Annotated in this window: 52 protein-coding genes and 1 pseudogene (2 of these 53 running past the window's edge); 21 read left to right on the top strand and 32 right to left on the bottom strand. The window is 37.9% G+C overall.

The features are described from left to right. On the top strand, window positions 1-1,027 hold the 3' portion of the coding sequence (locus CYO89_RS04550; protein WP_009295484.1) for an ABC transporter substrate-binding protein. 83 nt of this gene lie to the left of the window's left edge; 1,027 of the gene's 1,110 nt are visible here — the last part of the coding sequence; the start codon falls outside the window, past its left edge; it ends in the stop codon at window positions 1,025-1,027. Window positions 1,028-1,150: 123 nt separating this feature from the next. Next, complete coding sequence (locus CYO89_RS04545) at window positions 1,151-1,663, top strand: hypothetical protein (protein ID WP_009295483.1); 513 nt, start codon at window positions 1,151-1,153, stop codon at window positions 1,661-1,663. 460 nt (window positions 1,664-2,123) lie between these two features. Here the strand turns inward: CYO89_RS04545 and CYO89_RS10575 are convergent, their stop codons facing one another. Together CYO89_RS10575 and CYO89_RS04535 are read right to left on the bottom strand one after the other, a co-directional pair. Beyond that, entirely contained in the window at window positions 2,124-2,732 is a 609-nt protein-coding gene (locus tag CYO89_RS10575; RefSeq protein ID WP_258032528.1) for a tyrosine-type recombinase/integrase, read from the bottom strand. Between the two features lie 17 nt (window positions 2,733-2,749). Next, window positions 2,750-4,264, bottom strand: a complete 1,515-nt coding sequence (locus tag CYO89_RS04535) for a DUF6538 domain-containing protein (protein ID WP_258032527.1) — start codon at window positions 4,262-4,264, stop codon at window positions 2,750-2,752. 574 nt (window positions 4,265-4,838) lie between these two features. On the opposite strand from CYO89_RS04535, the gene CYO89_RS04530 reads away from it, so the two are divergent. Continuing rightward, entirely contained in the window at window positions 4,839-6,254 is a 1,416-nt protein-coding gene (locus tag CYO89_RS04530) for a hypothetical protein (RefSeq protein ID WP_103597294.1), read from the top strand. Window positions 6,255-6,438: 184 nt separating this feature from the next. Here CYO89_RS04530 and CYO89_RS10355 read toward each other — a convergent pair whose 3' ends face one another. From CYO89_RS10355 to CYO89_RS04520, 3 genes are all read right to left on the bottom strand, one after another. Beyond that, complete coding sequence (locus CYO89_RS10355; RefSeq protein ID WP_159070908.1) at window positions 6,439-6,600, bottom strand: hypothetical protein; 162 nt, start codon at window positions 6,598-6,600, stop codon at window positions 6,439-6,441. A gap of 555 nt (window positions 6,601-7,155) precedes the next feature. Then, on the bottom strand, window positions 7,156-7,458 hold the full coding sequence (locus CYO89_RS04525) for a type II toxin-antitoxin system RelE/ParE family toxin (RefSeq protein WP_103597293.1): 303 nt from the start codon (window positions 7,456-7,458) through the stop codon (window positions 7,156-7,158). Next, window positions 7,451-7,714 carry a type II toxin-antitoxin system prevent-host-death family antitoxin gene (locus CYO89_RS04520; protein WP_021086499.1) on the bottom strand — a complete coding sequence of 88 codons (264 nt, stop codon included), beginning with the start codon at window positions 7,712-7,714 and terminating at the stop codon, window positions 7,451-7,453. The genes CYO89_RS04525 and CYO89_RS04520 overlap by 8 nt, the downstream gene beginning before the upstream one ends. 202 nt (window positions 7,715-7,916) lie before the next feature. On the opposite strand from CYO89_RS04520, the gene CYO89_RS04515 reads away from it, so the two are divergent. Both CYO89_RS04515 and CYO89_RS04510 read left to right on the top strand, forming a co-directional pair. Continuing rightward, window positions 7,917-11,729 carry a hypothetical protein gene (locus tag CYO89_RS04515; RefSeq protein WP_103597292.1) on the top strand — a complete coding sequence of 1,271 codons (3,813 nt, stop codon included), beginning with the start codon at window positions 7,917-7,919 and terminating at the stop codon, window positions 11,727-11,729. 3 nt (window positions 11,730-11,732) lie between these two features. Next, a complete protein-coding gene (locus tag CYO89_RS04510) occupies window positions 11,733-13,100 on the top strand; it encodes a thioredoxin reductase (RefSeq protein ID WP_103597291.1) in 1,368 nt (455 codons plus the stop codon). Between the two features lie 74 nt (window positions 13,101-13,174). Here the strand turns inward: CYO89_RS04510 and CYO89_RS04505 are convergent, their stop codons facing one another. The 11 genes from CYO89_RS04505 to dnaG form a co-directional block, all read right to left on the bottom strand. Continuing rightward, on the bottom strand, window positions 13,175-14,923 hold the full coding sequence (locus CYO89_RS04505) for a site-specific integrase (protein ID WP_103597290.1): 1,749 nt from the start codon (window positions 14,921-14,923) through the stop codon (window positions 13,175-13,177). Between the two features lie 734 nt (window positions 14,924-15,657). Further along, entirely contained in the window at window positions 15,658-15,831 is a 174-nt protein-coding gene (locus tag CYO89_RS04500; RefSeq protein WP_258032526.1) for a type II toxin-antitoxin system prevent-host-death family antitoxin, read from the bottom strand. Between the two features lie 88 nt (window positions 15,832-15,919). After that, window positions 15,920-16,942: an ABC transporter substrate-binding protein gene (locus tag CYO89_RS04495; protein ID WP_103597289.1), complete on the bottom strand. Its 1,023-nt coding sequence runs from the start codon at window positions 16,940-16,942 to the stop codon at window positions 15,920-15,922. A gap of 206 nt (window positions 16,943-17,148) precedes the next feature. Continuing rightward, window positions 17,149-19,329: a retention module-containing protein gene (locus CYO89_RS04490; RefSeq protein ID WP_141090717.1), complete on the bottom strand. Its 2,181-nt coding sequence runs from the start codon at window positions 19,327-19,329 to the stop codon at window positions 17,149-17,151. Window positions 19,330-19,519: 190 nt separating this feature from the next. Then, the gene (locus tag CYO89_RS04480) at window positions 19,520-20,509 is read right to left on the bottom strand and encodes an argininosuccinate synthase domain-containing protein (protein ID WP_103597286.1); all 990 of its coding nucleotides are present in this window, start codon (window positions 20,507-20,509) and stop codon (window positions 19,520-19,522) included. A gap of 59 nt (window positions 20,510-20,568) precedes the next feature. Next, window positions 20,569-21,792 carry a peptidase T gene (gene pepT / locus CYO89_RS04475; protein WP_103597285.1) on the bottom strand — a complete coding sequence of 408 codons (1,224 nt, stop codon included), beginning with the start codon at window positions 21,790-21,792 and terminating at the stop codon, window positions 20,569-20,571. Between the two features lie 9 nt (window positions 21,793-21,801). Then, a complete protein-coding gene (dcuC, locus tag CYO89_RS04470; protein WP_103597284.1) occupies window positions 21,802-23,112 on the bottom strand; it encodes a C4-dicarboxylate transporter DcuC in 1,311 nt (436 codons plus the stop codon). A 14-nt stretch (window positions 23,113-23,126) separates the two neighbouring features. Next, the gene (gene pepE, locus CYO89_RS04465; protein ID WP_103597283.1) at window positions 23,127-23,825 is read right to left on the bottom strand and encodes a dipeptidase PepE; all 699 of its coding nucleotides are present in this window, start codon (window positions 23,823-23,825) and stop codon (window positions 23,127-23,129) included. Then, window positions 23,822-25,141 carry an amidohydrolase gene (locus CYO89_RS04460; protein WP_103597282.1) on the bottom strand — a complete coding sequence of 440 codons (1,320 nt, stop codon included), beginning with the start codon at window positions 25,139-25,141 and terminating at the stop codon, window positions 23,822-23,824. Before CYO89_RS04460 ends, pepE begins: the two co-directional genes overlap by 4 nt. 2 nt (window positions 25,142-25,143) lie before the next feature. Next, a complete protein-coding gene (locus CYO89_RS04455) occupies window positions 25,144-26,382 on the bottom strand; it encodes a M20 family metallo-hydrolase (RefSeq protein WP_103597281.1) in 1,239 nt (412 codons plus the stop codon). Window positions 26,383-26,480: 98 nt separating this feature from the next. Further along, window positions 26,481-28,193, bottom strand: coding sequence for a DNA primase (dnaG, locus tag CYO89_RS04450; protein WP_181001885.1), 1,713 nt, complete (start codon window positions 28,191-28,193; stop codon window positions 26,481-26,483). A gap of 61 nt (window positions 28,194-28,254) precedes the next feature. Between dnaG and CYO89_RS04445 the strand changes: the two genes are divergently transcribed. The 4 genes from CYO89_RS04445 to aroC are packed head-to-tail and all read left to right on the top strand — an operon-like array spanning window position 28,255 to window position 31,436. Further along, window positions 28,255-29,280 (top strand): tetratricopeptide repeat protein, encoded by a 1,026-nt coding sequence (locus CYO89_RS04445; protein WP_103597279.1) that lies wholly within the window; start codon window positions 28,255-28,257, stop codon window positions 29,278-29,280. Further along, window positions 29,258-29,692, top strand: a complete 435-nt coding sequence (rnhA, locus tag CYO89_RS04440) for a ribonuclease HI (protein ID WP_103597278.1) — start codon at window positions 29,258-29,260, stop codon at window positions 29,690-29,692. Before CYO89_RS04445 ends, rnhA begins: the two co-directional genes overlap by 23 nt. Further along, window positions 29,689-30,360, top strand: coding sequence for a ribonuclease III (rnc, locus tag CYO89_RS04435; RefSeq protein ID WP_103570384.1), 672 nt, complete (start codon window positions 29,689-29,691; stop codon window positions 30,358-30,360). The genes rnhA and rnc overlap by 4 nt, the downstream gene beginning before the upstream one ends. Window positions 30,361-30,368: 8 nt before the next feature. Continuing rightward, entirely contained in the window at window positions 30,369-31,436 is a 1,068-nt protein-coding gene (gene aroC, locus CYO89_RS04430; protein WP_103597277.1) for a chorismate synthase, read from the top strand. A gap of 42 nt (window positions 31,437-31,478) precedes the next feature. On the opposite strand, the pseudogene CYO89_RS10570 reads toward aroC, so the two are convergent. Further along, window positions 31,479-31,883, bottom strand: a pseudogene (locus tag CYO89_RS10570) (molybdopterin dinucleotide binding domain-containing protein); the annotation flags it as partial. A 115-nt stretch (window positions 31,884-31,998) separates the two neighbouring features. Between CYO89_RS10570 and CYO89_RS04420 the strand changes: the two are divergent. From CYO89_RS04420 to CYO89_RS04400, 5 genes are all read left to right on the top strand, one after another. Next, on the top strand, window positions 31,999-33,267 hold the full coding sequence (locus CYO89_RS04420; RefSeq protein ID WP_103597276.1) for a DNA repair protein: 1,269 nt from the start codon (window positions 31,999-32,001) through the stop codon (window positions 33,265-33,267). Beyond that, complete coding sequence (locus CYO89_RS04415) at window positions 33,260-33,589, top strand: YolD-like family protein (protein ID WP_103597275.1); 330 nt, start codon at window positions 33,260-33,262, stop codon at window positions 33,587-33,589. Before CYO89_RS04420 ends, CYO89_RS04415 begins: the two co-directional genes overlap by 8 nt. Before the next feature lie 99 nt (window positions 33,590-33,688). After that, complete coding sequence (locus CYO89_RS04410; protein WP_103597274.1) at window positions 33,689-34,219, top strand: hypothetical protein; 531 nt, start codon at window positions 33,689-33,691, stop codon at window positions 34,217-34,219. 5 nt (window positions 34,220-34,224) lie between these two features. Further along, window positions 34,225-35,517 (top strand): CHASE2 domain-containing protein, encoded by a 1,293-nt coding sequence (locus tag CYO89_RS04405; RefSeq protein ID WP_103597273.1) that lies wholly within the window; start codon window positions 34,225-34,227, stop codon window positions 35,515-35,517. Beyond that, a complete protein-coding gene (locus CYO89_RS04400) occupies window positions 35,514-38,090 on the top strand; it encodes a CHAT domain-containing protein (RefSeq protein ID WP_103597272.1) in 2,577 nt (858 codons plus the stop codon). The genes CYO89_RS04405 and CYO89_RS04400 overlap by 4 nt, the downstream gene beginning before the upstream one ends. Window positions 38,091-38,177: 87 nt before the next feature. On the opposite strand, the gene pyrF is transcribed toward CYO89_RS04400, so the two are convergent. From pyrF to CYO89_RS04360, 8 genes are read right to left on the bottom strand one after another with little or no spacing between them, the layout of a single operon-like run. Then, window positions 38,178-38,858 (bottom strand): orotidine-5'-phosphate decarboxylase, encoded by a 681-nt coding sequence (pyrF, locus tag CYO89_RS04395; RefSeq protein ID WP_103597271.1) that lies wholly within the window; start codon window positions 38,856-38,858, stop codon window positions 38,178-38,180. Continuing rightward, window positions 38,855-39,250: a transcription antitermination factor NusB gene (nusB, locus tag CYO89_RS04390; RefSeq protein ID WP_103597270.1), complete on the bottom strand. Its 396-nt coding sequence runs from the start codon at window positions 39,248-39,250 to the stop codon at window positions 38,855-38,857. The genes pyrF and nusB overlap by 4 nt, the downstream gene beginning before the upstream one ends. Window position 39,251: 1 nt before the next feature. Beyond that, window positions 39,252-39,722 (bottom strand): 6,7-dimethyl-8-ribityllumazine synthase, encoded by a 471-nt coding sequence (gene ribH / locus CYO89_RS04385; RefSeq protein ID WP_021084559.1) that lies wholly within the window; start codon window positions 39,720-39,722, stop codon window positions 39,252-39,254. Window positions 39,723-39,782: 60 nt separating this feature from the next. Continuing rightward, window positions 39,783-40,106, bottom strand: coding sequence for a DMT family transporter (locus tag CYO89_RS04380; protein WP_004317710.1), 324 nt, complete (start codon window positions 40,104-40,106; stop codon window positions 39,783-39,785). Next, on the bottom strand, window positions 40,103-40,432 hold the full coding sequence (locus tag CYO89_RS04375) for a DMT family transporter (protein WP_021084512.1): 330 nt from the start codon (window positions 40,430-40,432) through the stop codon (window positions 40,103-40,105). The genes CYO89_RS04380 and CYO89_RS04375 overlap by 4 nt, the downstream gene beginning before the upstream one ends. A 4-nt stretch (window positions 40,433-40,436) precedes the next feature. Further along, window positions 40,437-40,955, bottom strand: a complete 519-nt coding sequence (locus CYO89_RS04370; RefSeq protein ID WP_103597269.1) for a hypothetical protein — start codon at window positions 40,953-40,955, stop codon at window positions 40,437-40,439. Between the two features lie 15 nt (window positions 40,956-40,970). Continuing rightward, window positions 40,971-41,771, bottom strand: coding sequence for a 3-deoxy-8-phosphooctulonate synthase (gene kdsA, locus CYO89_RS04365; RefSeq protein WP_103558936.1), 801 nt, complete (start codon window positions 41,769-41,771; stop codon window positions 40,971-40,973). 10 nt (window positions 41,772-41,781) lie between these two features. Continuing rightward, window positions 41,782-42,672: a DMT family transporter gene (locus CYO89_RS04360; protein ID WP_021084553.1), complete on the bottom strand. Its 891-nt coding sequence runs from the start codon at window positions 42,670-42,672 to the stop codon at window positions 41,782-41,784. Window positions 42,673-42,824: 152 nt separating this feature from the next. On the opposite strand from CYO89_RS04360, the gene der reads away from it, so the two are divergent. The 5 genes from der (at window position 42,825) to CYO89_RS04340 (ending at window position 46,671) form a co-directional block, all read left to right on the top strand. Further along, the gene (gene der, locus CYO89_RS04355) at window positions 42,825-44,213 is read left to right on the top strand and encodes a ribosome biogenesis GTPase Der (RefSeq protein ID WP_087581768.1); all 1,389 of its coding nucleotides are present in this window, start codon (window positions 42,825-42,827) and stop codon (window positions 44,211-44,213) included. After that, complete coding sequence (locus CYO89_RS04350; RefSeq protein ID WP_021090653.1) at window positions 44,194-44,715, top strand: shikimate kinase; 522 nt, start codon at window positions 44,194-44,196, stop codon at window positions 44,713-44,715. The genes der and CYO89_RS04350 overlap by 20 nt, the downstream gene beginning before the upstream one ends. A 7-nt stretch (window positions 44,716-44,722) precedes the next feature. Continuing rightward, window positions 44,723-44,872 (top strand): hypothetical protein, encoded by a 150-nt coding sequence (locus CYO89_RS10350; protein WP_181001882.1) that lies wholly within the window; start codon window positions 44,723-44,725, stop codon window positions 44,870-44,872. A gap of 384 nt (window positions 44,873-45,256) precedes the next feature. Continuing rightward, window positions 45,257-46,222, top strand: coding sequence for a tryptophan--tRNA ligase (gene trpS, locus CYO89_RS04345; protein ID WP_103597268.1), 966 nt, complete (start codon window positions 45,257-45,259; stop codon window positions 46,220-46,222). An 8-nt stretch (window positions 46,223-46,230) separates the two neighbouring features. Beyond that, window positions 46,231-46,671 (top strand): copper resistance protein CopD, encoded by a 441-nt coding sequence (locus tag CYO89_RS04340; protein WP_103597267.1) that lies wholly within the window; start codon window positions 46,231-46,233, stop codon window positions 46,669-46,671. 26 nt (window positions 46,672-46,697) lie between these two features. Here the strand turns inward: CYO89_RS04340 and CYO89_RS04335 are convergent, their stop codons facing one another. The 3 genes from CYO89_RS04335 to CYO89_RS04325 are packed head-to-tail and all read right to left on the bottom strand — an operon-like array spanning window position 46,698 to window position 51,442. Continuing rightward, on the bottom strand, window positions 46,698-49,454 hold the full coding sequence (locus tag CYO89_RS04335) for a type III restriction-modification system endonuclease (RefSeq protein ID WP_103597266.1): 2,757 nt from the start codon (window positions 49,452-49,454) through the stop codon (window positions 46,698-46,700). A 1-nt stretch (window position 49,455) separates the two neighbouring features. Next, window positions 49,456-49,878 (bottom strand): hypothetical protein, encoded by a 423-nt coding sequence (locus CYO89_RS10345; protein WP_181001884.1) that lies wholly within the window; start codon window positions 49,876-49,878, stop codon window positions 49,456-49,458. A 25-nt stretch (window positions 49,879-49,903) separates the two neighbouring features. Then, window positions 49,904-51,442 (bottom strand): site-specific DNA-methyltransferase, encoded by a 1,539-nt coding sequence (locus CYO89_RS04325; RefSeq protein ID WP_103597264.1) that lies wholly within the window; start codon window positions 51,440-51,442, stop codon window positions 49,904-49,906. 79 nt (window positions 51,443-51,521) lie between these two features. Between CYO89_RS04325 and serS the strand changes: the two genes are divergently transcribed. Both serS and CYO89_RS04315 read left to right on the top strand, forming a co-directional pair. After that, window positions 51,522-52,766: a serine--tRNA ligase gene (gene serS, locus CYO89_RS04320; protein WP_103597263.1), complete on the top strand. Its 1,245-nt coding sequence runs from the start codon at window positions 51,522-51,524 to the stop codon at window positions 52,764-52,766. After that, window positions 52,766-55,132 (top strand): tetratricopeptide repeat protein, encoded by a 2,367-nt coding sequence (locus CYO89_RS04315; protein WP_103597262.1) that lies wholly within the window; start codon window positions 52,766-52,768, stop codon window positions 55,130-55,132. The genes serS and CYO89_RS04315 overlap by 1 nt, the downstream gene beginning before the upstream one ends. 56 nt (window positions 55,133-55,188) lie before the next feature. On the opposite strand, the gene CYO89_RS04310 is transcribed toward CYO89_RS04315, so the two are convergent. The 4 genes in view from CYO89_RS04310 to CYO89_RS04295 are tightly spaced (at most 31 nt apart) and all read right to left on the bottom strand, a layout consistent with a single transcriptional unit that may run on beyond the window. Beyond that, complete coding sequence (locus tag CYO89_RS04310) at window positions 55,189-56,442, bottom strand: DUF2920 family protein (RefSeq protein WP_103597261.1); 1,254 nt, start codon at window positions 56,440-56,442, stop codon at window positions 55,189-55,191. Between the two features lie 31 nt (window positions 56,443-56,473). After that, window positions 56,474-57,055, bottom strand: a complete 582-nt coding sequence (locus tag CYO89_RS04305) for a hypothetical protein (RefSeq protein WP_009294895.1) — start codon at window positions 57,053-57,055, stop codon at window positions 56,474-56,476. A gap of 8 nt (window positions 57,056-57,063) precedes the next feature. Further along, window positions 57,064-57,558, bottom strand: coding sequence for a TlpA family protein disulfide reductase (locus CYO89_RS04300; protein WP_103597260.1), 495 nt, complete (start codon window positions 57,556-57,558; stop codon window positions 57,064-57,066). Then, a protein-coding gene (locus tag CYO89_RS04295; protein WP_004317741.1) for an ABC transporter ATP-binding protein crosses the window boundary here: on the bottom strand, window positions 57,548-57,671 show its end. Its footprint extends 566 nt past the window's final position; only the last 124 of its 690 coding nucleotides appear in the window; the start codon falls outside the window, past its right edge; its stop codon occupies window positions 57,548-57,550. The genes CYO89_RS04300 and CYO89_RS04295 overlap by 11 nt, the downstream gene beginning before the upstream one ends.

Genomic DNA, 57,671 nt, shown 5'->3' with positions numbered 1-57,671 from the left:
AAATGAAATCAGTGAAAACAAGGAAAAAGAAGCTAGTCAAGTGCAAGAAGTTAAAAAGGTAAAAGAAAGCGAATACTCGATTACTGATGTTAGAGGAAAAACGATTAAATTTGAAAAAACACCGGAAAGAATTGCAACGGTGGACAAGCCTCTTCCGTCTATAATATATGCAATTGATGGAAAGACAGATAAAATTGTAGGATGCAACCCATCTTCTATTAAAGCTTTTGAAGAAAGTGTTTTAAAAAACATGTATCCACAACTAGCTAATGCGAATACTAAATGGTGTTCAAAAGACTCAGTTGTTAACGTGGAAGAGTTATTGAAGCTAAAACCGGATGTAGTGTTTATTTATTCGAATATTGAGAAAGAAATTGAAAAAATGGAAGCTGCAGGACTTAAGGTAGTAGCTTTAAAGAGGGCAGAATTTGACAGTATAAAAGAAAATATAAAAATGATATCTGAAGTACTTCAAAAGAAAGAACGTGGCGACTTATTAGTTGAATATATGGACAAAGGAATTAATGAAGTAACATCAAAGTTAGCTGAAATAAAAGATGAAGATAAACCAAAAGTTATAGAGTTTTATAGTGACATGAAAATAGCTGTAAAAACATACGACCATTGGATGAAACCAAGTGGAGCCCATAATCCGGCCCACGAGCTTAAGGGTAAATTGGCTGAAGTGGACATGGAGCAGATGATTGTATGGAACCCTGATATCATTTATTTAGGAAATCATTCAGACTTAATGCCGGAAGACTTTATTGAAAATAAGCAGGAAGGTAGAAACTGGTCAACAATTAAAGCTGTAGCTAACAAACAAGTATACAAAATTCCTATAGGTGTTTATAGGTGGGATCCTCCTGGGGTTGAAACTCCGCTTACAGTTAAATGGGCTGCAAAAATACAGTATCCACAATTGTTTTCAGATATGGACATGGAAGTAGAGTTAAAGAATTTCTTTGAATATGTATATGATTACAAATTATCAGATGATGAAGTTGCTACAATATTGAGGAAGTAGTTTTAACAAGAAAGGAAGAAACATGGATAAATAAAATAAAAGTATTAGAAATATGATTACAAATTATCAGATGATGAAGTTGCTACAATATTGAGGAAGTAGTTTAACAAGAAAGGAAAAAACATGGATAAAATAAAAGTATTAGAAAAAGGACATGAATTAGAATATAGCTTTGATAATTTACTAAGCTATCATGGTGTAGGTTATCCTGGGGGAGTAGCTCATGCATTTCAAGTCATGAGTAGAGCCTTTCCACTTTTAGATGATGGGAAATTATTAGAAAGAAGAGAGATATATCTTATTACAGCATTTCCTGGACCGGGAGGGCTAGATGCTTTTGAAATGGTAACAAGATGCGTAACAGATGGTAGAATTTCCGTTGATATTAATTTAAAAGAAGCTGAAGAAGTCTTAGAAAGTCCCCATGGAAGATATTATTTTAAATTCAAGTATAGAGATAAAACAGTTGTTATAACCATAAAGCCAGGTTTTGTACTAAAAGAATTTATTGAATTAGCAAGAAAAGAAGATAGAAGTGAAGAAGAAGAGACTACTTTGATTCAGATGAAAAAAGATATGGCAGCAAGACTATTGGCCGCTAAGCCCGAAGAAGTATATAACGCAAAAGTTCTATAAAAGAAAAAGAGAAGGGTTTTGATATGTACCCTCCTTACTGGACAAACCAGTAAGGAGGGTATTTTTTTGAAAATAAAGATGCGTTTGAGTTATTAGTGTTTGGTTCTTATGGAACAAAATACAGTAATTTTTTAGGCTGTATAATAAATATGGGGTTTTAGGGACTATCCCTAACGAGGTCTTTTTGTCTGACTTGTCGGACAAAAAGTATCCTCGCCCAGATGAAATACAAGATGGCTTTTTGATAGCAAATACCATATATAGAATATAGATGCAAGCTGGTTTAGGTTATGTTTTTCGTTGTTTATCGATCCGTTTAAGATAAATCAAATAACATATAGTAAAATATTAAGAAGTTATAAAATGAAGCATAATTTTAGAATCTTAAATAACCTTAAATTATAAATCAATCTTTACTATTTATGCTAACAATCTCATCATTTTAAATAGTTTACTACGCTCACCCTTCCCCTCCTTGATAAAAATTTACCTCCTCAACTAGATCCTTTAGAATTTTTGGAGTTACTGGCTCGCCATAAGTGTTCATGGTGATCTTGTATTGTTGTTCGTGCCCTACAAGAGCAGCTATATGTTCAACCCTCTGGCCACTTTGGATGAGCTTGTTTATGAAAGTATGTCTAAATGAGTGAAATGTCCTTGTTTTATCACTATCTTTTATAACTTGAGTATTGATCTTCTTTCTAAAATATTCAGAGAAGTCTTTATTATCACAGCTAAATAGCCTAACTGCTTTGCTGCATTTCCTAGCTAGCTTCTTTTTATTCTCTATAAATTCAAATAGCCCAATGCTACTTAGCTTAGAGTGGATAGGAACTATCCTTGCAGAGTTTCTGGTCTTTAAAGTCTTGCTCTTGCCTGTTTTTACATCTATTTTTGTATTTAAACTAAAGCATACTATGTTATATTTTTCGACTATGTCATCTGTATTTAGCTGGATTATCTCATTTAGTCTCATGCCAGAATAAGCTGCTATATGAGTAACGAAAAATAGCTCATCTTTACTAATTCTTTGGCTTTTAGTATCACCACTTGATCTAATCTTACTCACAATATCCAAAAGTGCATTTACATCACTTCTTCATAAGGGTTTTTATTTGTAACATCATCTTGGTTTAAATTTATTTGTAGATCTGTAGCTGGATTCTTATCTATATAGTCACTATCGTAGCGGTATTTAAAAAACTCACTAACTCTAACAATATACTTCTTGATGGTTGATTTAGAAATTTTTGGTCTATCTTTTGCCAAAGCTATGATCTCATCTAAGCTCTTATCTTTATAGAGACTATTTTGAGAGAGTTTGGTTGGTAGTTGCAGTAAGATATTTCTAAAATTTAGCAAGTCATCTCTTTTTATCTTTTTAATATCTAGCCCATCACCAAAATTCATAGACATTAGCCGCCCTACATGCCTAACAAGGCCAAATGTGCTATCACTCCAGTTGTTTGAAATACTTGTGTTTGATACATAGTTTTCAAATGCACTCTTTAGTGTGAGCATGTCAGCTTTGCTTTCGTTTTTAGCAGTTGAACCTAGCTGCGATATAAAGCTTCTAGCTCTATTTGAGAAGAGCTTTTGAAAGAAATTTATAGCTTCATTGAAAGTCATGCCACTAGTATCACTTGTATCATCTATCACAAGATCTTTAGCCTCAATGTTACTTAAAACTATGCCTTTATCTTCATATTCATCTGCATTATATAGCTTTACCTGACCACCAAAGTTAGGATCATTTAAATTTCCATATCCAAATTTTAGATCATCGCTTAGCTCATTGTCTCCATCTGGTAATAACTCACAACCAAATATTCTTAGGATATCGTTTTGTGTGAGTGCACCTTTTTGCTTGGCTAGCTCATTTATAGCATCTCTTAGCTCGCAAATAGAGTGCTTTAAGGACTTTTTAGTAAAAGGTAGCACCAAATTCTGCTTTTTTAAAGTCTCTATATCGTCTTGATAGCTATCTATGTTAGCCTCTTTAACACCTTTTGCTATCTCGTCTTTAGTATTATCATCTAAATTTGCACTCTTGTGCTTTTTACCAAGTGGTACAAATGTCTGTTGCTTATCATTTAGTAGCTTTTGGTTTTTGCACATTTTATATGATATGTGATTTATGTTATCTATCGTTGCTTCAAGCACTCTTTTGCCAAGAAGCTTTTTGGTGTGAGAGTCAGTACAAGATAGCTTTTTGCAGATATCATCAATCTCTTTTGATATTACACTGGGCAAGCTATCTTCTTTTAAACTCTGTTTTAAAAACAAATTTAGTGATAGTAGTCCATCTAAATTTATATATCTGCCAAGCATATCATGCTCTTTGATACTTTTGGCCTCCTTGGCTTTTAAAAGCATAAGCACCAAGTGCTCTATAAGTTCGCTGCTCAAATTCATCTTCCATGCCTTTTTGATCGCGTTAAAAATTATAGAGTAGATCTTAGCACGATTTTTTGCTGTATCAAAGCGTTTTGTTAGGAAGGAGGTTATGTATTCGGTTTTATTACCAAAATAAGGCCTCAGATATAGTGGGATGGCTACTCTAAAGTAATATATGCCATTTCGCTTGACTAAATATTGCATCTTTGTTACCTATGCAATATAACTTTGTAGCAAAATGTAGCAGATACCTAGTGTGAAACTGGCTGTGTGCCGTCTTTTTGGTGCTTACACAAGGTTTATTTTTAAACCCTCATAAGCCGGAGGTCGGGAGTTCAAGTCTCCCCCGTGACACCAAAACATTCTATTTTAGGCACTAGCAGTGATGCTTTTGTTCTTTCCCTTTCTTTAAAATTTCCTTTAAGAGTGGAACACTTAGTTACTAAAGTGGGACAGTCTCTTAAAATTTTAGCGATTATAAAGCCATAACCCTTTTAATACCATAAAAAATAGATTTGCTTTAAATTTCTACTTCTTGCTTTTTATCTCAAGACTCCTTTAAATACGCAATTTTAACCTCTATCATTTTAATATTTTTAACTTTTCTTTCTAAAAAATAAACTTTTTACGAAAATTTGCATTTCTAGCGCAGATTTTTTCCAAAATTGGTGTAATTACTATAAAGACATTTTAAAAAGGAAGAAAATGAAAAAATTTTCATTAATAGTAACTAGCACTGCTAGCACGAGAGAAAGTTCAAATGGTGAGGTGATTTACCATGGCTAATGCATATATAGTAAATGATCACAGCCTAGTCATAAATGTGAGGTCAGGTTTTTTAACATATGGTAGAGCCATAGGTAGATTTGCACATGCGTGCCGTGAGAAAAATCAGACTGAGCATATAAAGTATCTTAACAAAACCCCAGCCACTATTAATCGCTACAAGCTCCTAAGCGAGTTTAATGGCAATGGCAATATGAGAGATGCTAACGGCAAAGATGATGAGCTGCATAATATGGCTTTTGTAAAGAATTTACTTAAAGGCTTTCAGGATAGCTTTAAAGAAGACTATGGCAAGCAATCCTACACACAAAAACGACAAGGTAAAGATATAGTTATACGTAGAGCTTGGCGCAAAGATATGGCTAGTTTTTGTGAAGTCATCATCACATTTGGTACAGACAGAGAAAAGGAGCCAAAAGAAGGGCTAAACGACGAAGAGTCAAAATTTATAAATGAAAACATATGCATGGATAGAGTAATGAGATTTGTAAATGCATACTGCGCGAAGTATGGCGCAAAGTGTCTGCTTGTGGCTGAGCATAATGACGAAAAGACCAAGCACTATCACATCATCTTTACAAACTACAACTTTGAGAAGCATGCAAATTTGAGATTTAGTGGCAGGTCAAAAACAGCAAAATTTGGTAAAGAGCTACAAGATATGGGAGCAGAGGCATTTGAAGGTCAGGTACTTCGTGGTAAGTCAAGTAAAAATAGACACAAGAATTTAACCCAAATGCACCAAATAGCAAGTGAATATAAGAGCGAGCAAGAGCTAAAAGAGAAAATTCAAAAGCTTATAGAAGCGGAAGCAAATAAGTATATGCAAAAGAAAGAGCCTTTGTTGGGCGACGAGTACTTTAGGTTAGAGCCAAATGAAAAAAGAGCTTTAATAGTAGGTCTTAGAAATTCTGTTTTTGAACAAATGCAAGAAAGCATAACCATCACATCTGATGAGCAGCTAAAAGAAAAGGTAGAACTTCTTGATGGGCAAGTAACAGAACAAAACAAGATCATAGAGGAAGATAAAAAGAAAAGCTTAGAAGTCTTAAAAGAAAAAGAGCAGCTAGAAAAAGAGCTAGATGATTTAAAAGAGATTCAAGCTGAGCAAGACAAAGAGATAATGCTTCTTAAAAATAGAGTAAAAGCACATACTAATCAGCAAACAAAGATAGATGAACAAAATGCATTGATAGAGAGTAAGAATAGAGAAAATCAATCTCTAGCACGTAAAAGCAAAAGCTTGCAAAAAGAAAATATCAGGCTAAGAGACTTTAATGACAAAAGCTTAGGTCTTTTACTTGAAATAGCAAGCACCGATCCTGAGCTAAAAGAGATAATAGTAAATGAGATGCCAGAGTTGAGTGGTAAATTTACAAAAGATGATGCATTGATGGAGATGGGGTAGTAAGCATTCTTTAAAATTTACAATGCGTAATCTATAAATTTAAGCCACCAAAGTAAGCTAGCCGTGTAAATTTTACCAAGTAAATTTACACTGGCTTGCTTACAAACTTGCGGTATATCCTACGCAACACTCCTATATCTCATATAGACATACTCATAAATTTTCTATCTGCACGCCGAGATACTTATATCATCATAACACTCAGGTAGCTCGCCCCAGAGCGTATCGCAAAAAGATAAGACCAAGCATTGGCACGTAGTATTGATACGATGTGAGGTTTGACCCTGGGCGCAAAAACTCCGCCAACTCTCAAAGGTCGCTCTCTAGCATTTGTAAATTTAGCCATTTATATTTTGCTTGCTATTTTAGCATTTTATGGGTATGGATTGTTATTTTGGGAGAAAGAAATTTTATGAGTAAAATTTTGAGAGAGGTTTTTGCATGTATTAAAGTAATATTTATCTTAAGCAAAAACTTAGACCTTTTATCGGCAAATGTCATTTTTAATGGATAAAGTTTTGTTTAGGTTGTATCTTTGTAAATAAAAATTTTGCCCGTCTGGCTAAGACCTTACAGCAAGCTCGGACCGAGCTTGCTAAGTAAGTTTATCAACATACTAAAAATGTTGATAAATATACTAGAAACTGGCATTAAATTTTCTTGGATTATAACAAATAAATTCATAATGTAACATACTGCATGTGATGTAATGTGCAGTACATGATGTAACATTCAGTATGTGATGTCACATGCAGCACTTGATGTAATGTATAGTACATGATGTAACATGCAGTAGGTGACGTAACGTATAGTATGTGATGTTATGTATATTTTCGCAGATGAGAGAGTATTAGGATAGGTGGATATTTATTTTTAGAAAGATATTATTGAAGTTGTATGTCTAAAAAGCGCTTGGCGTATATCTAATAGTGATGATTATAACGGCCTTATTTTTTTCATTGACCCTATAAATCACTGTATAGTTTTTAACAAATAGCTGTCTATAGCCCATATTGGCATATCTGCCAACTTTTCTAATAGCACCACGATTTGGTATCTCATCTAGGCTAAGAATAGCATTTTTGATAGCCTCTAGCGTAGAGTTTGCAGCACCTGACGAGAGCAAAGATAGTGCGATATATTTATAAATCGCTTCAAGCTCTTCATAAGCTTGTGGTGAGATCAGAACTTTATACTTACTCAAGATACTTATCTTTTAAACTAGCAAAAACGTCTTTTGCTTCTAGCATCTTTGTATCTGCTGTTATCTTAGCTTCAGATGATGCGATGGCGCTATCTATATCGGCTGTGGCTACTAGCTTATCGTATGTCTTTATGCTCATCACAACCAAGTCTCCATAACCATTTTTAGTTACAAATATTGGTTCATCCTTGCTATTGCATAGCTGTGAAATTTCATTTGTGTTTCTAAGCTCTTTTATAGGTACTATTTGAGGCATATGTTATTTCCTTTTAATAATATGACATGATTATAGCATAATTGTGTTAGTAATTTAGATGGCTTTATCTAACTAACTTGGCAAGCTAAAAAATATAAGCCCAAGTATCAAACATTTCCTACCTTCCTTTATCCCATAATAAATTAATAATATTATAAATACAATCACAATAAAATATCTAAAACAGTAGTGGTGGCTTAATATGCAAAACAACGAAATAAATATAACCTACTCTTGCGAAGAGACATTAAAAAAGATAAAAGAGTATATGGCTGATGCGAAATGCGTAACTCTTTATACATCTAGTTTGAATTCACTCACATCGTACTCTAACGGCATAGCTAATGAGATCATATCTAATCTAATATTTTCTAAGAAGAGAGATAAAAAAGATGTGTCGATCGTATCTGACTTTTATATAGATAAAGAGAGCTTTACTGATAGCAAACTAAATAGAATAAGAGAATTTGAATATAGAGATATACCAGTAAAGATTGTCCATAAAAAGAGTGCAGTTGACAAGTTTTTTGCAAATTTAAAAGAGAAGATAAGCCCCATAAAAAGCAAAGCAAGATATGAAGCTGAACTTGAAGCTGCTCAGGATGAGCATGAGAGAAATTTGCTAAAAAGCATGGGTGAAACAAAGACAGAAGCTATAAGCTTTTATGATATGTTTGAGACCGTAGTATCCAACTACGACGACGCCAAAGATATTGTAAAAGAGTGCCTAAATACCTTAAAAAATGATCTACTAAGTGATGCTAGCTCTTTGATATCTAGCGAGGGACTAGATGGAGCTAAATTTGAAAAAAGTATTGAAGAGTGTTTTAGAGAGTTAGATAAGAATTTAAGCGAGTTAAATAAAGAAAGCGGAGAGTTTTTGCTAAAGCAAATATTTCTTTTTATACTAAGCATAGTTGATCTAAGTGATCCAAAGGCAGCGCTTAAAAAGGCAAACGGATGCTTTTTATTCTATGAGCTTAGTAAATTAACCTACAAGATGGTTGAGCATCAAAGTAATAGATCTCTTTATGGCGTAACCTTACCTATCCTTAGTTTTTTCACATCTAGATTTGCTTCTATTATAAATACCCTAAATATAAACTCAAGCTGCAATGTATTAGTATTTAAGCAAGATAAATCCTCTAATTCTGGCTTTTTTATAGACTTTACCCATCTAAATTTAGACTATATCTACTTTAGAGACGACAATAACCTAAATGAGGTTAATTGCAATGCAGATGAGGGATATAGTGTGTTTGGTCATTTGGATGATCTGTCGGTATTTGATCACACTAAGGACGTTTGCTCTTATGATATAGTAAATAAAAACTTAGGCTTTGGCTCTAGTGATGATACGCTCTTTAAAAGACTAAAGGATCAAATAAAAGGACTAAATGCAAACCTAAATTTCATCTGCGCTTCAAATTTTAATTCCGTAAAACTAGCCAATCTAATATCAGATAAGTCTAACAAAAACGGCAAATCTACAAACGACGAGATGAATAGCAAGGACTTTTCTAATTTAAATAAAAACTATATCGTTCTTTCAAATTCTCCTTTTAGATCAAGTGCAGGGCTAAGAGAAGAAGTAATAAGTAAATGCCTAGATCAAGTGATAGAAGACGGGCTAAATAGACCCAACAAATCCAACCTAGTAAAACAAAAATTTACTGACATAAAAACCCTAAGTCCTATTAAGGATTACAGCCAGTACAGCATAAATATCAATAAAGAAAACAATAAATCAACTCTTGTCTTAAATTTATCTCCATTTGCAAGGATAGATAAAAAATATATAGACAACATAGAGCAAAAAAGGGAAGAATTTAAAGAGATCGCCTATCAAGATGATACTAACTATCTTGATAATTACACCAAATACGAAGAGTTATTTAAGACAAATTTCTCTCACGTAAATGCTTATGTTAAGCAACCAAATGATATGGAGAAGATCAAAAAAAGCGAAGAAGAGTATATGAAAAAGGTAACTCTCTCTTTTAAAGCAGTATTTGATAAGGTAAATGAAAACGCCTTAAACAGAAGAGAGGCTGAAGCATATAACAATAGCAATATCTCAAGCCAACTTATAGATGATATAAAAAATGGCTCATCAACCGCAGATGAATACCAATCACAAATGCAACGTATAATACAAACCCTCCCAAAACGCTACTCTTTCATAGAGGCACTATCTCTTGGCGTAGCTTACTTTATAATAACTAAAAGCTATTCAAAAAAAATGATAAAGAAAAGCATTAAAGATGGTGATGAATATATAGTAATAGAAGATGATGAAATAAAAGCCCTACACTCAAACTCTATAATAAGAGTTTTTGATAGAGATTTAAAGTTATTTTTCTACAAAGACTCAGTAAAAAATAGTGGTCTAAAAAGTGGTGAGTATCTATGTATAGAAGAAATTTCTAAATATATGGATGGAGTAAATAACAAGGATGTAGTTAGCGTTGAAGAGCTTTTAACAGAAAATGAAGTTGGTAAAAATGCAGATATCAAAGATCCTTTGCAAAAAGATCTAATGAAACTTCTTATAGAACAAGCTGACAAGATAGATGATAACTATAAAAAAGATGAAGCTACTATAAAAGAGGCTATAGCTGCTAAGAATAAAAACACTCTAAAAGAGGCTATAAACTTAAAAGATATAGCATATAGTAATGATAGAGATATAAATAAAGAGGTAACCTCATTATTAGTAAAAACTACTATAGAAGAGGTATTTCCACTTTCAAAATTTGTTGGTGAAGATGGCATATCTAAGATATATGAATCACTTGGCTCTTATATATTTAATAAAGATGCAAAGGCACTAAGAGAAACATTTCTTGATGAGCTTGGGGTATTAAATTTAGTAAAAAGCCTACTTGGCGCAAGAAAGACTAAAGAGATAGATAGATATGTCTTGCTAATAACAAGCCTAAGAACTACAAGTGTAGTTTTACAACATTCAAAGCTTAATCTAATCATTCAAGCTTCGAATGCATTTAGGCTTCATATGGCGATGGAGTATTATAAACTAAGTATAACTTATACAGAGATCACAACATATACCTTTATGAGATATACTCATAGGTTTAGCTATACAGATTTTCAAGAGATAAAGAGACTAATAAAAGATTATGCAGGATCACTAGGTAAGAGCATAGGTGCTTCTATGGTTAGTGGTGCATTAGAACTCTGGAAAACCTCATACGAAAAGCTAGAAGAGAACTATAACGAGATAATGCACACAAGATATACATATAAATTTAATGAAGCATATGCACTAAATAATATCTCATATAAACCTATGTCCATAAAAGAAGCTTATGATAAAAATAGTACAAATAGCTATTGTTACTATCCAGTAATGATCTATCAAAACTATATAAGCCTAAATTTAAATAGACTATTTCTAGGAGCTAATATAAGTAGTGGAGGACTAGACTATAACTCATTTATATACTACGACATAGACCATAAGAAAAACAAACTATCTTTTAACCTAGCTTCTAAACTAGCACTAAATAACCTTAGTACCTATCTATGTTTAGATGAGCTAAGAGGAGCTGGTAATGAGATAGATGCAAACTACTTTAAATATGCTAGAAGTAGATACACTGAATCTGATGTAGAGATAAGGGAGCTAAATTTAGATGTTAAAGAGGAGAAAGAGGTGTATGACGCTTATAGAAAAGGTAATAGTCAAGATAGGGGTGGTTTGTCTTATGCCATAGATGCCTATCAAGAGGCTGCAAATATTATATATATGCTTAGACTAGGAATTTTTAACACCAACTATGGCAATACTCACCGCAACCTATCAAGAGATCTAGTAGAGGCTCTTGATATCATAGGTAACAATAACATAAAAGGGATATATGTGGGGTGTAAGGAGTTCGGATCGTCAGATAGAAAAGACAAGAGTACTCAAACCACATCATCTATCCCTCCTCGCCTAGTAGGTCGTTTAGCCACCACCATAGTTATGGAAGATGGTCTATATATAGGATAAGAGATGAAGAAGATTATATTTATCATCATAGCTCTTTTAGTAGCAGGATCACTATTAATAATAAATAAAGGAAATTTAATGAGTAAAGAAAATTTAATGGATAATACTAATACATATACAGTTATAGCTCCAAATGGAATGGAAATACCATTTGATAAAAAGACAAATTTAATGATACCAAACAATGACAATTATAAAAAACCTAGGACAAATAAGGAATACTTAGAAATTCAGTCCAAGTATCTCTTGGAAGCCCGTTCCATCCTAGACTCATCCCCATATAAAAACTATAAACCACTATACTATAACCCTAAACCAAACTCTCTAGGTCAAACAGACTATCTATCATTTAAACCATGGCTAGACATTAGCTATAAAGCAAGCTCAAATAAACTATCTCCATGGACTAAGACAGAAAAAGCTTACTATGAAAGCTTAAAAGATAAGAGAGATAGATATATCTATCTAGTAAAAAGAAGTAATCTAAAATGTACTATGATAGATATCCCAGATGATGCAATAGGCAGAGTAGATAGTAATGGCAAACTAACTAAACCAGAATATGCTGAAATTTATGATGAAGTAAATGCTCATAAAGGCACATTAAAATCAATGCTCTTTTCAGCAGAGTGGGGAATGTGTGCAGGAATACTTGGAGATCCTATGGGGTTTTCACATGGAAATGAAGCAGGATTTAAAGCAAGGGATTATCAAAGAATTTTCTTAGCAGCCCAGCTAGGAGTAGTAAAGGCTTTAGATTTTTTAGGTGATCTTTTTGAATATACTACTTATGATATAGGTCTAAATACAAATTTACAAATGGCGGAAGAATTTAGAAAACTAGCTAAAAATCCCCCACTAGATGAATATGGAATGATGCCTTATCTAGATGAGATAGTAGGTAGCTATTTCGTGATGGATTTTAATAGAGGACTTGCACTTGATACTGATGGTAGGGTTATGCGGTATTTTAGAAAACTCGTTGAAGACGAAGGTAAATTATTAGACCCTAGAGACCTAGATGCAAATGAGACTACAAGAGAAGAATTTATGACAAAAATGAAAGACGTCCTAAAAGATGAAATGCTTCCTTTTGACGTAGCTGAACCAGACGATCAAGAATATAGGCAAGTAATTTTGAATAGAGACATTAATCTCCTAGAAGCTAAAATAATGTCCCTAACTCCACCAGAGGGATATCCAAATGCACCATACTACAACACACCAGAAGAGCTAACAAGACTATATGAGGCTGGTAAATTAGATAAAAAGCTAAACCCTTTAACACCAGTGATGTATAGAGATAGCTTCCCTGAAGATCTTAGGCAAAAGATATTAAGCTATGCTAAAGAGCATAATATAAAGGATTAAGTATAAAATCATGTAATAGATTATGGTTTATAAAAGGAAGTATGTATCCACTATATAAACCATACGTCTAATATCTAATAGCACACCATTTCTACTTTTGCTTTTAAAACACTAGTATTTATATTTGTAGCATATGTTCCGAGTAAAATTTTATACTGCTTCTCATGTCCTACTATTTGAGCTATGATATTTGGCTCTACTTCTTGTTGGACAAGCGTATCTATAAAGTAGTGCCTAAATGAGTAAAAAGTCTTTTGCTTGTCGCTGCTTATTAGCTTTCGTTGTATTTGTGATCTAAAAATTTCTGAAAAGTCTTTGTTACTTACTTTGAAGATGCTTTTATTTGCACTAGCTCTTTGTTTTACAAACTCCATTAGTCCAAGCTCTATTAGCTTGCTATGGACTGGCACAAGCCTTATGGAGTTTATATTTTTGGTACTCTTACCATCATCTCTATTTACACTAAAGCAAAGCACATTATTGTGTTGCACGATATCACGTGCTCTTAGCTGAACTATCTCGTTTATCCTCATGCCACTATATGCTGCTATCATAGTTATATAGTATAGATCATTTGCACTTATGCGCTTACTTGGTGACTTGTTGGTCTCTTTAAAATTTTGGACTATTTTAAAGATAGCATTAGCCTCTTCTTTGCTATAAGGCAGAACCTTACGCTCCATCGGATTTATCTCTACTTTTATGTTTAAGTCATTTACGATGCTCTTACTTATGTAGTCGCTGTTGTAGCAATACTTAAAAAACTGCACTACTCTTATCATATATTTTTGTATGGTTACTTGCGATAGCTTGGCATCGTTTTTGCCTATGCGTATTATCTGCTCTAGGCTTTTATCTTTATATTTGGCTTTTTGGTTTAGCTTGGTTGGTATGAGAGACAAAGTATTTCTAAATTTAAGCAGATCATCTCGTGATATGGCTGTGATATCTTTGCTTGGATGAAAGAATTTAAACAATATATTGCCTACGATATTTACCAGATCCATAGTGCTACTTGACCACTTTTGACTAACGCTAGTGTTAGCTGTAAAATTTTCAAATGCCACTTTTAGTGTGATGATCTCCCTGCTCTCTATCTTTTTTTGACTAGGAGAACATGGCACTATCTCGTATTCTTGGACCGCCTCATCGTTTAAGCTACCCATGCCAAAGCTACTATCTCCTACTTTTATGCGTTTGCCTATTAGATGGCTATCGCTAGTTAGTATCTGCTCTACGTTCCTCTCATCACCTTTTGTTTTTACTAGCTTAAAAGGAGTGTTAAGTCCGTATTGTTGCTCAGCAGTTGCCATTATGGCATGTGAGAAATTTTTAGCTAGACTTTTGATATCTTCTTTTTTAAGAGGTAGCCCATTTGCTTCATCTAGAGCATTGATATTATCTTGGAAGCTCTCCATATCATTTGGCTCAAATTTATAACTTTCATCTTGTTTGCTTAAAAATTTAAGTCTTTTAGACACAAGGTTTGTGCTCTTATCAAGCTTTGATATTAGGTAGTTTAGGGACAATATGTGTTTTTCTAGCAGGGTTTGAGCTATACTAGCTTTATCATCTTGGTCTATGGCTTCATCTGGACTATTAGATAAAATTTTAGCCATGCCATTTAAAGTCTCATTACTTTTATTAAGCAAATCAGGAAAGGCATTATCTTTTAAAGCCTCTTTAAAATGCTTATTTAGCGCATCTGCAAAGTCAATATCTATCTTTTTATCATAAAGTGAATGCTCTTTTATACTCTTATCGATCTTTGCTTGCATAAAACTATCAACTAATGAATCTATAATTCCTTGATTTAGCTTCATATCCACCGCCTTTGTTATGAGATAAATATATCTATCATAGATTCTAGCAGATTTTCTGGCTTTTAATAAGGAATAAGTCCCCAAGGAGAAACTTAGCTCTCTTGAGCATTTTAAAACTTTTCTTGCGTTTGGTGCGATGACGCTTCGGTAGTAATAAATTCCATTGCGGTTTTTTAGATGTACCATGGATTTGTAGTGGAACAAAAGTGGAACACTTGACTAGTGCTTATGACAAAAAGTTGTTTGTAATGGCGATGTAGCAAGGCTTTAAGCGATATTTAAAAATTTATCTCATAAGCCGGAGGTCGGGAGTTCAAGTCTCCCCGTGACACCATAGATGTCCTACTTATCGATACTATAACTGCTCTTTTTGCAGTTTCCATTTCTTTAAAATTTCCTAAAAGTATGGTACAGTTTTTATAAAAAGCGGTACATTTTTTCAGGATTGTTTTATTTTACAAGATGCTTTCTATAAATTTGCTTTTATTTTTACTGATAAATAAATTTTATCTCAAGTAGACATCTTCATAGCCTAGTAGCTTGTCCTTGGCAACCTTTGGGTTTTCTAGACGCCCACTTAGCTTCTTTTTTAACTGCACCTTTATGCTATTGTCAAGCTTTTGCCACTCTTTTAAGGCACTTGGCAAAAATCACACTCATAGCTCATCTAGACTTACTTTTACTGGTTTTTCACCACTTGCTAAAGCAGTATCTACCGCTTTACTTAGATGATACTATTCTATTATCTCTGTCATTTTTTCATAGACAGAGTTAGGCACTAGATATGCACTAGGGACATTGTGGTTTAGTATAGCTACGACATTATCTCCAGCTTGTTTTAAAATTTGAGCTGGAGACTTTTTTAGCTCGCTTATGCTAGCTGTGAAATTTGCCTGTATGGTTTGCATTTTTATCCTTTACTTAATACCCAAAATAATACTAAAAATTATAAAAACAACCAAAAAGCTCCAACGTTGTAACTATACTAACTATATTCTATTTACCCTCTGGCTCTAGTCCATTTAAGATGTAGCCAACCTCTTTATCGCTTAGGTCGTAGTGCAAAAACTCTTTATAAAATTTCTTTGTCTCATCCGTTATATCCACATCTTTAAAAAGCTCAGGATGCAAGGTCTTTGCCGCCCATAAAATTTGTAAAGCCCCCTCAGCGCCGTATCTATCCCAGCTAAAGACGCCAGCTGGATTTACATAGACTTTTTTGTTTTTGACAGCGTTTGTACCGGCATAGACTTGATCTTCATATAGTTTTTTTAAAATTTCTGGTGCTTTGGCTCTGCCTATGATGATCACGTCTGGGTTTATCTTTATGATCTCTTCGGCATTAAGCTCCAGCATATTTCCAGCTTTTGAAACCGCATTTTGGCCACCTGCAACTCTTATCCACTCATCTATGATCGTATTTGTGCCATCAACCTTAAGCAAATTCTTACCATCAGCTATGTGAAGCACTTTTGGTCTTTCTATCTCAGCGATCTTATCTGTTTTACTTAGCACTCTTTTGAGGTTGCCGTCAAAATACTCATTAAATTTCTCAGCTATCTTTGGTTCGTCACCACCTATGACTTCAGCCATGATGGATACGCTCTTTTTCATATCAGCGTGATTTGTAAATGACGGATAAAGCACGGTAAAGCCATTTTTAAGTAGCTCTTCTTTGTTGTTTTTATCAGCGGCTATGACGATGTCAGGGTTTAGTTTGACTAGCTCTTCAGCCTGCAAACTCTTGCCATTTACGCCGTTTGGTATGCTTGAAATTTTAGGATACACATGCGCAAACCACTTATTATTTTTAATAAGATCGGTGGTCGCCACTATCTTATCAGCCCCACCTAGCATCAAAACGATCTGGTTGTTTGCGTACCAAAGTGTGGCGATCTTTTCCACATTTACAGGGACTTTGACGATATCACCAGAGATATCTTTGACATCTCTAAACTCGGCTGCATTTAGCATAGATGCCATTAGCAGCGACAAAAAAGCGATGAAAATTCTTTTCATTTTTATTCCTTTATAAAATATATATTTTTATATTTAACTTTCAAATAATATATAATTACCTTAATATGCAATTTAAGCATAATATATTTTTATAATTTAATAAGAATTTGACAAAGAAATGAAATTTGATTGATATTTTTAAAATTTGAGTGTAGATTTAGAAAAAAGTTTTCGGTCCAAAAGGTTTCCCTTTTAGACCAAATTTATTATAGAGTTACAACGACATCCTCTTTGATATCTACGCTTATCGTAGAGCCTGTTGCTGCGTATGTTCTGTAGCCATCATGTGAGCCAACCTCTGTAAAGCCGCCAGTTAACGTTACTTTATCGCCTTCTTCGCCGTCTATTTTCAGCTCATTGTTTCTAAAGATATCATCTTTAGTTAGTGTGATATTTAAATTTTTATCAGCTCCGCCAAGTTCAAGGTTTGTTATTTTCTCAACCTTACTAAAGTCCACAGAACCGTCTTCTATGGTAAGCTTGCTAGCTTTTGTGCCGTCGCTAGAGCCAACTATCTTGCCGTTTATTGTTGAGCCTGAAATTTCGATCTCACTATCGCCACCGCGAGTGCTGCCCTCTACGTCACCTTTTACTGTGGCATTTTTGATGATCACTGTATTTTTATCAGAGTCTTGAGCGCCGCCATATACATTAGGGTCTTCGCCGCGACCGCCGCTTACATATTGATTTACAGTAGCTCCGTCTAAAATTCTAATAGTATCAGCATCTTCATTGCCTTGTACATATTCAGTCACGGTAGTGCCAGCACCAGTTACAGTTATGTCGTCATTGCCCCATCTACCAACTATGCCTTCAACCGTTGCTTGGTCGCTAACCAAGATAGTATCGTCGCCACCTCTGCCATTTACTGCGCTTGTGAATGTGCCAGCACCAGTTACAGTTATGGTGTCATCGCCCTCGTCTGCTTGGATGAGTACGACACGTGCGCCTTTTTCTACTGTGATAGTATCATCGCCATTTCCGCCGCCTATATATTTCACGCTAGTTCCTGCGCCACTTATTTTTATGGTGTCATTACCAGCACCATTATCTGTTATATCTAGTAATGGATTTACCTGTTTTTCATGCATATCATTTTTAGTCTTTGTATCGCCAAGCACCCAGCCATCTACCTTAGCACCGCCTTGAACTACTATCGTATCTTCGCCAGCGTTACCAAATACATTCTTGCTAACAACAGAGTTATTATCTATCGTTATAGTGTCTTTTCCGTCGTTTCCATATACACTTTTAGCAACTTTTGAGCCATTATCTACATTTATAGTATCGTCGCCTTCGTTGCCCACAACCATGCCAGTGATCGTAGTTTTGTTTAGATCGATCACGTCATCGCCAGAGCCACCAGAGATGTTGCTAAGCTTTGCAGAATTTATACCTGAAATTTTATCAGCACCAACACCGCCATAAACATTATTTATCTGAGCATTATCTACAACTATTTCATCGTTGATATCTGAGCCAAAAACGTTTAGCTGTGCATTCGGAGCTACTATCTTTGCTACTGTGCCATCGTCTGGGTAGTTGCCCTCGTTTGCGTTGCTCGTTACTGCTAGCTTTTTAGCCTCATCTTGTCCGATAGCTAGCTGGCCGTCATTGCTCACATACCAGCCATTATTGTATGTAAATTCATTCACACCATCATCAGGCACTAGATAGCTTCTGCCATCACCTTGCTTTTGCACGCTATATCCGCTAGGTATCTTTGTTGTAAATGCCGGTAGTAGTTCAGCCGATGGGTCCTCGCCCTTGTGAGCTGAGAGTGGGATTTTGATTATTCCATTTGGTTGTGGCAATGGTTGTGGTGGCAATGGTTGTGGCAATGGTGGTTGTGGCAATGGTTGTGGTGGTACTACGTTATCAGTAGCCGCGCCGTCACCTAAATTTTCACTTTGTCCGCCGCCAACTGAGCTAACAGGAGCTTCAAATGTAGCACCTAGGTCACCAAGGTTATTAAAATTCGCACTTATATTTGAGTAGTGACCACCCTGTGCAAAGCTAGCAGCACCAAGACTTACTCCGTCACCTCCAGCGTTTCCACCAGCTTGGTTTCCACCAGCTGCAGTCTCTTCTAAACCAGCTAAACCTTCACCACTTAAGATTGCTTTTTGAAGTGAAGTGATATCTGCTGTTGTTTGAGAATTTTCACCTACACTTTGGTCTAAATTTATTGAGTCTTTGCCTATTAGACTTATTTCTTTTCCATCTGCTTTTGCTATTACTACTTTTGCGTCAGTTGATTCAGTGACTATCTTTTCTCCTTGATATACTATGTCACCTACTTTTAATTCTCTGCTTTCGCCTGTTAGGCTTACGGCTTTTACGCTTCCTTGCGTTACATTTTTTACTACGCCTATTTCCTTTGACATGCATCTCCCTTTTTAAATTTTTTCCTAAATTTAGCGGTTTTATCAAAATCAAACCATTGTACTTTGGTACAGTTGTGACATATTTATGACTGGGAATTTTACAAATTTAGATTTTGTGGGGGTTTGAAATAGTTATAAAATTTTAGATATTGCAAAGAAATTTAGATCAAATTCCTTTGCAAATTTAAACTTACTTCACAAAAAACTCTTGTGCTAGCTTTTTATCTTCAGGTTTGATGATAAATTTTTCATTAGCGATGCTAACTTCAAATTCATCATCTTTGCTAGCTTTTGTATAAGCTAGCGCGAGCCTTGCAGCAAGCTCTTTGTCAGCTTTACTAGCGTTTTTGCTTATGAAGCTAACAGCTCCCACGATGTCATCGCTCTCTTTAAATTTAACCTGCTCAAATTTATCATTTGGATGAGCCAAAAGTGCGTTATTGTCGCTCTCGTCACGCCCTATTATCATTTTAGCACCATCTACCAAGCGCAGATGCCTACCAAGCTTTAGCCACACGACATCGATATCTCGCATCTCTTTATCAAATTTCAAGTAGTCTTTTATCTTGACTGCAAAGCTCTCGATCGTTAGCAAACACCCACCTCCAGGCGTTGCAAAGTCCTCAAAGCCAAATTTCTTTGCTAAAGCAAGTTGTGGCTTTCTATCGCGCCCGCTTATGTCAAGTAGCTTCTCTCTATCGACCCAGCCCTCGCGCTCTGGTTTAGTTGGTGGCAAGAGCTTAGCGCACATCGGACGAAGCACTAGATCATCCTCGTCATCAGCTAGGCGCTTGACCTGAAAAAGTGCGTCTCTTCGCTGGCTCATCGGCCTTTGTCCTACGACTTCGCCTGTGATTATAAAATTTGCATTTTCGCTTTTTAGCATATTAAGAGCGGTTTTAAACATATATCCATGGCAGTCGATGCAAGGGTTAAATTGCTTGCCATAGCCGTATTTTGGGTTAAAAAGCACATCACGAAGATACTCGTTTCTCATATCAACCACCTTTAGGCTAGCCCCAGCCAAGGCTGCACGGCGCCTTAAAACTTCGTGCTTCTCCTCATCTACGCCAAATCCAGTATCCATATAAAGCGCGACCACTTCGATGTTTTGATCGCTTATTATTTTCATAGAGAGCATGCTATCAAGCCCTCCGCTAAACAAAGCTAAAGCCTTCATTTTTGTCCTGAAAGTAAAATTTAAAGCCTAAATTTACTAAATCTAGGCTTTTATGAAGTTTATTTAGCAGCGTTAATTACGATTTTTTTAATGACTTCGCTTGCGGCTTTTAGGCTGCTAACTGGCAAGTACTCAAAGATTGAGTGAAAGTTATTTCCGCCTGTGAATAAATTTAGCGTTGGTACGCCCTTTGCAGAGATCGCAGCACCGTCATATCCGCCTCGCATCGGCTTTATGTTTGGCGTGATATTTAGCTCACTAAAGGCATCTTTTGCTAGTTTTATAGGCAGTGAGTTTTTATCTTTTAAGAACTTAAAGACGTTTTCATAGCGTGTTTTTAGCGTGATCTCACAACGATCTCCATAAATTTTATTAAAAGAATTTGCCATCTCACTTAAAAACTCAAGCCTTTTTTGAAATTTCACCTCGTCAAATTCTCTAATGTCGATCTTGAGCGTCGTTTTTGCGCTGTTTCCGCTAAGCTCTTTCACCCAAAAGTAGCCCTCTTTGCCCTCGGTGCACTCTGGCACTTCGCCGCCTGGCAAAAGCGAGATAAATTTATGCGCAAGAAGTAGCGAATTTACAAGTTTGCCCTTTGCGTTCATCGGATGAGCCGAAACGCCTTTAAAGACCATCGTGCAGTCAGCTGCGTTCCAGTTTTCATATATTAGCTCGCCTATCTCGCAGCAGTCTAAGCAGTAGCCAAAGTCAGCTCCCAGTAAATTTACATCAAGTGCTTTTGCCCCAAGTAAGCCCTGCTCCTCATCTGGTACGAAGCAGATCACGATCTTGCCGTGCTTTACATCAAGATTTTGCATGAAAAAGCTAGCCATATTTACGATACTAGCGATCGCCGCCTTATCGTCAGCACCAAGCAAGCTAGTGCCGTCAGTCACGACTATATCGTCGCCAACGTATTTTTTAAGCTCTGGGTTGTCGCTAAATTTAAGGTAAATTCCCTGCTCTTCGTTTAGACAGATGTCACCGCCTGTGTATTTTACTATCTTCGCTTTTGTGTCGTTTTTTTGCTCACTACTTGTATCTAAGTGCGCAAAAAAGGCGATACTTGGAGCATTTTCGCAGTTTGGGGGGATCTTTGCTATCAAGATAGCACTATCTTGCAAGATGATATCTTTGATACCAAGCGAGACAAGCTCATCTTTTATAAAAAGAGCCAGCTCGTACTCGGTTGGATTAGAAGGCATGATGCCTTTTAATCCATTCTCTTTATTTGTCGTGGTGTTAAATTTCGTATAGTTTATAAATCTCTCTACGATATCCATCTTTCATCCTTAGATGACGAAAAATGCGATCGCCACAACAGAGAGAAACATACCTAAAAATGTCCTTTTTGCAAGCTCGACTGGGCTAACCATAGCGATACCAGCACAAACGATAGCAGCTCCAGCGATCGGAGAAGCTGAACGTCCAAGTGAGCCTGCAATAGCTGCAGCCATACCAAGCTTATCTTGCTCAAAGCCAAGAGCAGCAGCATTTGTTGTGACAGCTTCGTTAAATGCAAATGTAGCAGCGTCGCCTGAGCCTGTAACTATACCCATGATAAATGGCACAAATGTTCCGCCAAATTTAACGTAGCTTTGATCGGTTTTTAGCCACGCTATGACCACATCAACAGCTCCGCACGCCTTTAGACCTGCGACAAAGACGCCAGCTGCGATGATGATACCGATAACATCAGCGTAAGCGTGACCCATGCCGTTAAAGAACTCTTTTGTGATCTTTTGTGGGTTTGTAAGCGTAGCAAAGATAGCTATGATAGCACCAAGTATCATCGCCTCAGCAACGCCCATCTTTGTCCATGCCAAAAAGCTGTAGTCTTTTGCTAGGCTTGTTCCGCCGATAACCAAGATGACAAGTGGGACAAGTGGCATAAGAGCGTAGATCAAATTTACTTTAAACGCTGACTTCTCTTCGCTTGCGGCACCGCTTTCAAGAGTGAAATTTGTACCTTTTTGATAGTCTTTAAATAATATTGCGACGATAGTTAGCATGACAACTACGATAGCTAGAGCTGTAAATGCGCTAGGAATTTGCACTTTTATGATGTCTTGAACTGTGTAGTTTGCAACTGTCTTTTTAACAAGGTCAGCCACATATATGTTGTGCGCAGAGCCTGGGCTTAGGACTGAGCCAAATGTGCCTGCAAAAACAGCCGCACCAGCCATCGCAGGGCGAACGCCTGAGGCCATTAGAAGCGGTATAAGCGTCGCGCCAACAGCAGCCGAGCAGCCAGCAGCTGAAGGGATAGCGATATTTATAAAGTAAGTTAGCACGGTTGTTACAGGGATCAAGATAAATCCCACGTTTCTAAGTGGCTTTGTAAGAAGCGCAACAAGGTGCTTATCACACATTGTATATTTCATAACGAAAGCAAAACCCATACTCGCACAAATAGCCTTTATAAGCCCTGCTTTAGTCATATAGTCAGTAAAAGCACTTAGTGCCCCCATCGGTTTTAGTGCGATTATACAAAGCACCAAACCAACACCTATTAGCACCGTTCTTGTCTCTTTTTTTAAGACTAGAAGTGCTACAACTGCAACGATGCCAAGAATGGCAGCAATTAGCTTGAATGTTTCCATACCTCTCTCCTTGTTTAGATTTTAAATTTAGTTCCAACTTCTATTTTTTCTATCTCTTTTTGATACTCAAATTTTAAAATTTCGCTGTGTCCTATGACCTCAGCCTCGCTATCCTCTATAAGCAAAGCCGTGCCCTCAGGCAAAGCATAGATAGTATCTTTTGTATTTGCTATCAAAAACTCCTCTAGCCTCTCCTCCCTGCTCTCGCCGTTATGACCTGCTAGTTTGCCACTTATGAAGTGTGGGTTGATCTGATATGGGAAGATATTTAGGCTATCAAAGGACTTTGGCATGATGATAGGCATATCATTTGTCGTCATCATCGTCTTGCCAGCGATATTTGCGCCAGCTGACCAACCAAAGTATTTTGTGCCGTTTGCCACAGCCTCTTTTATAGGCTCAATCAAATTTAGCTTATAGAGCATATGAAGTAGCATGAAGGTATTTCCGCCTCCAACTGCGATACTGCTAGCGTTTTTGATAGCTGAAATTTTATCCTCGTAGTGGTGGATTGATTTTATATTTTTGTTTTTTAGGCGGTCTATGACCTTTTGCTCATATTCGTCATTACTTCGTCTAACTCCAGCGTAAGGGATAAATAAAATTTCCTCCTTGCCGCTCTCGCCCAAGAAGTCCTTAACCCAGTTTTTGCAGTGTCTCAAGTAGCCAGTATCTTGGTAGCTTGAAGCGCTGATTAGTAAAGCATTTTTCATTTTTTAGCTCCATTTAGTTTGTAAGCAGCCCTTAGATAGATATCAACCCCAGCGACCAAGCACTCCTCGTCAAAGTCAAATTTGCTGTTGTGATGGCCTGCTTTTAAATTTGTACCGATCATCATATATCCGCTCTTTGCGCCCCTATCTTGCAAAGCTCTCATAAAGTGAGCGAAGTCCTCGCAAGCGCCAAAGTCAAGCTCTTTAACGATCTTATCATCATCTATAAATGGGCTTTGCTTTGCTGCTTCATAGAAAATTTCAGTCACCTCTTTGTCGCTATTTGCTCCGCTTGTGCCACCAGTCATCACGACTTTGCTCTGGACATCATAAATTTCACTCACGCCTTTTACGATATCCATACATTTTTTATACATAAATTCATTTAAATTTGTATCCTCGCCCCTTGTTTCGCAGGCTAGATAGCCGTTTGGTGCTATAACGTTTCTGCCCTCGCCTGCTCTTAAAACGCCCACATTTATCCTAGTCACGCCCTTTGCGTGCCTTGTGATGCCATGCATATTTAGAGCCATTTGAGCAGCGGCTAAAAGGGCGTTTGCTCCCTCTTGCGGCGCTCCTGCTGCGTGAGCTGAACGGCCAGTGATATGCACGTCAAATTTAGATGTTGCAAGCAATTTATTTGTGCCACAAACTATGCCGCCATTTGTTTCTGCTTGAAAGCCGATATGTCCGCCAAGTAGGTACTCGATGCCCTCAAGCACCCCAGCAGCCTCCATAGCCACAGCGCCCCTTGTGCCCTCTTCTGCTGTTTGAAATATAAATTTAAATTTGCCATTAAAATCATCTAAATTTTTAGCGATCAGCTTTGCAAGCGCTAGACCCATCGCCATGTGTCCATCGTGCCCACAAGCATGCGTGATACCAGCGATATCTGAGCCAAAGCCCTCTTTGCAAGGTCTATGAGCAGCCTCTGCGCTCTCTGTCACATCAACGCTATCAATGTCAAATCTAAATGCACTAAATTTACCAGGTCTTTTTGTATCGATGAAGGCTGTTAAGCCAGTTAGGCCATCTTTCATGCATTCAAGATATTTTGCCTCGTCAGGATTTAAAAGGCTTTTTGCTCGCTCGATCGCCTTTTGGCACTGCTCTTTGCTCCCAACTCCAAGCCTTGCATCGCTCTTTACAACCTCTTCGCCAAGCTTCACCTCATAGCCTAGCTCGCTAAGCCTTTTTGCCAAAACCGCAGTCGTAAAAAAGGTAAACCAGCCAGTTTCTGGGTGCGAGTGAAAGTATCTGCGATCTTTGATCATATCCTCTTTTAAAGATAGTGCTAATTTTGCTATTTTGTCCATGACTACTCCTCGTTTGAAAGTCTTATTAGCGCATTTGTTAAAATTTTAGTTGCGGCTACTGCATCTTTGAAATTTATCGCCTCTTTGGTGTTGTGACTGATACCATCCACGCAAGGGATAAAGAGCATGCCAACGCTACTTGCTAGCTTTATTAAATTCATCGCATCATGCCCAGCCCCGCTTGGCAAAGTAAGCGTTTTTATACCAAGCTTTTTGGCTTCATCTTCAAGCAAATTTATGGCGTGTTCGCTTAGTTTTACTGGCTCGTCGCTACTTAGCTCTCTTATCTCGTAGCTAAATTTAAGCTCACGGCTTAGCTCACCCACAAAAGTTCTAAGCTCTAAATTTAACTCCTCTAAGCTAGCCTTATCGATATCTCTTAGATCAACACCAAGCCTTGCCTCACCTGGCACGACGTTTAAAACGCCTGGTTTTGCATGCACGTAGCCAACGGTTGCGACGGCTGTTTTTTTGTTTTTGGCAAATTTATTGGCTGCGATTATGATGTGTGAAGCGGCAAGCAGGGCGTCACTGCGCATATTCATAGGAGTTGCGCCGCTGTGATCAGCCTTGCCCTGTATTGTGATCTCAAATCTAATAGGAGCTGCAATCCCGCTTACCACGCCAACGCTTATAGCGCTTCGCTCAAGCACTGGACCTTGCTCGATGTGAAGCTCAAGATAGGCGTGTAGGGAGTTTTCTTTTAGGATGGCTTCATCTAAATTTTGTGGTTTAAACCCAGCCGCGCTCATCGCCTCAAAAAGCGAGATGCCATCTTCATCTTTTAGCTCATGAAGCCTTTGCTGGCTTAGTTTGCCGCTTATTATCTTGCTGCCGATAGTGGCTGTCTTAAAGCGGCTTGACTCCTCACAGCAGAAATTTATGAGCCAAAGTGGGCGCTTTAGCTTGATGCCAGCCTCTTTTATCGCAGTTAGCGCCTCAAGACCAGCCATGACGCCAAGTGTGCCGTCATAAAAGCCGCCATTTGGCACGCTATCTATGTGAGAGCCCACGCAAACTGGCTTCGCGTCCGCCTCGCAGCCTTCATCATAGATGGCGTAGATGTTGCCGACATTGTCAATTTTAAGTTTAAAGCCATTTTTTTCTATCAAATTTATAAGAAATTTTCTTGCTTCAAGGTCATCTTTGCTAAAGGCTAGCCTTGTTAGCCCACCACCTTTTAGCGCTCCAAACTCGCTTATAGCGTTAAAATTTCTCTCAAATCTTTTAGCGTCTATCATCATAAATCCTTAAAATATAAAGCCAATCTTAAAAAGATTTATTACTTTAAGCATTTTACATTTTGTTTTATGATTTGAAGCTGAAAAAGTGTGAGTTTTTAAATTTTATAAAGCTGAGTCTTGAGATCTTTGATGATAAATAGCAGTTTTTCTAAAATTTCTATCTTATTTGGGTTGTCTGAGCCTTTTAAAATTTGCTGTTCGTTCTCATAAAAGGCGATTTGCATATTTAAAATAGCCTTTTGCAAAGTGGTTGCATCGGTGATCTCATGGATATTTTCGTCCATTAAAATTTCTCTAACCATCTGCTCGTCGCTCACGTCGTATCTATAAAGGATGGCGTTTAGATACTCAGGATGCTTTATAAAGTATCTAGCACCAAGCTTTGAGAGTATCTCATCTCTGTAGTTTGGGTTATTTAGCATGGTTTTAAAAAGTGCAAACTCAAGCGGGTCTTTGTTCATCACAGCTGGCACCTCATCTACCATGACAGAGTTGCTAAATTCATCTTTATCTTTTTTTCTAAATTCTCTTTTAAATTTAGCTTCATTTTTTGGCTTCTGCTTTAGCCCAAACCTATCTGCCACGCTTTGTGGAGTGAGGTTAAATTTTGCCGCTACCTCGGTCACATACGAGCTTGCTATCTCCTCTCCAAGCTCGTCCATATAGGCTTTTATCTCACTTAGGCAGTTATCTCTTTGCACTGAGCGCGTGATGTCATACTTTTGCATGATCTTTTCTATATAAAATTTCACCGCATCCTCGCCTGAGCCAAAGAGCTCATTAAGCTCCTTTATCTTGCCTGCAAAGACCATATCAGCGGGATCTGCGCCGTTACTTATGATGACTACTTTTGTATCTATTTTATTTATGCTTAGCAGGTGAGCTGACTTTATGGCTGCATTTATACCAGCGCCATCTCCGTCAAAGCAAAGCACCACGCTTATCTCGCCCCTTTTTAAAAGTGGCAAGTGGCTTGTAGTAAGTGCTGTGCCAAGAACCGCAACAGCGTTTGTAAAGCCAGCGTAGTGAAGCATGATGACATCTAGATAGCCTTCAGTTATTATTATCTGATTTTTCTCAAAGATGCTTTGTCTAGCAAGGTGGTAGCCATAGAGCAGCTTTGACTTGTCAAATACCGAGCTTTGGGGCGAATTTACATATTTTGCAGGGTGATCTGAGATCGTTCTACCGCCAAAGCCAACAAGTCTTGTCGTGTGCGAGTAGATAGGAAAGGTTATGCGCTCGATGAAACTAGCGTAAATTCCCTTTTCATTTTGCTTTACGATGCCAACTTCAAGCGCCTCTTTGGGCTCTATGTTTTCATTTTGCAAAAGTCTAATGGTGCTTTTACTATCCCCAGCCCAACCAAGCTCAAATTTCTCTATCATCGCATCATTTATGCCACGCGACTTGATATATCTAACGGCCGCTTCGTTTTTGTAAAACTCACTTCTATAAAAGGCATTTACCTTTTCTAAAATGTGCTTATTCTCTTTTTGCGTTGGCACCTTGTCGTTTGTGTATTCAAGGCTGAAATTTGAAATTTGAGCGATCTTTTCTATCGCCTCTGGGTAAGTTAGCTTTTCATAATCCATCACAAATTTAACCGCATCTCCGCCAGCTTTGCAGGCAAAGCAGTGATACATCTGCTTGTTTTGATTTATGCTCATGCTCGGGTTTTTGTCGTCATGAAACGGACAGACACACTTGTAGCTTGAGCCCATCTTTTTGACAGGGATATACTGCTCGATGATATTAACAATGTCTATTTGGTTTTTTAATTTTTCAATGGATTTTGGATCTATCATAAGCAAAATTATACAACTGCTTTGTTATAATTAAAGTAAAATTTTATTACAAAGTGTTAGCGTGGATATTTTTTTCATTGGACACAGAGATCCGATATTTAGCCTTATTATTCTATTTAGTATCATCTTGATGATCGCTGCTTTAAGCTACGCTTGGGGCATATTTTCAAGTAAAGATGAGAAAAAACGCATCGAGAAATTTATAAAGAAATTTGACAGCAAAGATGGCATAAGCGACGAGCACAAGCAGATGCTAAAAAGCCCAGAAGTAGATATACCAAGCCTTAGCATGTTAGGTCAGACATTTGCTAAAAATGGCGACTTTGAAAAGTCAATCGGCGTCTATCTCATCGCACTTGAAAAGGTAAAAGATAAAAACGAGAAGGAATTTATCCTAAACGAGCTTGGGGAGGTCTATTTTAAGGCTGGATTTTTAAAAAAAGCTAGCGAAGTCTTTGAAAAAGCGCTTGAGCTAAGCCCTAGAAATGTCCTCGCACTGCGCTTTTTAACGATGATAGATGAGAAGCTTAAAAACTACAAAGAAGCTCTTTATGCGCTAAATTCGCTTGAAGAGCTAGGGACAAATGTAAAAGATCAAAAGGCCTATATAAAGGCGATTAGCACGCTTGATGATAGAAATTTAAGCTTTAACGAAAAGGTAGAAATTCTCTCACACCTTAGTCAAAATTTTGAGCTTTTAAAGCGTATGATCTTAGCGCTTTTTATAAGGCACAATGAAAATTTAGAAAATTTAAAAGATTTTGCCAAATTTGAAGATGTGCTTGATCTACTTTACAACCTAAAAACGCCTATAAATTTAGACGATGCAAAATACAAATCACTCTTTTACGCAAGGGGCGATATAGAAGGTCCATGTGAAATTTACGGCTTTGAGCTAAATGTCATAAAAAGGCTAAAGGACGCTAAATTTGAAGCAGCTGGACTAAGCTTTAACTACGTTTGCAAAAACTGCAAAAACTCATTTCCTATGCACTTTTACCGCTGTCCGGTCTGCCACGAGCTAGGAAGTGTCAAAATTTTATCCCACATCACAGAAAAACCAAGTGAAGATAGTAACACTTTTTAGCGACGGCTCGTGCCTTGGAAACCCTGGAGCTGGCGGCTGGGCTTACATTTTGAGATTTAACGAAGCGCAGAAAAAAGCAAGTGGCGGTGAGGCATATACGACAAATAACCAAATGGAGCTAAAAGCTGCGATAATGGGGCTAAAAGCGCTAAAAGAGCCCTGCGAGGTAAGGCTTTTTACAGACAGCTCATACGTGGTAAATAGCATAAATGAGTGGCTTGCAAACTGGCAAAAGAGAAATTTTAAAAACGTAAAAAATGTCGAGCTTTGGCAGGAGTATTTAGAGATTTCAAAGCCACATAAAGTCGTGGCTAGCTGGGTCAAGGGGCACGCTGGGCACCCTGAAAACGAGGAGTGTGACCAGATGGCAAGAGACGAGGCATTAAAAATAAAAGATGAGAAAAAGATATGAAAAATTTAGAAGAATTTGAACGTAATCTTGGCTATAAATTTAAACAAAGTGAGCTTTTAGAAGAGGCGCTAACGCATAAAAGCACTAAGCAGGCGCTAAACAACGAGAGGCTTGAGTTTTTGGGCGATGCGGTGATGGATCTGCTCGTGGCTGAGTATCTTTTTAAGAAATTTAGCAAAATCGCAGAGGGCGATATGAGCAAGCTAAGAGCCGCGCTTGTCAATGAAAAAAGCTTTGCAAATATGTCTAGACGGCTAAAAATGGGCGAGTTTTTAAGGCTTAGCCAAGCTGAAGAAAACAACGGCGGCCGCGAGAAAGATAGCATTTTAAGTGACGCATTTGAAGCGGTGATGGGCGCTATCTACCTTGAGGCTGGACTTGATAAAGTTAGAGAAATTTCAATCGCCTTGCTTGAGCTTTGCTATCCGCAGATCGACTTTGCGCACCTTGAAAAGGACTACAAAACAGCCCTTCAAGAGGTCACTCAAGCGACTCTTGGCGTCATACCAACATACGAGCTCATAGGCTCTTTTGGCCCTGATCACAAGAAAGAATTTGAGATAGCCTTGCTACTAAATGGCAAAGAAATTTCACGTGCCGTTGGAAGCTCGAAAAAGCAAGCCCAACAGCTAGCAGCAAAAATCGCACTAGAAAAAATTAAAAAATAGGATAAATTTTGAATACATTTGGCAAAAAACTAACCTTAACTAGCTTTGGCGAGAGCCATGGGGTGGCGATCGGAGGCGTGATAGACGGCCTGCCAGCTGGGATAAAGATCGATGCAGACTTCGTCCAAAGCGAGCTTGATAAGCGTCGTCCTGGGCAAAGCAGCTTCACAACGGCAAGAGATGAGGCCGATAAGATAGAAATTTTTAGCGGCGTTTTTGATGGCATGAGCACCGGCGCACCGATAGGTTTTGCCATTTTTAACAACAACCAAAAGTCAAATGACTATGAAAATTTACGTGAAATTTTCCGCCCTGGGCATGCTGATCTTACCTATTTTAAAAAATATGGCATCAGAGATCACAGAGGTGGCGGGCGTGCGAGTGCGAGAGAGACTGCAGTAAGGGTCGCTGGTGGGGCATTTGCACAGCTACTTTTAAATGAATTTAAGATAGAAGTTTTAAGCGGCGTGCTTGGCATTGGCAAGGTTGTTAGCGACAAGATTGATTTTGCTTTTGCACAAAACTCGCAAATTTACGCCCTTGGCAACGAGGAGGCGATGAAAGAGGCGGTAAATAAAGCTAGAAGCGAGCATGATAGCGTAGGAGCTGTGGTTTTAAGCGTGGCTAAAGGAGTGCCAGCTGGTCTTGGAGAGCCACTTTACGATAGGCTTGATAGCGCTCTAGCGGCGGCCTTAATGGGCATAAACGGAGTAAAAGCCGTAGAGATCGGTGCTGGCGTAAATGTAAGCTCTATGCTTGGCTCAGCAAACAACGATGAGATGGACGAGCTTGGCTTTTTGAGCAACAACGCTGGCGGCATACTTGGTGGCATAAGTAGCGGCGCAGAGATCATACTAAAGAGCCATTTTAAGCCAACGCCTTCGATATTTAAAGAGCAAAAGACGCTAAATTTAGCTGGCGAGGCGGTGGATTTTGAGCTAAGAGGCAGGCATGATCCTTGCATAGGCATACGTGGCAGCGTCGTCGCAACCGCGATGATAAGGCTAGTTCTTGCTGATATGCTCCTACTAAATGCAAGCACGAAGCTTGAAAATTTAAAGAAAATTTACGGCTAAATTTGACTTAGCCCCCAAGCGATGGCTAAATTTCTATAAATTCTACAAAGATTGCAAAATTTTTGGTTTAGAAAACGCAGCGACCAACTTGATCTCACCTTTAAATTTTTCTAAATTTGCTAAGACCCCGCGTCCGCAGTTGCTTTGAGTGGTGCCAGATGTGCCTTTGTCGCAAGTTAGGACATTGACGCAGCCATGCTTGCAAAGGCTCTTTTGCTTAGTACTTCAGGATCATGCCATGCGCCTTCGCAGATGGCGATGATGTGCTCTGGGATCGCGCCGACTAAAATTCGCCCCTGTCGTTAAATACTCTCACCACGTCGCCAGTCGCGATGCCTTTTTCTTGGCTTCATTTAAATTTATAAGCATCGGCTCTTTTGCGCTCAGCTTGGCATAGTTTCTGATTACGGAGTTATTTAGCTGTGAGTGGAGGCGGTATCTTTGGTGCTGGGTCTTTGCACTAAAATTTAGCCTTTTTCTAAAAGATTTTTATTAAAATTTTAAGCCATTTCAAACAAAATTTACAAACTAACTTTTACCAAATTTCATCTATAATCCTCTCATGAAAAATGAAAATCCAAAGAGCAAAATTTACGCCGTTATCGACCTAAAGTCCTTTTACGCCTCGGTTGAGTGCGTCGAGCGTGGGCTTGATCCATTTAAGGCCGATCTAGTCGTGGCTGATGCTAGTCGTGGCAGTGGCGGCATCTGCTTAGCTGTTAGCCCTTCGCTTCGTGCAAAAGGGGTGAAAAACCGCTGCAGGCTCTTTGAGATACCAAGAGATATCAAATTTATCATCGCGCCACCTAGGATGCAGTTTTACATCGACTACGCCGCAAGGATCTATGAAATTTATCTAAAATATGTCTCCAAAGAGGACATCTACGTCTATTCGATCGATGAGTGTTTCATAGACCTCACTTCTTACTTGAAATTTTACGCTCTTGGCGCAAAAGAGATGGCAAAGATGATGATGGATGAGATACTAAAAACGACTGGCGTGACGGCGACTTGTGGCATGGGGACAAATTTATACCTCGCAAAGATCGCGCTTGATATATTAGCAAAGCACCAAGATGACGGCATCGCCTATCTTGACGAAGAGCTTTATAAAAAGCAGCTCTGGACACATCAGCCGCTAAGTGACTTTTGGCGTATCGGTAAGCAAACTAGGCTAAAGCTCGAAAAATGCGGTATCTTTTGCATGAAAGATATCGCAAATGCGCCAAAAAGCCTGCTTGAAAAAATTTTTGGCGTCGATGCTTACATCACGATAGATCACGCTAACGGCATAGAGCCAACGACGATAGCTGAGATAAAGGCCTATAAACCAAGCACAAAGTCCTACTTTAGCTCGGAAATTTTGCCTAGAGACTACGAGCGCTGCGAGGCGGTGATCGTGCTAAAAGAGATGGCTGACAGGCTCGCGCTTAGGCTCATAAACAAAGATGTGAGGGCGAGTGGGCTAACGATAAATGTGAGATTTGCCGATAAGCTCGAGCCTCAGCAACGTGCGAGCGTGAGGTTTAAAACACCAACAAACATCTCAAGCGTGCTGATGAGTGCGGCTGAAGAGTTACTTTTAAACAAGATAAAAAATGCTGGGCTAATCAGGCAAATAAGCATATCGGCAAACGATGTGGTAAAAGAAAATTTGGTTGAGTTTAGCCTATTTGAAGATGACGCCAAAGAAAAAGCGGTGCTAAAGTCGCTAAATTTGATAAAAGAGAAATTTGGTAAAAACTCAATCCTGCGCGCGATCGACCTGCTGCCAGAGGCGACTGGGCAAGATAGAAACAAAAAGATCGGAGGGCACAAGAGCGGTGAGTAAAGATAGGGCGAAAATTTTTAGCTCGTTTAATCCTCTCTCAACATTAGAGCGAGCCTTGCGTCAAAAAGAGCGAGAAAAATGCGAAAAACTAGAGCTTGATGAGAGCAAGATCGATGAAATTTTAAAAAAGATAAGCGAGATAAAGATAGCTGACGAAGTGCGTGTGAGCTACCACAACGGCTTTACTTACGTAAAAACTAGCGGCCTAGTTTCGGATGTAAATTTCAAAGATAAAACCCTCATGATCGTAAAAACTAAGATCAAATTTGAGGATATAAATAGGGTAGAGATAGTAAAGAAACGTAGTGAACTGCAAATTTAATTTATAATATTCAAATTTTATTTCTAATATGTTTATTTAACTAAAAAATCATTTAAATTTGCTATAATTCTTAAACACAAATCAAACAAAGGAATGTCTATGAAAAAAGCTTTTATTTTATCTTTGGTGGCTTCATTATGTTTAGCAAATGTCTATATAAAAACACAAGGCGATGTTATATATACCATAGATGGACAAACAAGCACAAAAACGGAAGTTAAAGATGGCTCTACTATAAAATTTGAAAGTGGAAACGGAAAACTTTTTCTTACCGACACAGTTTCAAATCAAGATATAGAGCTATCAAAGCCTGGGCAAAGTCATACAGCTGAAGTAGCTCAAACTATCTTTGGTGAGATCAAGGCATTTTTTACAGCAAAGGTTGAAGTCGAACAAAAAGGCGCATTTACAAGAGGTGGCGATTGTTTGGTATTTAAAATTTCAATCGACACATTACCTATTAACCAAAATGCCCACACACTAAAATATTATCAGAACGACAAGTTAGTCTATACTTGCAAGGTAGATGAGTGCTTTACACAGAAAAAAATAAAATCAAAACCTGGTGATATTATTCGTATTTTAGATAAGGATGGTTACGACATATATTGTCTAAGAATTGAAAAATAATTCGCATGAAAGCTTTGCGTAAATTTTATTTAGAATTAGTAAAACTTGTTATAGCCATATCAAAAAATAAGTCAGACCTTGTTCAAAAATATGGCAAATTTAAATTTTCACTAATACTCGGTCTAGCTTCAGCTTTTTGGTTCTTTATTTTTAATACTTTTCTATCAAATAACGAATTTGTTAGAAAAAATTTTATCGATACGGCAGACTATGACATTGCCATAAAAACTCATTCATTCATAAAAAGTAGTGACAAATCTCCAAAAATCATAGTTGTCCTTATAGATGAAACATATCTGAAAAAGAAAAATTTATCCAAAGCGGACGAGCCTCTTGCAGCAAATTTTACCCCAAGAGACCTTCTCGCCTCACTTCTTGATGAGCTAGATGCTAGAACGAAAGATCAAGAGCCAAAGGCTGTCTTGTTAGACTATTATTTGGCATATCCAAGTGATATAAAAGGCAAAGTAACCGATGATGATAGACTACTTATAAATGCTTTGAATAAATACTCACAAAGATATAAGATTTATCTTCCTACTCAAAAAAATGAACTATTTCTTGAGCCATATTTAGATAAAAATATCACTTTAATTTCTACAACCATGCATGTAAATTCTGATAATATTACAAGAGGATATGCCAAATTTACATGCAAAAACAATAAAAGTATACCTCACATAGCTGTCGTTTTAAGCAGTGGATATGAAAGCTTTTATTGTGACGACAACAAAAGCTATGATTTTTCACAACTGCTTTCTACAAGAGTACTTTATAAAAGGATCACTAAACTAAAAAACGGATCATTAAAATCAAACTATGAAAACATCTCTATATATTCTGCTGACAAGCTTGCAACCATAAGTGGCTTTAAAGATGCTATCGTGCTTATAGGCTCAGACTACAAAGGCTCTGGAGATATATATCAAACAGCTATTGATGATACTAGGAGTGGAGTATTAGCGTTAAGTGATACTATAACAACAGCATTTAAAATAAAAGAGCTAAAACAACTAGAACCTATCTATTCATTTATTCTCTACTTTTTTATGCTTAGTTCAATTACATTTTTAACACTAAAACTTAGCCCTATAAAATCACAAGGAGTTAGACTAACTCTAGTAACCACTGTAAATTTTGTGATCTTTTTTACTATATCTTTTTTTGGATTATTTTGGGGCTATTATATACCCTGGGCTCTGCCTTTACTTTCTTTTAAAGGGCTAGAGATCATTTTTGCTATTTCCTCATATAAATTTAGACATCAAAAACATCATAAAGTAAGGAGAACTAAATGAAGTTAAACAAAAAAATATCAAGCATAGCCATATCAGCTGCAGTAGCTGGTATTTTAACAGGTTGTGCTGAGCTAGGTATGGTAAAAGATGCAACCATAGTTGCCTTTTCTGGAAAGATAGAACAGTTTAGTGATGACTATGAACGCTTGGCGAAAAACTCAACTAACAGAGACTATGATAGCTTGCTAAGAAATGCACCTACGTTTCTTAAGAGATATGATAAACAACTAGGCAAGGCGTCTTTTTCAAGACTTCACATGTATGAATATTTAGGCTTCGCTTATTCAGAACTAGGAGAATACCAAGAAGCACTAAACTACTACAACAAAATAATAGAAGCCGAAGATGATCCCAATGGGTTTTGGTCACTTCAAGCAAAATGTTATATAGGAAGTGTTTATGCTAGACTAGGTGATTTTGATAGAGGAAGAAAACTTTGCGAAGATGCCTTGAGTATAGCCGAAGATAAATATAAAGGTAATGATCTCGGCATAATAGAGGTCATGCTATCAAGTATAGGCGGTATTTATATGCATGCAAAGAACTTTCAAAAATCGCTTGAATACTCCCTAAAAGCAGCAAATCTGCAGGAAAAAAATTTTGATACTAAAAAAACAAGTGGAATTATGCGGTTGGCTGCGATCTACGTAAATGCTGCTGTTGCTTATACAGAACTAAAAGAGTACAACAATGCTCTTAGCTACCTACAAAGATCGCTCGATCTAACCAATAAATATGCACCAAAAAGTAATTTGCTAATGTATATATATATTAATCTAGCCTATAACTATAAAGAGATGAAAGAGTATGACTCAGCACTAAACTACTATGATAAGGCAATTAATATGATGAATAGAACTTATGGTGTAAATAATCACATCAACTTCGCTGGAGCAAAAAAAGATATCAGTAATATATATGCTGACAAACAAGACTACCAAAAAGCTTATACTTACGCAAAAGAGTCTATGGCGATCTTTGATACTATGAAAAATCAAAATTTTAAATCACTAGATAATGATCAAAAGAAGGCATTTTTGGATGCAAATAAAGAGTTTATGCCTAATTTCTTGGATATTGGCTCAAAAGCAATGCAACAAAGACCAGATATTATAAAAGATATGTATAAAATTTTCATAAACTCAAAAGATTCTTTATTGGATGCTGAAAATTCTATATATATGCTAAGGCAGACTACCACAAACTCTTTTGTAGCTTCAAAAATAGATGAACTAAATGCTCTAAAAAAAGAATATGCTGGCCTTTCAAGACAAAGTTTTGAAGGCGAAGATGAAAAAGAGGCAGAAAAGCTAGAAAAAGAACGTAAAGAAAAGCTAGATCAAACACAAAAAAATATAAAGAATTTAGAATCAGAACTATCTGCTATGTCATCAAATTTCAAAGAGATACTTGACATGAAAAATATAAGTATCCAAGACGTAACTAAATTTTTAAGTCAAGATGAGCTGCTTATAGATATAGGATATTACGATGAAAAATACTATATCTTTAGTGTAGATAAAAATCAAAGAGTAGATCTTATAGTTCTTAGCAAATCTCAAAGTAACGAGATAAATCAAGATATTAAAAAATTTAGAGATGACATAGAACATATAATATCAAGTGAGGAGCAAAGCACTAAAGCTACACAACTTTCAAAAGAGCTCTCTTCAAATATCTACAAAACATTATTTAGTAATATGCCTGCAAGAATAAATAGTTATAAGAATTTAATAATAGCTGCCGATGGTGCCTTACGACTCTTTCCATTTGAAGCACTGCGTGATAATGATGGTTACTTAATAGAAAATAAAAATATAAGGTACATAGCTTCTGCTAAAGAATTTGTAAGAGCACATAAATATAATCAAAGTAGTGCAAAAGAACCTGTAACTATGTTTAGTGATCCAGACTATGATAATGCAGTAGACACAAGCGATAAAACTTCAAGTAGCTCAGATGAGATCGTGCTTACAAGGTCTTTAAGCAAGATGAATTTCTTCACTAGACTAAAAGGTTTTAAAGAAGAAGAAAACGTTATAAAAGCAGTATTTGGCACTAACATAAAAATTTATGATAGAGAAAATGCTAGCGAAAAAAATATGTTTAGTATATCTTCTCCAAAGGTTTTACATATAACTACTCATGGCTTCTTTATCAATGATGAGAAAATCATAGATCCTATGCTAAAGTCAGGCATAGCACTAAGCGGTGCAAATACAAAGGATAAGAGTGGTATAGTAATGGCACTAAGAATGTCTGGTTTAAAATTATCAGGCACGGATATGGTAGTACTTTCAGCTTGCGAAACTGGCGTAGTAGACTCAAAAGATACAAGTGCGGTCGCTGCTTTACCAAAAACATTTATCCAAGCTGGCGCAAAAAATGTAATGATGAGCTTATGGAAAGTTGATGATAAGCAAACTGTAAATCTTATGAGTACCTTTTATGAAGGGCTTAAAGACAAAAACCAACCAAACTATAATGTTCTACTCAAAAACTCAAAAATAGAGATGATAAAACAAAATTTACACCCATATTACTGGGCTGGATTTATTATCAATGGAGAATAAATTTATAAATTTTTAGGGTGTATAAAAATGCACCCTTTTAAAAAATCATAAAAGGGTCAGAGTTAAAAAATTTGTACGCTTTAAATTTTAAATTTGCTCCAAAATGCGTTCGCAAATTTCTCTTGGATTTGCGTTTTCGTAGATAGGTCTGCCAACAACGATAAAGTCGCTGCCCTCTTGCTTTGCGCTAACTAAATTTGCAACCCTCTTTTGATCGCCCGCGCTCTCGCCAAAAGGCCTAACTCCAGGGCAAAGCGTGATAAAATTTTGATTTGTCACATCTTTTATGAGCTTGCTTTCAAAGACCGAGCAGACCATGCCATCAAGCCCCGCTTCAAAGCTCATCTGGCTAAATTTTCTAACCGAGCGTGAAATAGTGTCGTTATAAACCGCTTCAAATTCGCTCTCGCTAAAGCTAGTAAGTGCTGATACAGCAAGCACTAAGGGGCGATTTTGCAGCGAACTAAGACGCTCCATAACGGTTTTCATCGCTCGCTCGCCAGCACTTGCATGCAAATTTATCATATCCACGCCTATCTTTGAGACGACCTCAGCGGCGTCTGCCATCGTGTTTGGGATATCGTAAAGCTTTAGATCAAGAAAGATTTTAAACTCCCCTGCCCCTTTTAGCTCCTCTATAAATTTAGATCCGTCTCTAAGGTAGCTTCTAAGCCCCACTTTCAGCCAAAGATCGAGCCCTTTTAGCTCACGCACGAGGGCTAAATTTTCATCCTTGCTCGCCATATCAAGAGCGACGCAGAGCTTCATAGATCGCCCTTTATTTTATCTAGCACGCCGTTTATAAATTTTGGTGCCTGATCGCTTCCAAGCTCCTTTGCAAGCTCGATCGCCTCGTTTATTATGACAGCTTTATCAGTTTGGCTAAATTTCATCTCATAAAGCCCAAGTCTAAGGATAGCAAGCTCGGTTGCGCCAACCTTGCTAAAGTCGCCGTCTTTTAGGTGCGGTTTTAAAATTTTATCTAGTTTTTCTTTGTTTGCTAACACCTCTTTAAAGGTCTGCTGCGCCTCATTTTTGCGCTCATTTCTTATCTTTTTCTCTTCTAAAAATTCCTCTTCAAACTCCGCAGTTACGGGATTTATCTCATTTGAGTAAAGTAACGAAACTATGGCTTGTCTCACTTGATGACGTGTGGCCATTTTACTCTCCTAGCTTTTTGTATAAATTTAGCATCTCTATAACGCCCGTCATCGCTTCAAAGCCCTTGTTTCCAGCCTTGCTGCCAGCTCTCTCGATCGCTTGCTCGATGTTATCGACTGTTAGCACGCCAAATGTGACTGGTTTTGCGTATTTTAGCGTCACGTTTGCGATGCCTTTGGTAGTCTCAGCACTTACGTAGTCAAAATGCGGCGTTGCGCCTCTTATCACCGCTCCCACGCAGCAAACCGCGTCAAATTTACCGCTTGCGAGCACCTTTTCAAGCGCCATAGGTATCTCAAATGCGCCAGGGACTAGCACTAAAGTTAAATTTTTCTCGTCGCCGCCGTGGCGTAAAAATGCGTCTTTTGCGCCCTCTACCAAGCGGTCTGTGATGATGTGGTTAAACCTTGCGTTTATGATCGCTATCTTTTCGTTGCCTTTTAGGGCTAAATTTCCCTCGATTATTTTCATATTTGCTCCTTTATTTTTTATGCAAGTTTAGCAAAAGCTTGTTTAAAAATAGAACCTTCGTCAAACTATCTTTAGCATGATGACGCTAAAGATGATGAGCGCTAAAAACAAGGCTTTTTTAAAATTTATCTTCTCACCTTCAAAAACTACGCCAACCACGACTGCTCCGATCGCTCCGATGCCTGTCCAGATCGCATACGCCACCGACATAGCGATAGTTTGCATAGCGTAGCTAAGCAGCGTTAAAGAAAGGGCGAAATTTCCAAGCAAAAGGATGAAATTTGCCCATTTTTTTACGCCTGTGCTTTTTGAAAATTTCGTGATAAAAAAGACGCCAGAGACCTCACAACATCCAGCTAGTAAAAGCGCTAAAAAGTGGATCATTCTTTTATGCCTTTTAGCCCAAGCACGCCCAAAATGAGCGTCGCTATGAAAAATAGCCTAATGAAATTTGGCATGATCCCGCTTGCTACGTAGTCGCTAACGATCTCAGCTATGACGATAAAAGCCGTCCCAAAGCCCACAAATACTGCATAAGAGATGCTTACAGGCAGATACTTTAAAGCCTTCATAAACGAAACAAAACTTATGCTCACAAGCAGCGTCGTAAGCAAAAATTCACTTAAATTTGACGCGTGCTTTAGCCCATACGCCCAGCCACACTCAGCCACCGCGCCAAGAAATATCCACAAAAAGCCTCTATTTGACATAAATTTACTTCAAACCTTTTATGGTATCAACGATCTCTTTTACATTTGCGCTAATCGCCTTATTTTCAAAGCTATCATCGTTATTTTGTCCAACTAGCCCCTTTAAATTTCCAAAAACTCCAGGGTTAAATCTTAGCTCGCTAGAGCCATAATGCCTCAAAACTTCGCCATTTCTAACGACTTCTACCTCGTAAGTAAGGTAGATATTGCCCATCCTGTCACTCTTGGCAAAGGTCGCTTCGCCTATAAATTCTCTGCGGTGAGTTATCTTTATCTTTAGTTCGTCGCTTGAGTTAGGATCGAGCAAATTTTCTTTTGTAAGCGCCTCAGTGATTTGCTTGTTATACTTTTTTTCGATCATTTTTGGGCTTTGATAGAAAAATTTTGTCGGCTCGTGGTGCTGCACATGAGTGTAGCTAATGCCCTCAAATTTATACTTGCCAGTAAGTGGCACCTTAGGCTGAGATGAGCCACAACCTACTAAAAACAACACTCCCAAAAGTAGCGCTAAAATCCTTTTCATACCTCTCTCCTTAGTTTAAAAATTTAAAATTTCCTCTATCTTTAGCGTGTCACTTACGACTTTTTCAAGCTCGTCTAAATTTAGCATATTTGGTCCGTCACATAGCGCCTCGCAAGGGTTTATGTGCGTCTCATAGAAAAATCCATCCACCCCAACGCTAGCCGCTGCTCTTGCAAGATAAGGCACAAACCTAGCATCTCCGCCGCTTTTTTCGCCAAGTGCGCTTGGCATCTGCACGCTGTGGGTCGCGTCAAAAATGACTGGCGCAAATTCTCTCATCATCACCAAATTTCTCATATCAACGACTAAATTTCCATATCCAAAGGTGCTACCTCGCTCGGTTAGCCAGACGCCATTTGCCTTTGCGACCTCGTATCCATCGCCGCTAATACCTCTTGTTTCAAGCACCTTTTTAACAGAGTGTTTCATAGCAGATGCCGCTAAAAACTGCCCTTTTTTGATATTTACGACCGCTTTTGTCTTAGCAGCTGCTACAAGAAGGTCAGTCTGACGGCACAAAAATGCAGGGATTTGCAGCACATCAGCCACTTCGCCAACTGGCTGAGCTTGATAGCTCTCGTGGATATCGGTTAAAATTTTAAAGCCAAATTCTTTTTTTACCTCAGCTAAAATTTCACAACCCTTTTCTAGCCCAGGGCCGCGAAATGAGCTAATGCTCGTGCGATTTGCCTTGTCAAAGCTCGACTTAAAGTAAAAATCAAGCTTTGGATTTTCATTAAATTTAACCAACCTTTTTGCCACTTCAAAAACAAGCTCCTTGCTCTCTATCACGCAAGGTCCAGCGATTAAGATCATTTTTTCTCCTTTATTTTTCTTTAACAACTAAAATTCCACTCACCACAACAAGCACGATACCTGCGAGCGCTAGGTGATTTGGCAACGCATCGCCCATAAAATAGCCAATTATAAGCGTAAAAATGACGTCTGCGTAGCTAACCGCAGCGATCACGCCAGCTTTTTTGCCAACCGCAAATGCCTTTGTCATAAACGCCTGAAAATAGTAGCCACTAAGCCCCATTAGCAAGATAAACACGACGTTGTGCCAGCTTGGCATAGCAAATTTAGAAAATAAAAAATCAAGAGGCTCATAGGTGAAAAACTCAGCCATCCCCATGCAAATAAGCGGCAAAAACGAGCCCCAAAGCATGAAGCTTAGCACGATCACGTTTGTGCCGTAGCTCTTGTTTAGCTCCTTGACACTCGTGTAGGCAATAGCCGCTCCAAGGCCGCTCCAAATGCCGATGATATCGGTTTTATTGATACCTAAATTTGGCTGGATAACAAGCAAAATTCCACCAAATCCCAAAAAGACAGCAAACCAGCCAAGCGAGCTTAGCCGCTCCTTAAACACGATAGCTGCGAGAATGGCTGTAAATATCGGGTTTGTCTTTTGAAATGTAAAGGCTGTGGCTAAATTTACGTGCGCGACGTTATAAAAAAAGGCAAAAAGCGCCACCGTGCCCACAAAACCGCGAAACATCAGCAAGAAAAAGTGCCCGCCAGTTTGTTTAAATGGAAATTTATAGATGGCGTAGATGACGATGAAAAGTCCGATCAAATTTCTAAAAAAAACAACTTCGATAGAAGGCATATCTTTGCTCAGATACTTCGCAAATGCGCCAGTTACGGCAAACATAAAGCAAGCAAAGAGCATATAAAAAATGCCAAGATGTGAAATATAAAACCTTTTTAACATCGCAAAACCTCTAAATTTAAAGCACTCATTTTAATAAAAAATGGCTTAAATTTTGGTTGATTTTTTCTTTTATTTCGGCGCTTTTAAGCGTAATTTTATACTTTATATAAGAGAAAAATTTGTATAATCAGCCATCATAAAAAGGACAAAATTTGCAAAAAGTAATATTAGTAGGCAAGCCAAATGTCGGCAAAAGCTCACTTTTCAACCGCTTAGCAAGAAGACGCATCGCCATAACAAGCGACGTTAGCGGCACTACAAGAGATACAAACAAAGCTAAGATCGAAGTTGAGGGCAAAGAGTGTATATTAATCGACAGCGGCGGGCTTGATGATAGCAGCGAGCTTTTTAAAAACGTAAAAGCAAAGACCTTAGCAGAGGCTAAAAACTCAGACGTTATCCTCTACATGGTCGATGGCAAAATGATGCCAGATGACGAGGATAGAGCCATTTTTTACGAGCTTAGCAAGCTAAATTTACCAATCGCTCTAGTCATCAACAAAATCGACAGCAAAAAAGACGAGCAAAGAGAGTGGGAATTTGTAAGTTTTGGCGCAAAAAACTCATTTGGCATTTCAGTAAGTCACAACACCGGCGTCGACGAGCTTAGCATCTGGCTAGCAAAGCACTTAGAAGCGAAAGTGCAGATAAAGGCCGATACGAGCGATGATTTTGATGATTTTTTAGAAAACTATAACGACGAGGGCGAGCTAAGCGACGAGATAGACTATGAGAGCAAAAACATCAGAGTTGGCATCATAGGCCGCGTAAATGTCGGCAAAAGCTCACTTCTAAACGCTCTTGTAAAAGAGAGTCGCGCCGTCGTTAGCGACGTGGCAGGCACTACGATCGACCCAGTAAATGAAATTTACGAGCATGATGGCAGGGTTTTTGAGTTTGTCGATACTGCTGGTATCAGAAAGCGTGGCAAGATCGAGGGCATCGAGAGATACGCGCTAAATAGAACTGAGAAAATTTTAGAAGAGACAGACGTAGCGCTACTTGTGCTTGATAGCTCTGAGCCACTAACAGAGCTTGACGAGCGTATCGCTGGTATCGCTTCGAAATTTGAGCTTGGCGTCATCATCGTGCTAAACAAATGGGACAAAAGCAGCGAAGAATTTGACGAGCTTTGCAAAGAGATAAAAGATAGGTTTAAATTTCTCTCATACGCTCCGATCATCAGCGTCTCAGCACTTGGCGGCAAAAGAGTGCATAAAATTTACCCGCTCATAGTTGAAATTTACAAAAACTACACCCAAAAAATCCAAACTTCAAAGCTAAATGAAGTGATCGGCGAAGCGACCAAGGCGCACCCACTGCCACGCGACAAAGGCAGGGTCGTGAAAATTTACTACGCAGTGCAGTTTAAAACAGCGCCTATAATGATAGCGCTCATAATGAACCGCCCAAAATGCCTGCACTTTAGCTACAAGCGCTACCTGACAAACAAGCTTAGAGAGAGCTTTAGTCTAGCTGGCGTGCCTATCGTGCTAATCCCTAAAAAACGTGGAGAGAGTGATGAAGACAAAGAACAATAATATCGTTTTGATAGGGTTTATGGGCGTTGGCAAGGGCACAACCGCAAGAGCGCTAAGCAAGGCGCTAAAGACGATGAACCTTGACTGCGACGACTTGCTAGAGAGCTCACAAAATATGAAGATAAAGGCTATCTTTGATGAATTTGGCGAAGAGCATTTTAGGCAGCTTGAAAAAGATCTAGCCAAATTTCTAGCCACAAATGTCAAAAATGCGATCATCTCGACAGGTGGGGGCTTTGCAAAGGTTAAAAATTTAAACAAAATAGGCACCGTGATCTATCTAAAAGCAAGCTTTGATGCGATCATGCAAAGGCTAAAAAATAGCAAAAATAGCGAGAAAAAACTCGCTAAACGCCCACTTTTAAGTGACCTAAAAAAGGCCGAGGCACTTCATCTGGAGCGAGAAAAGCTCTATGAGAAAAAGGCTGATTATATCGTTGAAGTGGAGGGCAAAACTCCAAAGCAGATCGTAAAAGAGATAAGGATACTTTTAAAAGTTTAGTTGCAAAGTGGCGAGGGCTGCTTGCAACTATAAATTTCAAGATCAGGCTAGATGGCTGTCTGGCGTGGTGTTTAAATTTGACATGTTTGAGCCAAATTTAACGTTTTGTAGTGAGAAATTTTGGCAAAATTTTGAGATGAATTTTGCTTCTCTTTGATAGAGCGTTAAAGTGGCAAATATTGTACAGTCAAATTTTAAGACCAAGCTAGACGCATAAAGTCTAACGTGATGTTAGAATTTAAACGGTTTGGCGAAGAGTTTTTTGTTTAGGCGAGGCGAAATTTTGTTTTTAAGTGAGGGCTAGCAAGCTAAATTTTAAGATTAGACTAGATAAAAATATCTACCCTGATGTTAAAATTTAAAAAGCATTTTGGCGAAGTGTTTTGAGATGATTTTTGCTTCACTTGTTCGCAACGCTAAAGCGACGAGAGTTGTGCAGAAATTTTAAGCCGAGGCTAGACATATAGTCTGCCGAAAGCTTAAAATTTCAAATCTCTATCAAAAGCGCTCGCGAGAAAAAGCCAAAATTTGAAAGGATAAGATGAGAGTATTAACCGGCCTCCAACCCTCCGGCAAACTACACCTTGGCAACTATTTTGCCTCGATAAAGCAGATGGTTGATATGCAAGAAAAAAACGAGATGTTTATGTTTATAGCAAACTACCATGCGATGACCAGCCTTAGCGATGGCAAAGCGCTAAAGCAAAACACCTTTGACGCTGCGTGTGCCTTTTTAGCGCTTGGGATCGACCCAGACAAGAGCATTTTCTGGGTGCAAAGCGACGTAAAAGACGTGCTTGAACTTTACTGGGTGCTAAGCCAGCATACGCCTATGGGGCTACTTGAGCGCGCGCACAGCTACAAAGACAAGGTCGCAAAAGGCCTTAGCTCGCACCACGGACTCTTTAGCTATCCAGTTTTGATGGCGGCTGATATCTTGCTTTATAACGCGCAGGTCGTGCCTGTGGGCAAGGACCAGATCCAGCACGTGGAGATCGCGCGTGATATCGCGATCAAATTTAACAACGAACATGGTGAGATTTTTACACTGCCTGAGGCAAAGATCGATGAAAACGTCGCTACCGTGCCTGGCACAAATGGCGAAAAGATGAGCAAAAGCTACGGCAACACTATCGATATCTTCGCGGACGCCAAGACGCTTAAAAAGCAAATTTCAAGCATCGTGACTGATGGCACGCCGCTTGAAGAGCCAAAGCAGTGGCAAAACTGCAACGTCTATAATATCGCAAAGCTCTTCTTAGACGAGAGCGGCCAGCGCGACTTGCAGGCTAGATATGAGCGTGGAGGAGAAGGTCACGGGCACTTTAAAGCCTATCTAAACGAGCTTGTTTGGGACTATTTTAAAGATGCAAGAGAGAAATTTGAGCACTATCAAAACAACCCTGACGAGGTGGCTAAAATTTTAGATCTAGGCGCTAAAAAAGCCCAAAATGTAGCTCACACAACGATAAAAAAAGTGCGTGAAGCGGTTGGAATTTACAGATAAGGAAAAATATGCAAAATTTATATCCCTACGCGCAGATAATTCACCTTTTTTGTGCGATCATTTTTGTTGGTTATCTATTTTTTGATGTGATCATATTAAGAGCGGCGAGCAAAAAGATGCCGCCAGAGCTTGCTCAAAAGGCAAAGCAAGCCATCGGCTCAGTAGCTGTTAAAATCATGCCTATTTGCGTGCTACTTTTAGTTTTAACTGGTGGCATGATGATGAGTAGCTTAGTCGGCAGCAAGGCTGGAGGCTACTTTGAGACAAATTTACAGATCACTTTTATGATCAAATTTTGCTTAGCGATGGTGATCGTGGCTGCGGTGATAATAAATTTAAGCTGCAAATTTATATTTAAGCGCCCTAGCCCACTTGGCAACATCCACCCTATCGCACTTACGCTTGCGGTAGCGATCGTCTTGCTTGCAAAAGTTATGTTTATAGTTTAAATTTAGAGGCTAATTTTGCCTCTAAATCATAAAGACTTTTTTATAACTTCTAAGATTTTTTCATTTTCAAATTGCGTTTCAAACTTCACGTCAAAACCACTATTGCTAAAGAGCTCTTGTGCATGCTTAATCTTTTGTTTCTCACTTAACGCAAGTTCGCTTTTAGGTTTGTTTTTTGTTTCTATGATGAAATTTAGTCTACTTTTACCATCTTTTTTATTTATTATATAAGCAAAATCTGGCGAATACGTACCACCACCTGCTACTGGAATTTTTATCGAATTCTTTGGAATTTTTGTAAAGACAACCACCTCTGAGATCTCCTCAACGATATTTTCTTTCTCAAGCTCTGAGTCATAAAATATCTCATCAAATAAATACTCTTTTGCGGTTTCTCCTTTAATACTTTGCACTCCAAGATCTTTAGCGCTTACGTCTTTTACATCTCCTTTTTCATCTGTAAATTTTGTTGGATGCACACTACTTTCTACTTTTTTATAAGAGATACTAAATTTGCTTATCGCATTTTCAAGTAAGTAGCGATTAAATTCATTTTTTAAGATATATATCGTAGATAAATTTAAATAATTTTTTATATCTACTTCTTCACACTTTTTAAATGCAATATGCAACGTATCTAATCTCACACATATCACGTCACTCAATTTCACTAAAAATTCTTTATAAGTCAGTGTATTTATAGGCTCTATCTTATCTTCTACGCTACTTATATTTACGACGCTCATACCGCCTTTTGTAGCATTCACGCCAAATCTTTGCACCTCAAGCCCACTTGGTTTAAATATATCTTTTCTATCATATAAAAAATCACTAAAAATTTTGCCAAATTCGCTCTCATCTTTTATCATATATTCTAAGATCGCTCGCTCGTTTAGCCTCTCCCAAAGCTCTTTTAACTCAGCAAACATAGCGGGTCTTATCTTCACACCATTTTTCTTATCTTCCATATTTCTTATCTTTTGCGATAAATCTCTACTGCCTAAAGAATACATCTCTTTAAATTTTTCATATCCACCTTCTAAAAATTTATTACTTCTGTTAATAGCACATTCTTCATCAAGTCTTTTTAAAATTTCATCTTTACTTATGCCAAATTTCAAAGCCACAAGCCTTATCGTATCTTCAGTAAGTTCTTCTTTATTTATCTCAGTTTCAACACTTTCATTTATCTCGTTTATCAAACTATTTGCAAAGTCCTTTTCTTTAAAATCAACAATGTAGTTAAGCATAAATTTATCATCTTTTACACGAGCCATATACTCATTTACAGGCAGTCTTAACCCACGTCCTACTTCTTGTAACTTACTTGTATTTGAGCCACTACTTCTTAGTTTGCAGATAGTAAATACATTTGGATTATCCCAGCCTTCACGTAAAGTCCATTTTGAAAATATAAAACGTCTTGTGTTGTCTAAACTTAGCAAGCTCTCTTTATCGTGCAAAATTTCATCTATCTCTTTTTGTATCTTCTCATCTTTATCATCATTATCTTTTGAGAAGTATCCACCATGAGTTAAAGGAAGATCGTCAAGCGATTTTTTTAAATAATCTTTATAAAATCCAGGCTCTTCTTCTTTATAAATTTGCTCCATTTTTAATTTTATAAGCTTTTCAAATTCAGCTCTAAATTCTCCTTTTTCCTCGCGGTAGCTATCTATATCATTTATAAAAAATAGTGCGAGTGGTTTTATGCGAGGAGATCTCTTCATCAGCTCACGCTCATTTTTAAAGTGTGCATCTACAGCAACTTCTAACATCTTTTGTTGAAGCGTCTGTGAGTAGCTAAAAGGATTTATTTCATCCCCTCTTTTCATCTCTAAGCCGTTATTTAATAATATGATTTTTGTATTTAGCTTTTCTATCTTGATGCCTCTTAAATTTTCATCTATTAACTCCAGATCATCGCCCTTACCAAGATTATAAAACTTGCTTTTTCTATCGGCTTTACGCTCGAATTTGGCGATCGCTCCGTCCGTCGATACCAGCCTTACGCTTACATCAGCTGCCTCGTCAAATTTAGCTACATAAACCTCAACACCTTTTACTAGATCCGCATTAAAAGCATCAAGTGCATTTAACTCATAAATTTTATTTTCAAACTCTTTAAAAGTAGCGCCGTATCTAAATGTAAGTTGAGCGTTAAATTTCTTCAAATTTTCCCACGTTTTATTTTCTTTATCAAATTTATGTGGCTCGTCTATTATCAAAATAGGTCTTGTATATGAGATAGCCTTAAAAGGATTTGATATCTCATCAAAAAGAGTTACGTCAAATTCTTTTTGCAGCGTTTGAGAGTTTATCATGCCTTGATTTATCACAAGCACGTGTATAGCATTATTTTCACTAGCTCTTGCATACTCGCTTATCGCACTTGGCATACGCTCTTTTTTATCGTTTTGCTTTGCGCTCTCGACTAGATAAATTTTGATATTTTTAGAGTAGATATCTCTAAAATGCTCTCTAGTCGCCTCCGAGTTCAAAAAGCTCATCGTTCCAGCTTTTATAGAAAGTGTCGGCACTGCGATTATAAATTTAAAAACACCTGCAATTTTATTTAGCTCAAACATCATTTTTGTAAATGTATATGTTTTGCCAGTACCAGTTTGCATACAGATGTCAAAAACCTTATTTTTACTTTCTATTAGAGGATTTTGCTCCGCGTTTATACTCTTTTTTATCTCACATCCAACCAAAGCATCCATAACCGCATTTATTGCTTCATTTTGATGAGGCAAATCTTTTTCGTAATTAAATCCAGCCATTTTAATGCCTTACAATTAAGCTTATTTGCAAATTCTTTTTATTTGCATAATTTTTAATAGCTTCGTCTAGCTCACGCCATCTCGTGCTTTCAAAACTAGGCTCGTAAATTACTATTTTTTCAGGCGCAAATTCTTTATCGCTATCTATTTTCTCAACCAAAGCTTTTAAATTTTTACCATTAAAATTTTCATTTATAAGATATAGCTTTTTCTGTGCGTAATACGCCTCATATCCTCCCAAATCTACTATTTTTAGCTCATCTGTTAGTTTTATGCCATCATAAGCTGTAAATGTAGTTAAAAGTGCAGTTAAATCATCTTTTGAAAGCTCATTTTTAGGAAATAAATTCGGCTCTTTCGTATCAGAGTCACCGTCTAAATACTTATCTAAATATGATTTTAAAAGTGGAACGGTCGAAAAGATTTTAAATTTAAGCCGCGCATCGTCTTCAGAGAGAGAGAGAGAGAGAGAGAGAGAGAGAGAGAGATTGCGCTACGCGCAAGATACGCTCTTTTGTTATGTCAAAGATAGTTGGATTTTTACTTTTTAGCTCATTTTTACAAAAATCATAAGCTACTTTACTATTTCTTTCATCTATCTTTTCATCAAGCTGAACTAATATAAATTTACGGTTACCACCGTCTTCTAAATTTTGAGCCATAACAGCGTGAGCGGTCGTGCCAGAGCCAGCAAAGAAGTCTAGGATAATATCAGTATCGCTCGTAGTTTGATAAATTAAAAATTTTAATAAACCTGTATTTTTCGGATAATTAAACAAGTTTTTTATTTTAAAAATATCTTGTAATTCCTTGGTCGAATTATCGTTAGAATATTTACTGTTAATAAATTCAAGACTTGAAATGGCTTTTGTTCTTTCAAAAAACTCAATTTTATATGGTTTTTTCTTAGAAATTTTGGCTTTAAAGTATGTTTTTGTATAAATCCTGTTATTTATAATCTCGATAAACCCATTTTCAAGTCCAAACTTAAATTTATCTTTGCTCCAACGCCAAACCCAATCTAGACTACCATGATTACCATTTTTCCTTTCTTGAAATGAATTAAAATCGCTACCAGCATAGAATTTTTTACCATCTATATCTATTTCATAATCCATTGTTTTACTATATTGCAATGAGTTATAATCTAGTGTTTGGTTCGTTTTATAGCCACCACGCTCTTTAAAAAATTCGTCTTGTTTAAAATAATCTTCTTCATTAACTTCATTTTGTTTTAGAGTCATTGTTTTTGCATAACAAAAAAGCCAATCATTATTTTTTGCTATTTCGTTAGTTGATTTTCCTTGAACTTTTGTAATCCTAGGACAACAAGCCACAAAATTCTCTTCTCCAAAAATTTCATCACATAAAATTTTAAGCTGTGCTTGTTCATTGTCGTCAATGCTTATAAATATCACGCCGTCATCGCGAAGTAGCTCCCTGGCAATATAAAGACGCGGATAGATAAAACTTAACCACGCAGAGTGTGAATTTGAACCTTTTGCAGTAAATTCAAGCACTCGCTTGGCCTCTTCTTGTGAGATGCCGGCGAGACTAGAGAGTTCATCGACACTAAATTTTCTATCATCTTTATACACAAATCCATCACCACCTGTATTGTAAGGCGGATCGATGTAGATCATCTTAATACTTTCAAAATAAGCATTTTTAAGATGTTTTAATACTTCAAGGTTGTCGCCCTTTATGAGTAAATTTTGTGCATTTTCGTTTTTAGAATTATGATCGATATCTGGCATTAAAAGCGTTTTGGGATTTAAATTAGCCATTAATCTCGCATAAGATTTGCCTAAAAATTTTAACTCAAAACCCTCTTTTTTGATATTTTCTACACCTAAAATTTGACTTAACGTTTCAATGTCAAATTTACCACTTTTATCAAAGCATTGTGGAAAATTTTGTTTTAAAATTGCCAACTGCTTGCTATTTGCTGTAATATTTTTATTATCAAAAATATCTTGCGTCCGCATTGTGCCTCCTTTAAGTTTTAGTCAAAATTATACTAATATTCGCTAAAATGTGCCCTAAATTCAATAAGGATAAGAAGCGATGATAAATTTAAAACTACTTGAGACAAACTACGATGAATTCGTAAAAAAACTAGAGGGCAAAAACGTTAAAGCTAGCTTGCTAGACGAGCTTTTGCAAACTTTTAACGAGCTAAAGCAAAAGCGCAAAGCACTTGAAAATTTCCAAGCGATCCAAAACGCAAAGAGCAAGGAGCTTGGCGTAAAGGCAAGGGCTGGCGAAGATGTGAGCGAGCTTAAGAGTGAGCTAAATTTAAACAAAGCTGCCCTTGCTGACGCTGATGAGATCGTTAAACAATATGAAGAAAAGCTTGAGCAAATTTCATTTAGCGTGCCAAATATCACTGACGATGATGTGCCATTTGGCAAGGACGAGGACGATAACGTCTGCATAAAAACAGTGCTAGAGCCAACTAAATTTGACTTTAAGCCAAAGGAGCACTGGGAGCTAGGCGAGAGTCTTGGCTGGCTTGACTTTGAAAGAGGCGCAAAACTCTCAGGATCTCGCTTTACCGTGCTTCGCGGCATGGGAGCAAGGCTTAGTAGAGCGCTTGTTAATTACATGATCGACTTTAACAGCGCGCGCGGCTTTGAGCTTGTAAATGTCCCCTATCTAGTAAGCTCAAACACACTTTTTGGCACAGGTCAGCTGCCTAAATTTGAAGAGGATCTTTATAAAGTGCGCGACGAGGACCTCTACCTCATCCCAACAAGCGAAGTGCCTGTGACAAATTTATACAATGACACCATTATTGAAGCCGAGCAGTTACCTATAAAGATGACTTGCTACTCAGCATGCTTCCGCCAAGAGGCAGGCTCAGCAGGACGTGACACGAGGGGCATGATACGCCAGCACCAGTTTGAAAAGGTCGAGCTTGTAAGCATCACAAAACCTGATCAAAGCGAGGGCGTGCTTGCTGAGATGATATCTTGCGCGAGCGACCTACTAACTAGCCTTGGACTGCCTCACCGCCACATGCTTCTTTGCAGCGGCGATCTAGGCTTTAGCGCAGCAAAGACAGTCGATCTTGAGGTCTGGCTACCAGGTCAGGGCAAATACCGCGAGATAAGCTCTATCTCTAACACTCGTGATTTTCAAGCAAGAAGAGCGAAAATTCGCTTTAAAGATGGCAAGAAAAATATGCTTGTAAATACCCTAAATGGTTCAAGCTTGGCAGTTGGCAGGACGCTAATAGCGATAATGGAAAACTACCAAAAGGCTGATGGCACTATCGAAATTCCAGAAGTTCTTAAAAGGTATATATAGTGGCTGATGACGAGGTTGTAGTTCTAAAACCACCTGGCGAGCAAGCAGAGCAAGCGCCTGAAGAGACAAAAGCCGAGGCGCCTGAAGAGATCGTCTCGCTTGAGAGCATCGCAAGTGACGGCGTGCTACAAGATGAGAGCATCCCAGAGCCAATCCCTGTAAAAAAAAGCAAGAAAAAGCTCTTTATCATCATCGGTGCGGCTGCTTTGGTGCTTGTCATATTGATCACTGTTTTGCTAATTGTTTTGCTAAAAAAAGATAAAAAAGAAGAGATAGACACTACAGCTATCGTAAAAAATATAGAAAACAACTACCAAACGCAAAATTTTGGCGCTTCAAAGATCGATGAGATGATAAACAAGGCCAACCAGCTCTACGAGCGTGGCAATAAATTTGAAGCGTTAAAAATTTATGAAAACATAGCTGTTTATAACCAGTCACTTTCAAACTACAACCTAGGCGTTTCGCAGATGAAACAAGAAAAATGTGACGAGGCGATCATCTCGTTTAATAAGGCGATAACTGACCGCGAAAACACCGCAGTGAGCGCCATAAACGCCGCTGTTTGCTCACTTGAGCTAAATAACACCAAAAATTTCAACTACTACATAGGGCTTGCGGACTCCTTTTTGCAGTATGAAAACAGCTCGCCACTTTACAGCTACTACTATGCACTGGTTAATTATTACAAGGGTAATTACTACGAGGCATTGCAAGCTCTCTCGCACCCTAGCACAGAGGACTACAAGGGCGAGTATGCCTACTTGAGCGCCAAAATTTTATCGCTTCTTGGAGATGACGAGAGAGCCATAGCTAAGCTTGAGGGACAAAAGGCGTTTAAGGCTGACTTTACACTAGCGCAGCTCTACGCAAGGCTTGGCAAATACGACAAGGCAAGGGACTATCTAACAAAGGCTTCTAAAAATACGCCAAATATCGATCTTATCAAGATGACTGAGGCGCTAATCGATCTAAAAACTGCTGATTATGGCGATGCGGCGGCATTTATCAAAGACGTTTATGACTACAATGCCTCGATGCCAAGTAAAATTTACAAGATAAAGACCATCCTAAAGCCAGATCTTTTTGACGTTAGCCTAGCTCAGGCGCACTTTAGCGACGATATGTTTTTTGATAGGACAAGACGCTACGAGACGCTCTTTTACTTCGCACCTTACAAGGTTTTTGACGCGAAACAGAGCATCGAGCAGATAAGAAAAGGTGGGGTTAGCGTCTTTTTAGATGACACCTCAGCGGCAAATGACTACCTTAGCCAAAGTGCCGCCGCCTCAAAGGTCAATGCCAAACTTAGCGAAGCCATCGCAAAGGCACTTAACTACCGCTTAAAAGAGGCAAACAAGGACTTTGAAGAGCTTGCCAAAGCCTATCCAAACCACTCGATCTTGCAGTATAACCTAGCTCTTAGCTACGCTCAGCTTGGGAATTTTAGCCTTGCTGCAAAGCACTTTATAGCAAGCTACCATCAGGACGTAAATAACCACCTCTCTGGCATCTTTGGGGCGATCTGCATGGATATAAATAGAAATTTAAATCCAAAACTAGTTGAAGAGATCGGAGAAAATTTAGAAAACGACAAAAGCCTAAAGCCTGTAAATTTATACGCCTCACTTCTAAGTCTAGTTAGTGGCAACCAAAGTGCGATGATAAGGTGGCTTGAGGAGCCAAAAGAGCCTACAACGCTAAATTTGGCCTTTGATATCATCATCGCTAAAATCTCAAACAACGATGAACTAATGTCAAAAAAAGCTGATGAGCTTATGAAAATCTTGCCAAATGATATCATCGCAAATATCTTAAATTTCATCTCTAAAAACAAAGATCAAAACGTCAAAGAGTATGCAAAAGCGATACAAATTTACTTCATCGATAAAAATCTCGATTCAAATGCTTTCTACCACGGCGCTGACATCATCAAAAAGCAATACATCAAACTACTTCAGATCTCAGGCCTGCTAACAAGGGAGCGCGATAAGCTAAGAGCCGAGCTAAAGAGCGCGCCAAAAAATATAAATTTGATCCAAACTCTAGCCTACGTGGATATCTTTACAAACGACTTTGATGAGAGCTATAAGCTTTATAATGAGGTCATAGACGAGTTTAAGATAAATGACGCTGGCACGCTCTTTTTAGCGAGTGTGGCTGCGACTGGAGCGAATAAAATCACAAATGCAATCGCACTTTTAGAGCTTACAAAGCTAAATGATCCAAGTGCTGTTGAAAACAGAGCTGCCCTTGGCTTTATGTATCAGCAAATCGATAACATAAAAGCCGCTCTTATACAATACAGCAAAGTAGGAAACGTAGGATATAACAACGAATTTTATGATTTTATGATAGATAACTAGAAAATTTAAAGCTAGGTCTTTAAAAGCCTAGCTTTAGATAAAAATGGCTCTAAAATTTAAATATTGGTAACTTCAAGCCTTATCTGATCTGAGATTTCACTAAATTTATAAAGTAAATCACCACACTTATACCCTATGCATCTTTCATTAATCTCATCTTTTTTATCTTTTTTAGACAAAATTTTCTTCATAATGCCAGGAAGCTCTCTTTGCAAAAGCAGTTTATAAGACATACCCATGCCGTGAGTTAGAGACTTTATAAATTTGCCATCAACCTCGCTCTCATCTTTTATCATATGAAGCGTTGCGTCAAATTTAAGCTTCTTAAGAGCCTCATAAAGCTCGGTTTTATCCTTTGCAGGGGCAGTCTCATTATCATAAGTGCAGTGATAGCTCACGTAAATTGGCTTTTTATAGCTACTTTGAACAGTTAAATGATCTAAATTTAGGATATTTCTTATCTCTTCTCTTGCGTCAATAAAATAATATGGTGATTTTTCATTAAGTGTCCAGTAGGTCTTATCAAAAAAGTAAAGATATAAATTTTGATATAAAGTGCCAGTGCCAAAACAAAAATAGTTAGTAAAATCAATCTCTTTACCAAAACCAATAAGCCGCCATAAAAATATAGCATAAGAGCTATTATCTATCACCGCATCAACTAGCCATGGAGCGATCTTAGCGCACATATGTGCCAAATATCCACCATGTGAGCTGCCTACCATTATCACTGGTAGATGCTCAAATTTGGCACTATTTATATATTTTTTTGTATAAAGCACGGCATTTAGCACGTCCATTGTTTGCATAACGCCAAAATTTTGATATTCATTTTTTGTTGGCACCATCGTAATGCTAGCATTTAGCCTAAAATCAGCCGGCAAAATACCGCTCTCTTTTCTAATAGTTATCTCTTTACTAAGAAATTTAAGTAGCAAATCAACCTTCTCATGGCAGTCGATACTTTTTAGATCGATTGGTAAATTTATACCTATGCTTGACAGCTCTCTTGTTAAGATTTCGCGATCTATATCATCAAGCCCAAATTTCGCCCCAAGCTGTGGGCGGTTGCCTATACAGTGATAATCCACACTAATACACGCCACATCATAGTTCTCTGCCATGGTTCGCATGAGATGAGTTCTATAGCCAGAGTCAGAGTCTGCTCCAAGACCAGGAATGATGACTAAAAGAGCTTTTGCCTCCTTGACATCGTCATAACAAGCATAAAAGGATAGAGAAGAGTCTCTTTTTATACCAAGCTCCACATCATCACAAGATAAAATTTCGTAGCTTCCATCAACTAGCATCTTAACTCCTTTTAAATTTCGCTAAATTTCTCTACCTTTGTGAGACGTTATAGAAAAAGCTAACGATCTGTTTTGCTAGGCGCTCTTTGAAAAATGGCCAGATGTAGCTTGGCGAATAGACATTACCAGCTTGCATGAGCGAGATATTTGTCGCTTTCTCACCGCCATCTTTTGGGCGCACTAGCACGCTTACTTGCATGTAGTAAGCATAGCTGTTTGTGCTAAAGTCGTCATCATAGTCATCATAATCAAACGGGAAAAACATCGAGTAGCCAAAGCCAAAACTTGGCCTGCCAAAGCCATATCCCATGCCCATTGAAAATCTAGGATCTCTTTTGGTTGTTCTAGAAAAGCTTTGCACGTCGCCAAGGATGATGAAGTCGGCATTTTTGATATTTGGCTCATTTCTAAAGCCAGCCTTTGCAAATTCGCTTAAAATTTCAGCATTTACATCTTGTCCGGTCGCGCTATTTTTAAAATTTACATATACGCTTTTGTTTGCTTCACCAAGCGTAAAAAATATTGGATCGCTCGTTTTTACCGAGATATTTGGCGTACTGCTAGCACATCCGACAAAAAATACCGCTAGAACAAATAAAAAGAAATTTCTCATCTTCACTCCTATAAGAGCGATCTTATAGCACCTTCAAGCACACTTTTTGGTGTAAGACCGATAAATTTTGATCGCATCTTACCATCTTTATCAAAAAAATAGATAACTGGCACGCCCATGACACCACCAACTGCCTTGCTAAAGTAATCAACCGAGACCTTGTCGCTTGTAGTTTTAAAGGTGATGTTGTGCTCTTTTAAGATTTCGATATCCTTATCAAAGCCCTTGCTAGGTCCTAAAATGCCAATAAACTGAACCTCTTTGCCATACTCTTTTTCAAGCGCTTTTAGATCAGGGATCGCAGCCTTGCACACTCCGCAGTCCGTGCCAAAGAAAAAGAGCATATATGGCTTATCGCCGATCTTTAGGCGCTTTTCGGTTGGGAAAAACTGCGTATCGATGCCACTTGAGTCATTTAGCGTGATGTGGTGTTTCTCATACTGCTTGACGCAGCCCAAAACTAGGGCTGAAACTAGACACAAAAGTAAAATTTTATATCGCATTTGGCACCTTTGGATTTTCGATAGTGCGGATCTTCTCTAGTTTGCCGTGTCTTAGATAAACGATCTTATCGCCATACTCGCCTAGATCTGGGTTGTGAGTGACTAGAAGTATC

The organism is Campylobacter concisus (assembly GCF_002913765.1).
GTDB lineage: Bacteria > Campylobacterota > Campylobacteria > Campylobacterales > Campylobacteraceae > Campylobacter_A > Campylobacter_A concisus_BB.
This window is presented reverse-complemented; position numbering and strand designations above follow the sequence as displayed.

What these genes read in the sequence shown, in the direction of transcription:
- CYO89_RS04455 (WP_103597281.1), bottom strand. Translation starts at nt 26,382, where the DNA reads ATGATAGACGCTAAAAGATTTGAGAGAAATTTTAACGCTATAAGCGAG.
- CYO89_RS04340 (WP_103597267.1), top strand. Translation starts at nt 46,231, where the DNA reads ATGCAAAATTTATATCCCTACGCGCAGATAATTCACCTTTTTTGTGCG.
- CYO89_RS04380 (WP_004317710.1), bottom strand. Translation starts at nt 40,106, where the DNA reads ATGATCCACTTTTTAGCGCTTTTACTAGCTGGATGTTGTGAGGTCTCT.
- CYO89_RS04360 (WP_021084553.1), bottom strand. Translation starts at nt 42,672, where the DNA reads ATGTTAAAAAGGTTTTATATTTCACATCTTGGCATTTTTTATATGCTC.
- CYO89_RS04545 (WP_009295483.1), top strand. Translation starts at nt 1,151, where the DNA reads ATGGATAAAATAAAAGTATTAGAAAAAGGACATGAATTAGAATATAGC.
- CYO89_RS04495 (WP_103597289.1), bottom strand. Translation starts at nt 16,942, where the DNA reads ATGAAAAGAATTTTCATCGCTTTTTTGTCGCTGCTAATGGCATCTATG.
- CYO89_RS04490 (WP_141090717.1), bottom strand. Translation starts at nt 19,329, where the DNA reads ATGTCAAAGGAAATAGGCGTAGTAAAAAATGTAACGCAAGGAAGCGTA.
- pepT (WP_103597285.1), bottom strand. Translation starts at nt 21,792, where the DNA reads ATGGATATCGTAGAGAGATTTATAAACTATACGAAATTTAACACCACG.
- CYO89_RS10355 (WP_159070908.1), bottom strand. Translation starts at nt 6,600, where the DNA reads ATGGCTAAATTTACAAATGCTAGAGAGCGACCTTTGAGAGTTGGCGGA.
- nusB (WP_103597270.1), bottom strand. Translation starts at nt 39,250, where the DNA reads ATGGCCACACGTCATCAAGTGAGACAAGCCATAGTTTCGTTACTTTAC.
- CYO89_RS04370 (WP_103597269.1), bottom strand. Translation starts at nt 40,955, where the DNA reads ATGAAAAGGATTTTAGCGCTACTTTTGGGAGTGTTGTTTTTAGTAGGT.
- dnaG (WP_181001885.1), bottom strand. Translation starts at nt 28,193, where the DNA reads ATGATAGATCCAAAATCCATTGAAAAATTAAAAAACCAAATAGACATT.
- CYO89_RS04460 (WP_103597282.1), bottom strand. Translation starts at nt 25,141, where the DNA reads ATGGACAAAATAGCAAAATTAGCACTATCTTTAAAAGAGGATATGATC.
- pepE (WP_103597283.1), bottom strand. Translation starts at nt 23,825, where the DNA reads ATGAAAAATGCTTTACTAATCAGCGCTTCAAGCTACCAAGATACTGGC.
- CYO89_RS04500 (WP_258032526.1), bottom strand. Translation starts at nt 15,831, where the DNA reads ATGCAAACCATACAGGCAAATTTCACAGCTAGCATAAGCGAGCTAAAA.
- rnc (WP_103570384.1), top strand. Translation starts at nt 29,689, where the DNA reads ATGAAAAATTTAGAAGAATTTGAACGTAATCTTGGCTATAAATTTAAA.
- CYO89_RS04410 (WP_103597274.1), top strand. Translation starts at nt 33,689, where the DNA reads ATGAAAAAAGCTTTTATTTTATCTTTGGTGGCTTCATTATGTTTAGCA.
- CYO89_RS04480 (WP_103597286.1), bottom strand. Translation starts at nt 20,509, where the DNA reads ATGAAGGCTTTAGCTTTGTTTAGCGGAGGGCTTGATAGCATGCTCTCT.
- trpS (WP_103597268.1), top strand. Translation starts at nt 45,257, where the DNA reads ATGAGAGTATTAACCGGCCTCCAACCCTCCGGCAAACTACACCTTGGC.
- CYO89_RS04515 (WP_103597292.1), top strand. Translation starts at nt 7,917, where the DNA reads ATGCAAAACAACGAAATAAATATAACCTACTCTTGCGAAGAGACATTA.
- ribH (WP_021084559.1), bottom strand. Translation starts at nt 39,722, where the DNA reads ATGAAAATAATCGAGGGAAATTTAGCCCTAAAAGGCAACGAAAAGATA.
- CYO89_RS04405 (WP_103597273.1), top strand. Translation starts at nt 34,225, where the DNA reads ATGAAAGCTTTGCGTAAATTTTATTTAGAATTAGTAAAACTTGTTATA.
- CYO89_RS04535 (WP_258032527.1), bottom strand. Translation starts at nt 4,264, where the DNA reads ATGCAATATTTAGTCAAGCGAAATGGCATATATTACTTTAGAGTAGCC.
- CYO89_RS04510 (WP_103597291.1), top strand. Translation starts at nt 11,733, where the DNA reads ATGAAGAAGATTATATTTATCATCATAGCTCTTTTAGTAGCAGGATCA.
- CYO89_RS04325 (WP_103597264.1), bottom strand. Translation starts at nt 51,442, where the DNA reads ATGCGGACGCAAGATATTTTTGATAATAAAAATATTACAGCAAATAGC.
- CYO89_RS04300 (WP_103597260.1), bottom strand. Translation starts at nt 57,558, where the DNA reads ATGCGATATAAAATTTTACTTTTGTGTCTAGTTTCAGCCCTAGTTTTG.
- CYO89_RS04335 (WP_103597266.1), bottom strand. Translation starts at nt 49,454, where the DNA reads ATGGCTGGATTTAATTACGAAAAAGATTTGCCTCATCAAAATGAAGCA.
- CYO89_RS04350 (WP_021090653.1), top strand. Translation starts at nt 44,194, where the DNA reads ATGAAGACAAAGAACAATAATATCGTTTTGATAGGGTTTATGGGCGTT.
- CYO89_RS04400 (WP_103597272.1), top strand. Translation starts at nt 35,514, where the DNA reads ATGAAGTTAAACAAAAAAATATCAAGCATAGCCATATCAGCTGCAGTA.
- CYO89_RS04310 (WP_103597261.1), bottom strand. Translation starts at nt 56,442, where the DNA reads ATGCTAGTTGATGGAAGCTACGAAATTTTATCTTGTGATGATGTGGAG.
- pyrF (WP_103597271.1), bottom strand. Translation starts at nt 38,858, where the DNA reads ATGAAGCTCTGCGTCGCTCTTGATATGGCGAGCAAGGATGAAAATTTA.
- CYO89_RS04375 (WP_021084512.1), bottom strand. Translation starts at nt 40,432, where the DNA reads ATGTCAAATAGAGGCTTTTTGTGGATATTTCTTGGCGCGGTGGCTGAG.
- dcuC (WP_103597284.1), bottom strand. Translation starts at nt 23,112, where the DNA reads ATGGAAACATTCAAGCTAATTGCTGCCATTCTTGGCATCGTTGCAGTT.
- CYO89_RS04305 (WP_009294895.1), bottom strand. Translation starts at nt 57,055, where the DNA reads ATGAGAAATTTCTTTTTATTTGTTCTAGCGGTATTTTTTGTCGGATGT.
- CYO89_RS04520 (WP_021086499.1), bottom strand. Translation starts at nt 7,714, where the DNA reads ATGCCTCAAATAGTACCTATAAAAGAGCTTAGAAACACAAATGAAATT.
- CYO89_RS04530 (WP_103597294.1), top strand. Translation starts at nt 4,839, where the DNA reads ATGGCTAATGCATATATAGTAAATGATCACAGCCTAGTCATAAATGTG.
- CYO89_RS04505 (WP_103597290.1), bottom strand. Translation starts at nt 14,923, where the DNA reads ATGAAGCTAAATCAAGGAATTATAGATTCATTAGTTGATAGTTTTATG.
- kdsA (WP_103558936.1), bottom strand. Translation starts at nt 41,771, where the DNA reads ATGATCTTAATCGCTGGACCTTGCGTGATAGAGAGCAAGGAGCTTGTT.
- serS (WP_103597263.1), top strand. Translation starts at nt 51,522, where the DNA reads ATGATAAATTTAAAACTACTTGAGACAAACTACGATGAATTCGTAAAA.
- CYO89_RS04420 (WP_103597276.1), top strand. Translation starts at nt 31,999, where the DNA reads ATGAAAAATGAAAATCCAAAGAGCAAAATTTACGCCGTTATCGACCTA.